Annotated in this window: 46 protein-coding genes (1 of these 46 only partly in view); 24 read left to right on the top strand and 22 right to left on the bottom strand. The window is 70.7% G+C overall.

The features are described 5' to 3' along the window. The first annotated feature begins 231 nt into the window (after window positions 1–231). Window positions 232–684, top strand: a complete 453-nt coding sequence (locus AC07DO_RS38250; RefSeq protein ID WP_479066840.1) for a hypothetical protein — start codon at window positions 232–234, stop codon at window positions 682–684. Between the two features lie 291 nt (window positions 685–975). After that, window positions 976–1797 carry a hypothetical protein gene (locus AC07DO_RS38245; RefSeq protein WP_479066838.1) on the top strand — a complete coding sequence of 274 codons (822 nt, stop codon included), beginning with the start codon at window positions 976–978 and terminating at the stop codon, window positions 1795–1797. A 19-nt stretch (window positions 1798–1816) separates the two neighbouring features. Here the strand turns inward: AC07DO_RS38245 and AC07DO_RS38240 are convergent, their stop codons facing one another. The 4 genes from AC07DO_RS38240 to AC07DO_RS38225 form a co-directional block, all read right to left on the bottom strand. Next, a complete protein-coding gene (locus AC07DO_RS38240) occupies window positions 1817–2341 on the bottom strand; it encodes an MmyB family transcriptional regulator (protein ID WP_479066836.1) in 525 nt (174 codons plus the stop codon). 214 nt (window positions 2342–2555) lie between these two features. Beyond that, on the bottom strand, window positions 2556–3149 hold the full coding sequence (locus AC07DO_RS38235; protein WP_479066835.1) for a helix-turn-helix domain-containing protein: 594 nt from the start codon (window positions 3147–3149) through the stop codon (window positions 2556–2558). A gap of 172 nt (window positions 3150–3321) precedes the next feature. Continuing rightward, on the bottom strand, window positions 3322–4272 hold the full coding sequence (locus AC07DO_RS38230; RefSeq protein WP_479066833.1) for an MBL fold metallo-hydrolase: 951 nt from the start codon (window positions 4270–4272) through the stop codon (window positions 3322–3324). Between the two features lie 30 nt (window positions 4273–4302). Beyond that, on the bottom strand, window positions 4303–4650 hold the full coding sequence (locus AC07DO_RS38225; RefSeq protein WP_479066831.1) for an ANTAR domain-containing protein: 348 nt from the start codon (window positions 4648–4650) through the stop codon (window positions 4303–4305). A 264-nt stretch (window positions 4651–4914) separates the two neighbouring features. Here AC07DO_RS38225 and AC07DO_RS38220 point away from each other — a divergent pair, with 264 nt between their 5' ends. Continuing rightward, window positions 4915–5763: a glycosyltransferase family 2 protein gene (locus AC07DO_RS38220; protein WP_479066957.1), complete on the top strand. Its 849-nt coding sequence runs from the start codon at window positions 4915–4917 to the stop codon at window positions 5761–5763. A 58-nt stretch (window positions 5764–5821) separates the two neighbouring features. Here the strand turns inward: AC07DO_RS38220 and AC07DO_RS38215 are convergent, their stop codons facing one another. The 3 genes from AC07DO_RS38215 to AC07DO_RS38205 all read right to left on the bottom strand — a co-directional run bounded on the left by AC07DO_RS38215 (window position 5822) and on the right by AC07DO_RS38205 (window position 10134). Then, on the bottom strand, window positions 5822–7330 hold the full coding sequence (locus AC07DO_RS38215; RefSeq protein WP_479066830.1) for a vanadium-dependent haloperoxidase: 1509 nt from the start codon (window positions 7328–7330) through the stop codon (window positions 5822–5824). Window positions 7331–7517: 187 nt separating this feature from the next. Further along, window positions 7518–9152: an amidohydrolase gene (locus tag AC07DO_RS38210; protein WP_479066829.1), complete on the bottom strand. Its 1635-nt coding sequence runs from the start codon at window positions 9150–9152 to the stop codon at window positions 7518–7520. A 289-nt stretch (window positions 9153–9441) separates the two neighbouring features. Further along, window positions 9442–10134: a TetR/AcrR family transcriptional regulator gene (locus tag AC07DO_RS38205; RefSeq protein ID WP_479066828.1), complete on the bottom strand. Its 693-nt coding sequence runs from the start codon at window positions 10132–10134 to the stop codon at window positions 9442–9444. A gap of 80 nt (window positions 10135–10214) precedes the next feature. Here AC07DO_RS38205 and AC07DO_RS38200 point away from each other — a divergent pair, with 80 nt between their 5' ends. The 3 genes from AC07DO_RS38200 to AC07DO_RS38190 all read left to right on the top strand — a co-directional run bounded on the left by AC07DO_RS38200 (window position 10215) and on the right by AC07DO_RS38190 (window position 14248). Beyond that, a complete protein-coding gene (locus tag AC07DO_RS38200) occupies window positions 10215–11693 on the top strand; it encodes a purine-cytosine permease family protein (protein WP_479066826.1) in 1479 nt (492 codons plus the stop codon). Window positions 11694–11812: 119 nt separating this feature from the next. After that, window positions 11813–13645: a matrixin family metalloprotease gene (locus tag AC07DO_RS38195; protein ID WP_479066824.1), complete on the top strand. Its 1833-nt coding sequence runs from the start codon at window positions 11813–11815 to the stop codon at window positions 13643–13645. Between the two features lie 93 nt (window positions 13646–13738). Further along, window positions 13739–14248, top strand: a complete 510-nt coding sequence (locus AC07DO_RS38190; RefSeq protein ID WP_479066822.1) for a ricin-type beta-trefoil lectin domain protein — start codon at window positions 13739–13741, stop codon at window positions 14246–14248. 247 nt (window positions 14249–14495) lie between these two features. Here AC07DO_RS38190 and AC07DO_RS38185 read toward each other — a convergent pair whose 3' ends face one another. The 4 genes from AC07DO_RS38185 to AC07DO_RS38170 all read right to left on the bottom strand — a co-directional run bounded on the left by AC07DO_RS38185 (window position 14496) and on the right by AC07DO_RS38170 (window position 17193). Further along, the gene (locus AC07DO_RS38185; RefSeq protein ID WP_479066820.1) at window positions 14496–14804 is read right to left on the bottom strand and encodes an SCO5918 family protein; all 309 of its coding nucleotides are present in this window, start codon (window positions 14802–14804) and stop codon (window positions 14496–14498) included. 40 nt (window positions 14805–14844) lie between these two features. Then, window positions 14845–15135, bottom strand: a complete 291-nt coding sequence (locus AC07DO_RS38180; protein ID WP_479066818.1) for a CBS domain-containing protein — start codon at window positions 15133–15135, stop codon at window positions 14845–14847. A 74-nt stretch (window positions 15136–15209) separates the two neighbouring features. After that, the gene (locus AC07DO_RS38175; RefSeq protein ID WP_479066816.1) at window positions 15210–16688 is read right to left on the bottom strand and encodes a DEAD/DEAH box helicase; all 1479 of its coding nucleotides are present in this window, start codon (window positions 16686–16688) and stop codon (window positions 15210–15212) included. Window positions 16689–16989: 301 nt separating this feature from the next. After that, window positions 16990–17193 carry a cold-shock protein gene (locus tag AC07DO_RS38170; protein ID WP_004986771.1) on the bottom strand — a complete coding sequence of 68 codons (204 nt, stop codon included), beginning with the start codon at window positions 17191–17193 and terminating at the stop codon, window positions 16990–16992. Between the two features lie 1041 nt (window positions 17194–18234). Here AC07DO_RS38170 and AC07DO_RS38165 point away from each other — a divergent pair. The 6 genes from AC07DO_RS38165 to AC07DO_RS38140 all read left to right on the top strand — a co-directional run bounded on the left by AC07DO_RS38165 (window position 18235) and on the right by AC07DO_RS38140 (window position 24115). Next, window positions 18235–18573 (top strand): MerR family transcriptional regulator, encoded by a 339-nt coding sequence (locus AC07DO_RS38165; protein WP_479066814.1) that lies wholly within the window; start codon window positions 18235–18237, stop codon window positions 18571–18573. Window positions 18574–18800: 227 nt separating this feature from the next. Further along, window positions 18801–19379 carry a DUF5994 family protein gene (locus AC07DO_RS38160; RefSeq protein ID WP_479066813.1) on the top strand — a complete coding sequence of 193 codons (579 nt, stop codon included), beginning with the start codon at window positions 18801–18803 and terminating at the stop codon, window positions 19377–19379. Between the two features lie 340 nt (window positions 19380–19719). Further along, window positions 19720–20148, top strand: coding sequence for an aspartate 1-decarboxylase (panD, locus tag AC07DO_RS38155; RefSeq protein ID WP_479066955.1), 429 nt, complete (start codon window positions 19720–19722; stop codon window positions 20146–20148). A 91-nt stretch (window positions 20149–20239) separates the two neighbouring features. Next, on the top strand, window positions 20240–20914 hold the full coding sequence (locus AC07DO_RS38150) for an aspartate/glutamate racemase family protein (protein WP_479066953.1): 675 nt from the start codon (window positions 20240–20242) through the stop codon (window positions 20912–20914). Between the two features lie 784 nt (window positions 20915–21698). Continuing rightward, window positions 21699–22679 carry an acetylxylan esterase gene (locus tag AC07DO_RS38145; protein ID WP_479066811.1) on the top strand — a complete coding sequence of 327 codons (981 nt, stop codon included), beginning with the start codon at window positions 21699–21701 and terminating at the stop codon, window positions 22677–22679. Between the two features lie 131 nt (window positions 22680–22810). After that, on the top strand, window positions 22811–24115 hold the full coding sequence (locus AC07DO_RS38140) for a transglycosylase family protein (protein ID WP_479066809.1): 1305 nt from the start codon (window positions 22811–22813) through the stop codon (window positions 24113–24115). A 98-nt stretch (window positions 24116–24213) separates the two neighbouring features. On the opposite strand, the gene AC07DO_RS38135 is transcribed toward AC07DO_RS38140, so the two are convergent. Continuing rightward, the gene (locus AC07DO_RS38135) at window positions 24214–25230 is read right to left on the bottom strand and encodes a DMT family transporter (protein ID WP_479066808.1); all 1017 of its coding nucleotides are present in this window, start codon (window positions 25228–25230) and stop codon (window positions 24214–24216) included. 246 nt (window positions 25231–25476) lie between these two features. On the opposite strand from AC07DO_RS38135, the gene AC07DO_RS38130 reads away from it, so the two are divergent. The 3 genes from AC07DO_RS38130 to glgC are packed head-to-tail and all read left to right on the top strand — an operon-like array spanning window position 25477 to window position 28684. Then, on the top strand, window positions 25477–26217 hold the full coding sequence (locus AC07DO_RS38130) for a (2Fe-2S)-binding protein (protein WP_479066806.1): 741 nt from the start codon (window positions 25477–25479) through the stop codon (window positions 26215–26217). 47 nt (window positions 26218–26264) lie between these two features. Continuing rightward, window positions 26265–27431, top strand: coding sequence for a glycogen synthase (gene glgA / locus AC07DO_RS38125; RefSeq protein ID WP_479066804.1), 1167 nt, complete (start codon window positions 26265–26267; stop codon window positions 27429–27431). A 32-nt stretch (window positions 27432–27463) separates the two neighbouring features. After that, window positions 27464–28684, top strand: coding sequence for a glucose-1-phosphate adenylyltransferase (gene glgC, locus AC07DO_RS38120; protein ID WP_479066802.1), 1221 nt, complete (start codon window positions 27464–27466; stop codon window positions 28682–28684). A 16-nt stretch (window positions 28685–28700) separates the two neighbouring features. On the opposite strand, the gene AC07DO_RS38115 is transcribed toward glgC, so the two are convergent. From AC07DO_RS38115 to AC07DO_RS38095, 5 genes are all read right to left on the bottom strand, one after another. Then, a complete protein-coding gene (locus tag AC07DO_RS38115; protein ID WP_479066800.1) occupies window positions 28701–29729 on the bottom strand; it encodes an ABC transporter permease in 1029 nt (342 codons plus the stop codon). Next, the gene (locus tag AC07DO_RS38110) at window positions 29726–30688 is read right to left on the bottom strand and encodes an ABC transporter permease (RefSeq protein ID WP_479066798.1); all 963 of its coding nucleotides are present in this window, start codon (window positions 30686–30688) and stop codon (window positions 29726–29728) included. Before AC07DO_RS38110 ends, AC07DO_RS38115 begins: the two co-directional genes overlap by 4 nt. Window positions 30689–30740: 52 nt before the next feature. Continuing rightward, window positions 30741–32255, bottom strand: a complete 1515-nt coding sequence (locus tag AC07DO_RS38105; protein WP_479066796.1) for a sugar ABC transporter ATP-binding protein — start codon at window positions 32253–32255, stop codon at window positions 30741–30743. Window position 32256: 1 nt separating this feature from the next. After that, window positions 32257–33360, bottom strand: coding sequence for an ABC transporter substrate-binding protein (locus AC07DO_RS38100; protein WP_479066794.1), 1104 nt, complete (start codon window positions 33358–33360; stop codon window positions 32257–32259). Window positions 33361–33527: 167 nt separating this feature from the next. Beyond that, window positions 33528–34541: a LacI family DNA-binding transcriptional regulator gene (locus AC07DO_RS38095; RefSeq protein ID WP_479066792.1), complete on the bottom strand. Its 1014-nt coding sequence runs from the start codon at window positions 34539–34541 to the stop codon at window positions 33528–33530. Window positions 34542–34713: 172 nt separating this feature from the next. Here AC07DO_RS38095 and AC07DO_RS38090 point away from each other — a divergent pair, with 172 nt between their 5' ends. Further along, entirely contained in the window at window positions 34714–37347 is a 2634-nt protein-coding gene (locus AC07DO_RS38090; protein WP_479066790.1) for a PA14 domain-containing protein, read from the top strand. Between the two features lie 49 nt (window positions 37348–37396). Here AC07DO_RS38090 and AC07DO_RS38085 read toward each other — a convergent pair whose 3' ends face one another. The 4 genes from AC07DO_RS38085 to AC07DO_RS38070 form a co-directional block, all read right to left on the bottom strand. Next, window positions 37397–40252, bottom strand: coding sequence for an NHLP bacteriocin export ABC transporter permease/ATPase subunit (locus tag AC07DO_RS38085; protein WP_479066788.1), 2856 nt, complete (start codon window positions 40250–40252; stop codon window positions 37397–37399). Window position 40253: 1 nt separating this feature from the next. Continuing rightward, the gene (locus AC07DO_RS38080; RefSeq protein WP_479066786.1) at window positions 40254–42536 is read right to left on the bottom strand and encodes an NHLP family bacteriocin export ABC transporter peptidase/permease/ATPase subunit; all 2283 of its coding nucleotides are present in this window, start codon (window positions 42534–42536) and stop codon (window positions 40254–40256) included. After that, window positions 42533–43339 (bottom strand): hypothetical protein, encoded by an 807-nt coding sequence (locus AC07DO_RS38075; protein ID WP_479066784.1) that lies wholly within the window; start codon window positions 43337–43339, stop codon window positions 42533–42535. Before AC07DO_RS38075 ends, AC07DO_RS38080 begins: the two co-directional genes overlap by 4 nt. A gap of 133 nt (window positions 43340–43472) precedes the next feature. Next, on the bottom strand, window positions 43473–43700 hold the full coding sequence (locus AC07DO_RS38070) for a type A2 lantipeptide (protein ID WP_150214471.1): 228 nt from the start codon (window positions 43698–43700) through the stop codon (window positions 43473–43475). Between the two features lie 523 nt (window positions 43701–44223). Here AC07DO_RS38070 and AC07DO_RS38065 point away from each other — a divergent pair. From AC07DO_RS38065 to AC07DO_RS38040, 6 genes are all read left to right on the top strand, one after another. Continuing rightward, the gene (locus AC07DO_RS38065; RefSeq protein WP_479066781.1) at window positions 44224–45594 is read left to right on the top strand and encodes a wax ester/triacylglycerol synthase family O-acyltransferase; all 1371 of its coding nucleotides are present in this window, start codon (window positions 44224–44226) and stop codon (window positions 45592–45594) included. 65 nt (window positions 45595–45659) lie between these two features. Beyond that, window positions 45660–47156 carry an SDR family NAD(P)-dependent oxidoreductase gene (locus AC07DO_RS38060; protein WP_479066779.1) on the top strand — a complete coding sequence of 499 codons (1497 nt, stop codon included), beginning with the start codon at window positions 45660–45662 and terminating at the stop codon, window positions 47154–47156. Window positions 47157–47318: 162 nt separating this feature from the next. Further along, window positions 47319–50087, top strand: coding sequence for a hypothetical protein (locus tag AC07DO_RS38055; RefSeq protein ID WP_479066777.1), 2769 nt, complete (start codon window positions 47319–47321; stop codon window positions 50085–50087). Between the two features lie 10 nt (window positions 50088–50097). Next, window positions 50098–52110: a glycoside hydrolase domain-containing protein gene (locus tag AC07DO_RS38050; RefSeq protein ID WP_479066775.1), complete on the top strand. Its 2013-nt coding sequence runs from the start codon at window positions 50098–50100 to the stop codon at window positions 52108–52110. A gap of 543 nt (window positions 52111–52653) precedes the next feature. After that, window positions 52654–52827: a hypothetical protein gene (locus AC07DO_RS38045; RefSeq protein ID WP_479066773.1), complete on the top strand. Its 174-nt coding sequence runs from the start codon at window positions 52654–52656 to the stop codon at window positions 52825–52827. Window positions 52828–53244: 417 nt separating this feature from the next. Continuing rightward, window positions 53245–54150, top strand: coding sequence for a nitroreductase/quinone reductase family protein (locus AC07DO_RS38040; RefSeq protein WP_479066771.1), 906 nt, complete (start codon window positions 53245–53247; stop codon window positions 54148–54150). 7 nt (window positions 54151–54157) lie between these two features. On the opposite strand, the gene AC07DO_RS38035 is transcribed toward AC07DO_RS38040, so the two are convergent. Next, on the bottom strand, window positions 54158–55207 hold the full coding sequence (locus AC07DO_RS38035; RefSeq protein WP_479066769.1) for a LacI family DNA-binding transcriptional regulator: 1050 nt from the start codon (window positions 55205–55207) through the stop codon (window positions 54158–54160). 268 nt (window positions 55208–55475) lie between these two features. Between AC07DO_RS38035 and AC07DO_RS38030 the strand changes: the two genes are divergently transcribed. Then, window positions 55476–56774: an extracellular solute-binding protein gene (locus tag AC07DO_RS38030; RefSeq protein WP_479066767.1), complete on the top strand. Its 1299-nt coding sequence runs from the start codon at window positions 55476–55478 to the stop codon at window positions 56772–56774. 20 nt (window positions 56775–56794) lie between these two features. Next, window positions 56795–57671: the 5' portion of a carbohydrate ABC transporter permease gene (locus AC07DO_RS38025; RefSeq protein ID WP_479066765.1), read on the top strand. 95 nt of this gene lie beyond the right edge of the window; only the first 877 of its 972 coding nucleotides appear in the window; it begins with the start codon at window positions 56795–56797; the stop codon falls past the right edge of the window.

The following is a 57671-nucleotide window of genomic DNA, read 5'->3' as shown; positions in this document are numbered from 1 at the left end:
GCCGCAGGGGCGGGGGGAGAGGAAGAAGTGTGCGTCGAGCACGTACAAGAGTGCGTCGAGCGCTAACGACCCGCACGGCGCGCGGCGGCAGCATGATGGCCGGCCCTCCCGTCGAGCCGGCCTCGTACCGGCCGGCGGAGACCGTCGGTCGCTCGCACAACGCGCTTGCACTACGCGCTCGTACGCCGCGCTTGCACAACGCGCGCTCACACAACGGAGGAACCCATGACCATGAGACTCACTCGTGCCCTGAAACGGGCGTCCGTGGTGACCACCACCATGGCCGCACTCGGCGCGGGCGCCCTCACGCTCGCCCCCACGTCGGGCGCCACCTCGTGGAACGTCGACGACTGGCCCTCGTTCTGGCAGCCGTGCGGCACCTACATGTGCCTGTACTACAGCCCGAACCTCGACAACGCGAGCTGGACGCCGACGTCGACCTCCGACAGGGACCTCGGAGGGAACAAGTTCGGCAACCACGGCACGGGTTCGGCGGGTGCCGGCAAGGTGGTGCGCAACAACGCGGCCTCCATGGGCAACAACACCACCAACTGCCACGTCGCCACGTTCGTCTACACGGACTTCCAGGGCGACGCCAACTGGCTCCACGCCGGGTACGGGGGCAACCTCAACGGCACCCTGCGCAACAACGAGGCGTCGATCCGCGTGGACTCCTGCACTTGATCCCCACGCCGACGCGGTCCGCCCCCCCCGACGGTGAGGGGGCGGACCCACCTGCCGGAAGAACCGGAGACTCTCATGGGTGAAGAACCCGCCGAAGAATCCGCCGAAGAATCCGCCGAAGAATCCGCCGAAGAATCCGCCGAAGAACCCCCCAGGACGCACCGCGGGGCGCGGCAGGCCACCCTCTGCCTCGGGGCACTGCTCCTCACGCTCCCGCTCACTGGCTGTGACACGGCACCGAGGACGTCGGCGGCTCCCGCGGCGCCGGTCCCGACACCGACGCCCACGAGCATGGCCCAACTGCGGTTGCCGATCGACACCTTCACCCTGACTCCCAAGGAACGGGCCACCAGCGAATACCTCGTCTACCGGGCCCAGCAGGACTGCATGCGCAGGTTCGGGTTCCGCTACCTCCCGCATCTGACCGAGGGGTACATCGCCGAGGTGGTGGCGACCCAACGCGAGTACGCCTCACGGCGTTACGGCGTCAGCGACCGCGCCATCGCGGCAGAGTACGGATATCACCTCAGCGACGCGTCCACGGGAAGCCGGGCGCCGCAGGCCGTCAACTCCCTCTCGGAGGCGGAACGTACGGCGCTGTCCGGTCGCACGAAGAGCGGCGGCGAGGCGGGCCGGGTCCGGGGCGAACCCGTTCCTGAAGGCGGGTGCGCCGGAGAGGCCGCCCGTACCGTTCAGGGCGACACCGCGGTGTCGGCCCGCAAAGGGGACGCGCTGGTCGCCAGGTTGCGCCGCGAACTCTTCGTACGTTCGCGCTCCGACCCCCGCGTCACCGCGGTGAACAAGAAATGGGCCGCTTGCATGCGCGCGCGGGGATTCACCTACCGCGATCCCGCCGCCGCGGTCGGCGACCCCCGATGGGATCTCCAGAACTCCACCCCCACCCGCGGGGAGACAGTGGTCGCCAGGACCGACGTCGCCTGCAAACTCCGGGCGAACGTTCTCGGCGTCAACTTCGCCGTCGAGTCGGAGCTCCAGAACTCGGCCGTGGCCGAGCACGCGGACGAGCTGAACTCCCTGCGTGAGCAACGGGACGCGGAGTCGCGCCGGCTTCCCGGACTCCTGCGCCGGTACGTTCACGGCAGCACCGACTGACCCCTGCGGGCAGGAGCTCTCAGCGGGCCCGCCTGCGCAGTGGTGGAGGTTGGTGGGGCCGGGTGGGGCCCGGCCGGTAGCGCAGCATCACGAACCGTGCGTCGGTCTCGGGGAGAGGCGCGGCCGCGGACGCGACCACCCAGCCCGGCCCCTCTACGGCGTGGTCGATCCGGTAGACGGCTCCGTCAGGATGCACGGGATGGAGCGTAGCCGTGGCGAGGTAGATGGGGCCCGCCACCGGGTCGCGCCGGACCTCGCTCGCCAGGTTGATCAGCTCGGGGTCTGCGGGACTGGTCGTGACCGCCTGTCTGAGGGCCGGGCAGGCTCCGCGCGCCCAGTCCTCGGACCAGTTCAGAAGCGTACGACGGCGGGCCTCATCGTCGAGAAGCACCCAGCGCATGAGGTTGGACGGTGCCCGGCCGCCCCGGAAGAGGGTCTGGAACTCGGCGTTGTGCGCGAGGATGTTCCAGCGCCTGTCCGTGATGTAGGCCATCGATCCCGTGATGCCTTCGACGACCGTTCGCCACACCGTGTGCACCGGCACTTCCCCCTTCAAGCCCCGCCCAGCTGGCCGCACTTGCGCGCTTCGATTGACCGCCGTGTGCGCCTGTTGGTCGAGAGGCGGACACGGCTCGCAGCAAAGCCTAGCCAGCACCGGAACTCGCGCCTCCGGGCCACCCCGTATCCGTGCTCCACAATCCGCCCCGCCGTCGCTGCCGAGGCCGACGCCGCGACGACGCGGAGGTGGGCGTGACCGGTCAGCGCTGGGGTACCGCGGCGCCACCGCGGGTCATTTGATGGCTGATGGCGCGGGCCGTGGCAAGCACCGCGGCGACGAAGCGGTCCCGCACCACCGTGCCGCGTGCACCCTGATGGGAGACCAGGAGGCTGACCGCGCCCGACACGGTCGAGCCCCGCCACAGCGGCGCCGCGACGATGTCCCAGCCTGCGAGGGGAGAGGGCCCCACGGCGAATCCGACCTCACGGATCCGGCGGAGAGGCGGTCGAGCCGCGGTGGAGTCCCCCAGGCAGGCCTGGATGACCCACCCCGACGCATCCGCCTCGAGCGGTGCGCTCCACAGAGCCTGAAGTGACGCGTAGTGGCCGCGCGGACCTTGTCGTTCGACAGCGCCCTCACCGAGCAACGCCTGCAGATAGCGGTGCGCCGTCGCCGGAGGCAAGCTGGCGCGCACGGAAATGGCCGCCAGGGGATGCGCCCCGGGCCCCGCCTGACGCAGCGCCCGCAGAACGGCGAGCGCGCGCCCCACGGCCCCGCTCGCCCCCTCCATCGGCGTGACGGCAACACTGTGCAGCATCGCGAAATCCCCCTCGCGCTCGTCGTGCGCCGCCATGCCCCTCGGCTCACCCGGCGCCCGGTTCTTCGTGCTGGTCTTCAAACCCGGCCCCGGCCCGTGCCGCGCCTCGACCGCCGCCGGTACCCCGGGGGTACTGACGACGGTCCGGTGTCGCCCGTACTGCCGTGCGGGCGACACCGCCCCACTGGCGCTTCCGCCGTCGGAAGCGCTACCGGTACGACCAGGCGGCCGCCTGACCCGCCAGTTCAAGAACGGTGGGCGCCGGGGTGCGCCCACCGAGATGGCTGTACTCCACCGAAATCAGGATCATCAGCCGCTCGGGCAGTCCCAACTCCGGGTAGAACTCCCGCAGGAACAAATCCTCCATGGCCTTGTCCGCCGTCAAGCCGGCCTCGTACCGGAGGCGCACCTCGCGCTGCACGGTACGGAGATAGACCAGGTGCTCCTCGAGCCCGGCCCGGTCCGTCGGCCGCCCGTGTCCGGGTATGACGACCCGTGGGTCGAAACCGAGGACCAGCTCGCAGGCATCGATGACGTTCTGCAGCGGCCCCGCCCAGTGCGACGGATGGTCACCGTGGAAGAACACGTCTCCGGTGCACACCACGTCCCCGATACGGACCACCAGATCGCCGACATGATGGGCCGGGCCCACCTCGTGCAGCTCGACCTCCGTGTCTCCCACGGCAATCGTGTGGCGGCCGGAGAACGTCCGGGTGGGCGGGCACAGTCTGGCCGAGGAGAAATCGAACACACCGAAATGGTCACGCAAGTACCGGCCCAGCGGCAGATCCGTGGGCGACTCGTGCACCAGCGCGTGCATCTGCTGGGGAGTCGGCTCGTGATGAAGATGTTCGTGCCCCGCACGGGTGGCGACGATCTCCGCACCGGGGAAAAGGTAGTTGCCGAAAGTATGGTCACCATTCGCGTGCGTATTGACCACCGTCCGCACGGTGCGGTTCCCGAGCCGGGGCCGGGCAGCGGCAATCATGGCCTCGGTCATCGGCCCGTCGTACGGGGTGTCGATCACGACCGCGTCGGACCCGGAGATGACCCACAAACAGTTCGCGTACCCCCAACGGCCCGTACCCTCGGGATTCCACAAAAATAGGTTGTCGGCGCCGGGCACCGCGGTGAGCTGTGTAGGAAGGGACAGTGTCATGGCCGCATTCTGACCGACCCGAGTGGCCCGTCATGAGGCGAGGGTCTGGTCCTGCACCACCTGACAGGCCAGGACCGCACAGGGCAGGTACGTTCTGCGGCTGTGTTCGTGCAGAAGGAACAGGGCCTGCGCAGGGGTGCAGCAGAAGCGGGCGGCGAGGATGCCCTTGGCCTGTTCGGTTGCCACCGCGGCCCGCACCGATCGCTCCATCGGCATGCCTCCGCGGTCCGCGGCAGATGGGGCGACGGGGAGCGGGTCCGTGCGCATGCCCCGGGTGAACACACGCATCGAGCACGCCCGCAGCCGCATCTCGACGGCCTGCCGGCGCTTCTCGGCGGCCCAGGCCCGCAGGGCGGTGGCCCTGACGTACTGCTCCACGCGCCGCTCCGTGCGCCGATCCCACCGGACGGGCTCGCCCGGAACTGCTCCAGAGACCATCGCGCGCTCGCCTCCCTCAGCGGGGCAGCGGTACAGGACGAGCATTCCGCAACACGACCCGCGGCAGAAGCCCTGCTCCAGCTGATCAGCGGCGCGGCATCCGGTGGACGTGTTGTGATGGAGGGCTAGGCTCGCTTCCACCGTTGTCGTCGAGGGGGAGTCCTTTCCGTGGAGTCAGCGCGCCTGGGGGGCGTCATCGTGACCATGGGAAACCGGCCGCGCGAGGTGGACGATCTGCTCGCATCGGTCGCCAAGCAGGACGTGCCGCCCGCGCGCATCGTGATCGTGGGGAACGGTTCGCCGCTGCCGGATTTCCCCGGTCTGCCCGGCGAGGTGACGGTCATCGAGAACGAGGAGAACCTGGGCTGCCCCGGCGGACGCAACACCGGTATCGCCGCGCTCCGTGAGTTCGGGGACATCGATGTCGTGGTCGAGCTGGACGACGACGGGCTTCTGGTCCAGGACGACGTCTTCCGTCGTATCGGCGACCTGTTCAACGCCGACCCGAGCCTGGGAATCGTCGGCTTCCGGATCGCCGACGAACACGGCGAGACCGCCCGCCGCCACATCCCGCGCCTGCGCGCGAAGGACCCCATGCGGCGCGGGCCTGTGACCGCGTTCCTCGGCGGTGGACACGCCTTCGCCATGCCGATGCTGGACCGGATCGGCGACTGGCCCGCGGAGTTCTTCTTCACCCACGAGGAGACCGACCTCGCCTGGCGGGCCCTGGAGGACGGATGGAAGATCCTCTACGAGCCGGAACTGCTGCTGCGGCACCCCAAGACCTCCCCGGCCCGGCACGCGGTCTACTACCGGATGACGGCCCGCAACCGGGTCTGGCTGGCCCGCCGCCGTCTCCCCGCACTCCTCGTACCGGTGTACCTGGGCGTGTGGATCCTGCTCACGCTCGCCCGGACCCGCTCGGCGGCCGGACTGAAGGCGTGGGCGGCGGGGTTCGCCGAGGGACTGCGCACGCCGTGCGGAAGGCGACGTCCGATGCGCTGGAGGACGGTCTTCCGCATGACGCGCCTCGGCCGGCCCCCGGTGATCTGAGGGCTCGGCCTGCAGGACGGCGGCGTCCTGACAGTGGGAACGGAAGCGGGCTCCGCTCTCAGAGCTTGCGCAGCTTGGTCGTGAAGACGTGGTCGGCGATCTTGTCGCCGAGTACGAGTCCGTCCTCGGCGTCCCACGGGAAGTGGACGCCGAGCCAGACCCGGCTCTGGGCGTCCTCCTTGGCAGCCTGGCTGAAGCTGGTGAACGAGCGGGACTTGACCGGGGACTGCGGCTCGTCGGTGGTCATGGTGAAGGCGATGTTGTCGTTGCCGAAGTACCGCTTCATCACCCCCGCCCAGGAGGCCCCGAACGTGGCGTGTCCAGATGCCCACGCCGGGAAGCACGGGCTGACGTTGACTCCGGCGCGCGTCTTGAGCAGGGGTTTCCAGTCGGGGTCGAGACCGCCGTCGCGGATGGCGGAGACCGGCCGCCACAAATCGATCGGCGTCAGATACTTCACGTCGCGCACCGCGATGCCGGCGTCCGCCATCGCGATCGAGACGAGTGCGAACAGGCGGGCGTTCTCGTACGTGTTGAGCTTGCGCTGGGTCGCGATGTCGCGCGTGGCCTGGAGGAGCTGACCGGGCGGTTTGTACGTGCCGTCCTCGTCGTTCGCCCAGAACCAGGCCACCGCTTCCTGCTCCGGGGTCCGCTTGACGTCCGGGGTCGCGGCCGTGGGCCCGTCGGCGCCGGCCGTGCGTACCGCCTCGACCTGCTGCTTGTACGCGTCACTGGCCAGCAGCTTCTCGTAGGTGCCGTACAGGCCGGGGGTCGGCGGCCGGAACTGCGAGCCCGACGTCAGCGCGAACGGTTTGACCCGGCCCCAGAACGGGGTGACGGCCTGGCTGTCCCGGGTACAGCTGGGGTCGACCATGTCGGGGTAGCTGGTGGGTCGCCAGGCGCCGGGCTTGTTGTCCGCCACGTACACCTGGTCGTTGTCGGAACCGTCGCCGTTGCGGGCGTCCCGCATCTGCTTGACCATCGGCCCGACGATCGTGGTGTCGAGGAGGTCGAAGCCGGTCGGCTCGGTGCCGAAACGCTCCCGGAACCGGGCGTCGAGGTAATGGGTCTGCGCCGGGTAGAGCCCGAGGAGGACGTTGTACGCCGTACGGCCGACGACCCGCTCTTCCTCGTCGGGGCCCTCGACCCACCCCGCGTACTTGTCGGCCCGGATATAGGGCTCTGAAGTGATCTTGCCTTTCCACTTGAGCTGGTACGAGGACTCCGCGTCGTAGATGGCGGCGTTCAGCATCGCGGCGGATCTGGACACCGGGCCGGGACCGCCGCCCTCTCTTCGTACGACCTCCATGAGCACGTCGTTCCAGTAGTGCACCGGGTCCGCGATGGTCTGCGGCGGCAGCGCCGCGGGGGCGAGTCGCGGTGGCGCCGCGTGGGCCGACTGCGGCAGCGCGGTCAGCGTCGTGCCCGCGGCGGCCAGGACCGCAGCCATCGCCAGCGCCCGGCGCCGCCGCGCCACCCGCCAGCCGGTGAGGGTGCGGTCAGCATTGGCGGTGCGGTTGTCGGTGGCGGCGCGGTTGTCGTTCACGGTGCGGTTGTTCATGGGCATGGTCAACCCCTTCGCTCGCAACTGCCTGAGCGCCACCAGGCGGTGGCGGCGAGATCCTCGCCCCCGGTGCACCGTCACGGGACGCCACTTCCGGCGGAATGACCGGCCCCGAGCGGCTGCTTGGCCGAAACCCGGCGTGGACGGCGCCCGAAGGCAACCGTCCACGGCCCGCCCTCCACCCCGGCGCCTACGCCTGGAGCTGGTCCGCCTGATACGTCACCCGGCCGCCGACCACCGTCAACCGGACCGGCAGGTCCGGGAGGTCGGTCGCCGAGACTTCGACCGGATCCTCGGCGAACACGGACAGGTCCGCCCGGAAACCGACGGCGAGGGCCCCCGACTCCCGCTCCTCGCCCGCCGCGTACGCCGCGTTGACCGTCATCGCCCGCAACGCCTCGAGCCCGGTCAGTGCCTGCTCGGGACCGTGCGGCGGCTGGGACAGGTCGCGGCTGGGGCGGCGGTGCCGGGCCCCCGCCATGACGGCGAGCGGCGGGTACGGGGCGATCGGCCAGTCCGAGCCGAGCACGACCCGCGCCCCGGCGTCCCACAGGTCACGACACCGCCAGGCCCGCCCGGCCCGCTCCTCGCCGAGCCGCCGCGACCAGTTGTCCGTGTGGTCGGCCCTGGTGAAGTCGCAGCAGTGCGTGGGCTGCATCGAGGCGACGACGCCGAGCTCGGCGAACCGGCGGACCGTGTCGTCCGGCACGGTCTCGATGTGCTCGACGCGGTGCCGCACCCCCGTCGGATCGCCGCCACGCGCCTCCTCGACGGAGTCGAGGACGTGCCGCACCGCCGCGTCGCCGATGGCGTGCGTCGCGGTCTGCACGCCCGCGCGGTGCAGCTCGCCGATGACACGGGTGTACGCGGCGGGGTCGGGCCAGAACGCGTGCGTCGACTCACCGTGGCAGTCGGGCCGCTCCAGCCACGCGGTGCCGTTGTCGACGGTACCGTCCATGAACAGCTTCACCCCTGCGGTCCGCCACAACTGCCCGCCGGTTCCCTGAAGTTCGATCAGGTGACGCAGTGCGTCGGCGTCGGCACCGGGCTGGCACCAGGGAGCGACCCGCAGCCGCACCGGGAGTTCACCGGCTGCGTCCAGGTCGGCGTAGAGCGCGAGACTGTCGCCGTTCGCGTCCATCGCGTGGCCACCGGTGAGCCCGGCGGCGGCCATTCCGCGCAGCGCCCGCGCGAGCCGTGCGCGCTGCTCCTCGCGGGTGGCCTGCGGGGCGGCCCGTTCGACGAGTTCGCAGGCGGCGTCCTCCAGGAGAAGACCGGTGGGCCGGCCCTGGGCGTCGCAGACGATCTCGGCGGCCTGGTCGAAGGTGCGCGGTCCTTCGACCCCGGCGAGTGCCAGGGCGCGGGGGCTCGCCAGCGTCGAGTGGGCGTCGAAGAGCTGCAGCAGCGCGGGCACGTCGTCGAGGACGGGGGCGAGCGCGGCGGCCCCGATCGGCCGGTCGCCGAACACGTTCGGGTCGAGCCCCCAGGCGCGCAGCCATGCACCGGGCGCGAGGTCCCGCTTCGCCAGGGCGAGGGCACCCCGTACGTCGTCCAGGTCGACGCAGCCGGAGAGGTCGAGCCCGTCGGTGAGTTCGGCTCCGTGCACCGGGTGCAGGTGGCCGTCGACGAGCCCCGGGGTCACGACGGAGCCCTTGAGGTCGAGGGTTTGGGTGCGGGGGCCGGCGACGTCGCGCACGTCTCGGTCGTCGCCGAGCGCGACGATGCGCCCTTCGGCCACGGCGAGCGCGGTGTGCCGCAGGAGGCCTCCGGCGACCGGGTCGAGGAGACGGGCACCGAGGAGGACCAGGTCGGGGTCGGGGCGCATGCGGGTTCCTGTTCTTGAGCGTTTCGGGCGTGTTCTTGGGGGTTTCGGGCTTGCGGGGGCACGGGGGCACGGGGGCACGGGCGCACGGGGCCGCGGACGCTGGGGTGGGCTTCGGCGGTGCGGGTCGGCTGATCGAGGATCGGTGACCAGGGAGTGGTGACCACGGATCGGCGATCGGCGATCGGGGCTCGGGGCTTGGCGCGGGTGTCCTGGGCGGCGACGCGGCTGCCGAGTGTTCGTATGGGGGACATCCGCGTGCCGACTGCCTGCGGAGCCGCGAGAATCTCGGCTACGGACCCAACGCACCACTCTCCAGGCCCAGTTCACGCTCCGCCAACGTGATGGCCATCCGTGCCACCACCGGCGGCAACGTGTCCGCGTCGACGCCGCCGTCCGCCCCGAGCCCGTCCAGCACGACCAGGATCTGCACCGCCACCACCGAGGGCTCCTCCCGTATGCGGAACTCGCCCCGCGCCACGCCGTCCTCGACGAGCGCGGCCAGCCGCCCCCGCCACGCGTCCTCCTGCCGGGCGACCCGGTCGCGCAGCGACGGGCGGTAGCGGGTCAGATGGCGGGCGTTGATCCACAGTCGGCTGATGTCGTTCCAGGCCGGGCCGGACGTACGCGCGAAGAAGCGGGCGAGGCGCTCCGTGGCCGTACCCGTGTCCACGCCCATGCCCGTGTCCGCGCCCAGGCCGGTGCCCCCGCCCGCGGCGCCCGAGCCGGGGGTCGGCTCGGCCGGGAGCAGCGTGTCGAGCTCTCGCGTCGCCGCACTGCCGAACGCCTCCGCCACCAGCTCCTCCGTCGACGGGAAGTAGTGGCTCACGAGCCCCGGACGCACGTCCAGTTCCTCGCCGATCCGGCGCAGCGTGATGCACTCCAGACCTTCGGAAAGCGCAATGTCGGCGGCCTTCTCAACGATTTCCGCACGTCTGGCGGCCGGAGATTTTCGAATTCGCTTGCGCTGAACGCTTGACGACATGCCGGTCACGTTATTGAGTGTGCGACCAATAAGCAAGCAGGTGGGTCGGTCACGCACCGACCGGCACTCCGGAGGGCCCGATGGCATCCACGCTTCCCGACCCCGCCCCGCGCTCCCAACCGACGGCGAGGGGTGCAGGAGCCACTCCGGACGCCTCTTCCCGGCCCGGCGGCGGCCGCATCGAGGCCCACGGCATCGATCACATCCCCGATTGCGAACGGCACGGCAGGGCCCGCGAGTTGTTCCCGGTCTGGGCCGCCGCCAACGTCAACTACCTGAGCCTGGTGATCGGCGGCACCCTGATCCTGATGGGGCTGACCCTGTGGCAGGCCCTCGCCGTGCTCGTCGTCGGCAACCTCTTCTGGACGCTGACCGGGCTGCTCGCCGTCTCGGGGCCGGCCGCGGGCGCCCCCAGCGAGGTGATCACGCGAACCCTGTACGGCGTCATCGGCAACCGCGTGAACAACGCGGTCGTCGGCTGGCTGATCTCCGTCTGCTACTTCGCGCTGAACCTGTCGGCCGCCGCGGTGGCCGCCTTCTCCCTGGTCGAGAAGGTCGGTATCACGGCGAGCACGGGCGTCAAGGTCGTCGTGATCGTCGTCATCGCCGCGCTCACCCTCACCATCAGCGTCTACGGCCACGCCGTGATCGTGAAGCTGTACCCGGTGATCACGCTCGTCCTGGGTGCCGCGTTCCTCGTGGTGGCGGTCGTCGTGGTCCGCCACGCCGACTTCTCGTACGCCCCCGCGCACCGCCTCACCGGCGTCGACCTGTGGGCGACCGTCATCGCCGGGGTCACGCTCGTCGCGTCGGGCCCGCTGTCGTACACCACGAGTGCGGACTTCTCGCGCTATCTGCCCCGCACCACGTCCAAGCGCGCGGTCGCCGGCTGGACCGCGCTCGGCGGCTTCCTGCCCAGCATGGTCGTCTGTTCCCTGGGCGCACTCGCGGCGACCACCGTCGACATGACCGACCCGCAGTCGGCCCTGGAGTCGATCCTGCCCGCCTGGTTCACGCCCGCCTTCCTGCTGGCACTCGTCCTCGGCACCATCGCCATCAACGCCCTCACCGCGTACAGCGCCGGGCTCGCGCTCCAAGCCGTGGGCCTGCGCATCCGCCGCTCGGTCAGCGTCCTGTTCGACGGCACGGCGGCGGTCGCGCTCACCCTGTACGGACTGCTCGTCTCCAACTTCCTCGACACGGTCAACAACGTCCTGCAGCTCACCGTCGTCCTGCTCGGCCCCAGCACGGCGATCTACGCCACCGATATCGTCCTGCGCCGGGCCCGCTACGACGGACAGGCCCTCGCCGACGAGACCCGCAGCAGCCCCTTCTGGTACCGAGGCGGCGTCAACCCGGCAGGCGCGTGCGCCCTGTTGGCGGGCACGGCCGCCGCCGCGCTCTGCGTGGACACCCTCTACACCGGCCCGCTCGCCACGGCTCTCGGCGGCCTGGACCTCGCGCTGCCGGTGGGCATGACACTGGCGAGCGGCTGCTACGCGCTGATCAGCCGCATGCCTCAGGTGATGTCTCGCCCGGTTGACCCGATGACCAAATGACCACTGCGGGCGTCGGACATTTGGGCGCGCGGCGCCGTGGGTCAGTCTTTCTACGCCTCCACGGACCTATGCCTCCGTCAAGCATGAGAGGAGTCTTCAAGCAACGGAAGGGATGCGTCATGACCGCTCAGCGATTTACGCTAGAAGTTAAGGAACTGCACCGCGGTGATGAGCACCAGGAAGTCGGTAAGCTGCAGAAATACCTGACGAAGTACGGGTATTTGACGACCACCGTGGCACCCGGAAAATTGGACGATGCCACGAGTGACGCGCTTCGGATGTTCCAGAACATCGGTGGCATCAGCGAAACAGGTGAGCTGGATCCGAGCACGGTCGACGCGCTTGAGCAGCCACGATGCGGAGTTCCGGATCTACCGACCGTAGACGCCGTCCGTCGGGGCACAAGCGCGGAATTCGTGCTGCGAGGATGCAGCTACCCCAAGCTGGCCTTCACCTACAGGTTCACCAACGGCACCGACGACATCACAGGCACCGATGAACGCGGCGCTGTCCAGCGCGCATTCACAACCTGGGCCGCAGTGCTGCGGGGCGTGAGCTTCCAGCAGGTCGACACGGCGAAGTCGGACTTCGTGATCGGCTGGCACGCCGGAGAGCACGGAGACGGTTCAGCCTTCGACGGCGTCGGCAACACGCTGGCGCACGCCTTCTATCCGCCACCGTGCGGCGGAGGAAATGCCGGTTCACTGCACTACGACGACGCGGAGACCTGGAGTCTCACCGGCACTGCCCAGACGTTCGATGCGGAGACTGTCGCGCTCCACGAAATCGGCCACCTGCTCGGCCTCGACCACTCGACCGTCCCAGGCGCTGTCATGTTCCGCAGCTACGGAGGGGTCCGTCGCAGTCTGACCCAGGACGACATCGACGGGATCAGGCGTCTCTACCCCGCTCTGGAGCGCCGGGGCGACAGTGCCGAACAAGCAGGCTTCGTCGGCGAGATCAGCGCCGCGCGTCACAACGACACCCACGCCCTGACCGCGGTCCGTACCCAGGCCGGCACGTTGAAGCTCATCGGGTGGCGTCTCAACGCGGACGGTTCGGTGAGCCGTACGGCGGACAGCGCCGAGCAGGCCGGTGCCGCCACGTCGATCGACCTTGCCCGTTCCACCACCGGCGACCGATTCGTGACGGCCTGCCGGAGCGGCGCGGGAAACCTCAAGCTGATCAGCTGGTCCGTCAACGACGACGGAACCTCGATACAGCGGCGGGGCGACAGCGGAAATCAGGCCGGTGCGGCCACTCTGATCCGGATCGTCCCGGCGAGTTCACTGATCTGGACGACGGCCTGCCGCAACGGAAGCGGCAACCTTTCGGTCATCGCCTGGAGCCTGAAGCCCGACGGTTCCCTCACCCGGCTCGCGGACAGCGCGAACCAGGCCGGCGAGGTCCGCGACGTGGACATGGCCGTCGTCGACGCGCGACTGGTCCTCACCGCCGTGCGAGACGGGTCCGACAATCTCAAGCTGATCCTCTGGCGCGTCACCGACCAGTCCGTGCAACGACTGGGGGACAGCGGAAACCAGGCGGGCAACAGCAGGCTGGTCAAGCTCTCCATGGCCCGGCCCCAAGTCGCGGTGACGGCAGTGAAGAGCGCCTCCGACACGCTGAAGCTGATCACCTGGCGGATCCAGCCAAGCGGCGTGATCCAGCGGCTCGGAGACAGCGGGGAACTGGCCGGGATCACCAAGGGCCATGACATCGGTGCGGCACCGGGCGGACGGCTGGCGACCCCCGTCATCACCGAGACGGGAAACCTCAAGGTCGTCCTCTGGCAGGTGACTGATTCCGGCACGGTGACCCGGTGGGGAGACAGCGACGACCTCGCGGGGACAGCCACCCTTCCGGCCCTCGCCCAGTCGCAAGGGCAGAACCTCCTCACCGCGGTCCGAACAGCGAGCTCCACTCTCAAACTCATCACTTGGGGGACCTGACCTCGGACGCCCGGGCCGAGTGACGCGTACAGCAGACGTCGGCGCCTTCTGCGGGAGGGGGCGCCGGCCTTCAACGAGGAACCGGAGGAGCTCATGTCCGTACGGCGCAGACTGTCCGCGCTCATCACCGCGGTGTTGGCGGTGCTGGCCTTTTCCATGGTCGGCACGCCTGCGCACGCCGCAGGCTTCACTCCGATCAACGTGTGGAACTCGAGCCACTGTCTCGACAATGCCACCGAGAACGCCGCCAAACTTCACATGTGGTCGTGCGGCAGTAGCCCCGAGAAGAAGTGGCTGGCAGGGTTCAACACCCAGACCGGCCTGTTCACCTTCACCAACCAACGCACGGGACGGTGTATCACGGCGCCTGCCTCAGGGGCGGGAACAGTCACGATGGCCTTCTGCAACGCGGCGGCCGCCACCCAGCAGTGGCGCGTCTACTTCGCGGACAACCCCAACGGACCGCCCTCAGGCTGGTACCAGGTCTGGCAGAACGCTTCGAGTGGGCTCTGCCTGTCCACGCCCAGTGTAGGAAACGGCACCCTCTTGCAAGCGACGGCTTGCGATCCTTCCCACCAGTACTACAGGTGGCATCAGCAGTAAGTGATGCTGGTCCGGCATCAAGGTGCCTGGATCAGCACGGCCTGGGATCAGGCGGTGCCAGGGCGTAGACGAGCAGGTCACAGTCGCGAGGGGAGGAGTGCTCCGGGGTGGTCGGGCATCGGCACACCGACGCCCTCGTCTCCCTCACCGTACGCCGGCGCCCGGGATGCAGGCAGGCCCGACCGGTGTGTGCCGGTCGGGCCTTGCTGCTGCTGTCTCTGATGCTGCTCCGCGTCTGCCCTGTCGATCAGGCGGGCACGGGAGCGCCGAGCATGGCGGAAGCTCGCTGGAGCGGGCTGACGCCGACCGCGGGCGCGGCCGCGGGGAGGGTCCGGCAGGTGAAGCCGAGCTGGGCCATCGCCCGGAGGACTTCGCCCGCGCTGAAATCACGGCGGTCCTGGCGGGTGATGACCTGGCCGACCTGCTTGACGGGGTAGTGGCGGCGTCCGATGATCACGGACTCACCGGTCACCGGCTCGGGCTTGACGCCCTTCATCGTTTCCAGCACCCCGCTCTTGGTCAGGTCGAACGGGAAGCGGGCGATGACACAGCGCATGAGACCTCACAGGAAGAAGGGGGATCGAGGTGAGCCCGGCTCAGTGGGCGAGGGCGACGCCGGCGTCGCCTAGGTCGCGCAGGCGGACTTGATCCGTGTACGCGGAACCGTCACGGACAGCCGTGAGCTTCGCCCGGGTGACCAGACCGGTGCGTCGGCCGTCCTCGTCACAGATGAGCAGGTGCCCGACACGGGCGCCGGCCATCACGGACAGGGCGACCTCGACCGTCATGTCGTCCCAGACCCGCGGTCCGGCTTCTTCCACGGTGTGGGCGACGGTGTGGGCGACGGCGTCGGCCGAGGGGCCGTGCACGGGGTCGCCGCTCAGCACGCGGGACCGTATCTGAACCAGTGTCAAAAGGTGCCTCCGGCAGAGGTTGGTGAGCTTTCCGGTCAAGAAAATCTCTAGGCCGCCGCGTTGGCGGCAAAGCGCTGCGGCGCTGAGGCGCGCCGTGCCGCGGAAGCGGGGCGACGACGGCCGCGTGACGCGGCGCCGCGCTTGGGGCGCTCGACCACCGGCGCGGTGATGACGACCGGGATGCCGGAGGGGGCCTGCGCGCCGGTGATGCGGTGCAGTTCCCGCTCGCCGGAGCGGACCTGGGTGATCTGCGGGCTGATCCCGGCGTCCGACATGAGGCGGACCATGCCGCGGCGCTGGTTGGGCGTGACCAGCGTGACGACGCTGCCGGACTCACCGGCACGGGCGGTACGGCCGCCGCGGTGCAGATAGTCCTTGTGGTCGGTCGGCGGATCCACGTTGACGACGAGGTCGAGGTTGTCCACGTGGATGCCGCGGGCGGCGACGTTCGTGGCCACGAGCACGGTGACGTGCCCGGTCTTGAACTGCGACAGGGTGCGGGTGCGCTGGGACTGCGACTTGCCACCGTGCAGCGCGGCGGCCCGTACACCGCTGTTGAGCAGGTCCCGCGTCAGTCGGTCGACCGCGTGCTTGGTGTCCAGGAACATGATCACGCGGCCTTCGCGGGCGGCGATCTCCGTGGTGGCCGTGTGCTTGTCGGCGCCCTGGACGTGCAGCACGTGGTGCTCCATCGTCGTGACCGCACCGGCCGAGGGGTCGACCGAGTGGACGACGGGGTCCGTCAGGTAGCGGCGCACCAGCAGATCCACGTTGCGGTCCAAGGTGGCGGAGAAGAGCATCCGCTGCCCCTCGGGGCGCACCTGGTCCAGGAGCGCGGTGACCTGCGGCATGAACCCCATGTCCGCCATCTGGTCGGCTTCGTCGAGCACGGTGATGCCCACCTGATTCAGGCGGCATTCGCCACGGTCGATGAGGTCCTTGAGCCGGCCCGGGGTCGCGACGACGATCTCGGTGCCGCCGCGTAGCGCGCCGGCCTGCCTGCCGATCGACATGCCGCCCACGACCGTGGTCAGGCGAAGACGCACGGAGCGGGCGTACGGGGTGAGCGCGTCGGTCACCTGCTGGGCGAGCTCGCGGGTGGGGACGAGGATCAGGCCCAGCGGCTGACGGGGCTCGGCGCGCTGCCCGGCGGTGCGGGCGAGCAGGGCGAGGCCGAAGGCGAGGGTCTTGCCGGAGCCGGTGCGCCCGCGGCCGAGGACGTCACGGCCCGCGAGGGAGTTCGGCAGCGTCGCTCCCTGGATCGGGAAGGGAACGGCCACGCCCTGCCTGCCGAGTTCGGCCAGCAGCGGCGCGGGCATGCTGAGATCGGCGAACCCTTCCACGGCGGGCAGCGCCGGGGTGACGGTCTTGGGGAGAGCGAACTCACCCTGCACGGCGGCGGGCCGACGGCTGGACCCACCGGATCGGCGCGGAGCCGATGCTCCGAAGCGGCTGCCGCTCTTTCCGGCGTCGGTGCCGCCCCTGCGGGTGCGGCTGAATCGGTCGTTCGTACGTGTGCGGTTCATGCGGAACCTTCCTCGATGCGGCGCATGTCAAGGAATTCTTCCGGCGATGAGCGGCGCAGAGAATCACATGAAATGGACCGATAGTAAAAGCGAAAGCGGATCTGGCCGACGGATGATTCATGAGGGCGCAGGCGCTGAAAAATGAGTGACGCGAAGGGGGGATCTCGCCCGGAGTGTCCACTGCAGATAAGACCGGATGTCATCTGCGTCGCCCGCAGGTCGAAATCACTGCGGGAAATGCCTGCAGCTGGGGCCCGCACCCCGAAGGATGCGGGCCCCAGCTGCAGAGTGCGCGTCAGCGTCAGGCGGGAACGATGTTCTCGGCCGTCGGGCCCTTCTGGCCCTGCGCGATGTCGAAGCTGACCTTCTGACCTTCGAGCAGCTCGCGGAAGCCCTGGGCGGCGATGTTCGAGTAGTGGGCGAACACGTCAGCGCCGCCACCGTCCTGCTCGATGAAGCCGAAACCCTTTTCCGCGTTGAACCACTTCACGGTGCCAGTAGCCATGTCATATCTCCTTTGGGGCAGTACATCGGACATCCGCACTGTGCGGACGCCGTGTCGCCGCGATGATTACCCCGCCCGGAAATGACCGGTCATACAAAAGCGCCCCCACCGCAGTACGCGGCCAGGAGCACTTGAAGTTTTCGGGAACCACAACTGCAACTGAAACGACAGTAGCACGCCATGGCGGCCTGTGGGCGTGAGTAAATTCCGTTCCGTTAATCGCGCTAAAAACTCTCCCTGCCCGGATCGTTAAACCCTCACTTCGCGAACACAGACATTGGTTCGCCGGGTGCGGTGTTTCGGAAGAGTGCCGGAAGCCTGCTGCCGGGTGAGCCGCTTTCTCCGTCGCGCCGGGCGACGCGATCATGCTGTTCGCGCCCACCCCTTGACCCTGCACCCCGAGGGTGAGGCCCCCGAGCCGTACGAACGTTCATGGAGGCCCCGAGGCCCGTCCCCCCTGTCTCGCCGAGGATCGAAGGCCCATCCGCCACGCACACAAAATCTGTGCTGGCTGGAGTAGACATTGGGTGGTGGTGTGGTTATGGTTTCTCTCGTAGCCGAGATCAAGCAGGGCCCGGCAGACATGAACTGGCGGGCAGTGGTGACCGCAGTTGCAGTGCGCAGGACGGTGCGGTGGTGGAGCTTCGAAGCCAGAGCTGTTGCAGGACGGCGACGGGGCTGACGGCCACACCGGGTGGCCCACAGTGCTCAGGGGCCGCCGAGAGCAGTACCGCAGTATCCGCAAGTGCAGTACAGCAGTCCCCTTCAGTAAGTAGTTGATCAAGAGGGAAGAACGGAGGAGCTTCGCGCCATCAGGATCGCCCGGGCGGATCGTTGAGCCCGGGTACCGCAGGACATCGATAGTGAGGTGGTCTCCGGTCAAGCAACCGCGATCCCCGCATTCCCGCTCTCCCAGGCGGACGTGCGGAAACAGAAGGCCGGCGCAGTATCAGGGCCGGCGGATGGTGTAGCAGTTTCCTTCGGGGCCCGGGTGCCGGCACGGCACCCGGGCCCCTCCACGCGTTCCACAGAGAGGTGCAAGTGACAGCAGACGACTCGTTCAACCGGCTCGATGACGACGACTACCCCGCCTACACGATGGGCCGGGCCGCCGAGATGCTCGGCACCAGCCAAGGCTTTCTCCGCGCGATCGGCGAGGCCCGCCTGATCACTCCGTTGCGCTCCGCGGGCGGGCATCGCCGCTACTCCCGCTACCAGCTGCGCGTCGCGGCCCGCGCGCGGGAGCTCGTCGACCAGGGCACCCCCATCGAGGCCGCCTGCCGCATCGTCATCCTCGAAGACCAGCTCGAGGAAGCGCAGCGCATCAACGCCCAGTACCGCCGTGCCGCCGAGTCGGCCAACCCGACGGCTGCGACCTGAGGCGACCCGGCAGCATCCGCCCCCGCGGCAGCTCTCTCCGATCGCATGGTGCGGGAGCGGGAGCATGCGAACTCGGCTGCTTCGAACGGTCCGTTGCGCCTGACCGGGGAGTAGTCTGGAGACACCGAGAGCATGTCGTACACCGGCCATCGCGCCCTAGTCGTTCTCGGTGAGCAAATACACCGGCCAGCTGCCCTCGGGCAGCTGTCTGGAGACGGGTTCGCGCCATGTCCGCGACCATCAGCCTTCTCCCACCGCCGCCCACGGACCCCGCCGTACCGGCCGCCCGCCTCTCGCTGAAAGCCCCAGGTGCGCCACGTGGCCTGCTGGACGGCGCGTGGTGGCCCCGCTCGCGCGACCTGCTGCGTGAACTGCCCGATCTGATCGATGTGCTGGACCCGCACTGGGGGCGCGTCACCCGCATCGCCGTCAATCCCACCCATTGGCCCGTGATCCCGCGCAAGGTGCCCGTCCACGGGCACGTGGTGAAGGTCGGCTGGTTCACCACGGAGCTCGACCCGCACAAGGTGTTGCTGCTCTCCTACAGTGTCGGACGCTGGGACCTGCTGGTGATCCCACCCGAGACCCGCCCTGCCGCCGCCGCCCGGCTGATGGCCGCCGCGAGCGACCCCACGGGGGCGTCCCTGACCGCGAGCGCACTGCTCGCCGCGGAGGAAGCTTGCCACGGCGACTCGTCCGCAGGCCGGGTGCAGAACCCCGAAGAGGCGTGGGAGTACGAGGGCGGCGCGCCCTCGACCCACACGGCCGCCGTGATCTTCGCCGGCCGCCCGGGGGCAGAGAAGTGAACGCCATGGGCACCAGTGCGCGGCCGAGCTTCCGGCCGACCGTCGCTTGACGCCGACCGCCACCCGGACCGCCGGAGTGACGGTGATCACGGACGCGCTTCGCAGGGTGCTGCGTAGGCTGGTTCAGTCGTCGCAGTGAGCCCAGGAGGCGGACGAAGGTCTCCTCCACCCGCCTGATGGCGCATCCGCCTGATGGCGCGTGGAGGAAGTCAGCCGGCGATCAGCACGAGTTCTGCAAGGCCTGGGGAACGCTGCCCGAACATGTGAGTCGTTGTAGGGTAGGAAACCGCCCTTGACCTGCAAAAACGCAGGCAGGGAGCCTATGTCCAGGAGTGCCTCGATGCTGCGCACCATGTTCAAGTCCAAGATTCACCGCGCCACGGTGACCCAGGCCGACCTGCACTACGTAGGGTCCGTCACCATCGACGCGGACCTCCTCGACGCCGCCGACCTGCTGCCCGGCGAGCTCGTTCACATCGTCGACGTCACCAACGGCGCCCGGCTGGAGACGTACACCATCGAGGGGGAGCGGGGGAGTGGTGTCATCGGGATCAACGGTGCGGCCGCGCACCTCGTTCACCCCGGCGACAAGGTGATCATCATCAGCTACGCGCAGGTCGAGGATGCCGAGGCACGGGCGCTGCGGCCGCGGGTCGTGCATGTCGACGAGGGCAACCGCGTGGTCGCCCTTGGGGACGATCCGGCGGAGGCGGTGCCGGGAGCACCCGACATGGTGCGGAATCCGCAGAGCCGCCGAGTCACCGTCTGATCGCCGCGGGGTGTCAGGGGTGTCAGGGGTGTCAGGGGTGTCAGGGGTGTCAGGGGTGTCAGGGGTGTCGGGGGAGGCGGCGGTGTTGGGCGTGTTGGGGGTTTTGCATACCTCGCCCGTGCACGTGCCCGTCTTCGACGGTCTGCGGGACGCGGAGCATCCGGGGCTCGAACTGCGTCACCACGTGGAGGAGGAGCTCCTGGCTCGGGCCCGGCGGGAGGGGCCCGAGGCCGTCGCCCCCGCGGTGCGGGCCGCCCTTGCGCGGATTGCCGACGGCGGTGACGGGGTCCGGGTCGGTGCCCTGCTGTGTACGTGTTCCACCATCGGCGGCGTGGCCGAGGCCCTAGGGGGCGACTTGGGGGTTCCGGTGGTCCGGGTCGACCGGCCCATGGCGGCCGCGGCCGTCGCCGCCGGCTCCCGGATCGTCGTTCTCGCCACGGTCGCGTCCACCGTGGGGCCGACCTCCGCACTCGTCGAGGAGGAAGCGCGGCGGGCCGGGCGAGACGTCTCCGTACGGGCCGTGATGGTCGAAGAGGCGTGGGAACGGTTCGAGGCGGGGGACGCCGCCGGGTATGCCGAGGGCGTGGCACGGGCGGTGCGCGACGTGCGGGACGCCGACGCGATCGTGCTGGCGCAGGCCTCCATGGCGGGGGCGGAGGCGCTGGTTCCGGAGGTTCGGGTGCCCGTGCTCTCCAGTCCCCGGCCCGGGCTCGCCGCTGCGGCTGCGCTGGCCGCGGGGAGCGTGCGGGGGGCCGGGCAGGGGTAGTGCGGGTGCGGGTCCCGCTGCCGGGTGTCCGTCGCGGGCGGCACGCCGGGAACCGTGGAAGGCTTGGGTGCGGGGCCGTCGGGTACGCGGGGAGGAACCGCTGGCGTACCACTGCTGGAGGAGTGCAATGACGCAACCGTTCCCCGATCCCGCACCGACTCCGGGGCCGGTCAGGCCCTTCCCGGACCCTGACCCCGTGCCGCCGCCGGAGCCGGAGAGGCCCTTCCCGGACCCGGATCCCGTACCGCGCCCGGAACCGCGGCCCAGCCCGGATCCGCCGCCTCCGTCCCCGATCCCGCAGCCGGGACCCGACCCGGCGCCCGAGCCGCAGCCCGGACCGATGCGCTGAGGCTGCCGCAGACGTGCGGAGGGGGCGTGGGTCCACCCGGCCCACGCCCCCTCCGCGGTGCCCCGGCTCCGTGCTGCCCCGGCTCCGCCCTGCCCCGGCTCTGTCCCCCCTTCTGCCCCTGAGCCGTCTCACACCGCCCACCCCGCGCCGCGCCCTTCGCGCGGCTCGCTTGCTTCGTGGCCGCGTGACGCCGCCCCTGGGGGCATGCCGCGCTGCCCGGTCACCGGGCGCGATGGGGTGAGCGGGCGATGCGGCGGGGCGACGCGCGCCGGCCAAACTCGCTGTCGGCCGCAGAACCCCTGACATAGCGTGACCTCCGAGCACCGTCCCGCCCTGCCCTGTACCGCTCAGCCCAGCCTCGCGCCACCCGGCCCGGCCCCGCGCCGCCCCTGCCCGAGTACCGCCACCCCGCCCCCCGCCCAAAAGGAGTCGCCCGTGCCCCAGTTCGACCTTCCCCTCGAGGAACTCCGCCGCTACCGGCCCGACTTGCCCGAGCCTGATGACTTCGATGCCTTCTGGGAGAAGACGTTGCTGGAGGCGCGGCAGCACGAACTGGACGCCCGGTTCGAAGCCGTGGAGCTGCCGTTGCCCGGTGTGCGGATCTTCGACGTCACCTTTGCCGGGTTCGGGGGACACCCCGTCAAGGGCTGGCTGGTCCTGCCCGCCGGCGCCCAGGGAGACGCCCCGCTGCCCGTGGTCGTCGAGTACATCGGGTACGGCGGCGGACGTGGGCTGCCCCACATGCACCTGCTGTGGGCCGCGGCCGGGTTCGCGCACTTCGTGATGGACACGCGTGGACAGGGCAGCGGCGGGTGGGCGCAGGGCGACACCCCGGACCCGGTGGGGAGCGGGCCCGCGCACCCCGGGTTCATGACCCGCGGCATCGAGGACCCGCACGACTACTACTACCGGCGCCTGTACGTCGACGCCGTGCGCGCCGTCGAGGCCGCCCGGTCCCACCCGCTCGTGGACGGGACACGCGTCGCCGCGCTCGGCGTCAGCCAGGGCGGCGGACTCGCCCTCGCCGTCGGCGGGCTCGTGCCCGATCTCGCCGCCGTCACGCCCGACGTGCCCTTCCTCTGTGACTTCCCGCGCGCGACCACGCTCACGGACCGCCTCCCGTACAGCGAGATCGGTGCCTATCTGAAGGCCCGCCGGGGCGGCCAGGAGCGCGTCTTCCGGACCCTGTCGTACTTCGACGGCGTCCACTTCGCCGCCCGCGGACGCGCACCCGCCCTCTTCTCCGCGGCCCTCCAGGACATGACCTGCCCGCCCTCGACGGTGTTCGCGGCCTTCAACGCGTACGCGGGAACAGAACGTTCCATGGAGGTGTACGCCTTCAACGATCACGAGGGCGGCGGCCCCTACCAGCAAAGCGTCCAACTGAGGTGGTTGCAGCAGTACTTGAGGGGGTGACGCGCGCAACCCCCGCTCCTTCCCGCGCTCTTGTCACGAAATCACCGACCCGCTAACTTGCGGGCTTGTCGTGTGACCGCTGTGCGCACGCCGTGCGCAATTCGTGATGACGTGTGTCCGAGGGGGCTCCCATGGCCGTACGCGGCCGGCACCGCCGGTATCAGCCGAACCGCATCAACCGCGCGTCGCTGACCGTTACGGCGGGCAGCGCGGGCATGGCGCTGCCGCTGACCGTCGTCGGTACCGCGGGAGCCGCCGACGTCGACACGTGGCACAAGGTCGCCGCCTGCGAGTCCGGCAACAACTGGAGCATCAACAGCGGCAACGGCTACTTCGGCGGCCTCCAGTTCAAGCAGTCCACCTGGGAGGCGTACGGCGGCACGGCCTACGCCTCGCGCGCCGACCGCGCCTCGAAGGCCCAGCAGATCGCCGTCGCCGAGAAGGTCCTCGACGCGCAGGGACCCGGCGCCTGGCCGGTCTGCTCGTCGAAGGCCGGACTCGCCCGCGGCGGCGGTTCGCCCGACGTCACCCCGGCCAAGGCCCCGAGCAAGCCCGAGCGGCCCAAGCGCGACGTCAAGGACGTCAAGCCCGAGGTGACCCCGCAGTCCGCCGCGGGCACCGCCGAGATGTACACCGTGATCCACGGAGACACGCTCTCCGGCATCGCCGACGACCGGCGGGTCCGGGGCGGCTGGCAGCAGCTGTACGACGCCAACCGGCGCGTCATCGGCGACGACCCCGACCTGATCACGCCGGGTCAGCGGCTCTCGGTCCATGGGCGGGCCGACGGCCGGCAGAAGGCGCCCGCGAAACCGGATCCCGAGAAGAGAACTGCCGAAGAACGGACTGCCGACAAGAGCGCAGCCGAGAAGCGGGCGGCCGAGAGGAAAGCGGTCGAGAGGAGAGCGGCCGAGAAGAAGGCCGCCGAGAAGCAAGCCGCGGAGAAGGCGGCCGCCGAGAGGAAGCGCGAGAAGCAGGCCGAGAAACAGCGGTCCCCGCAGGCGAAGAACGCCGCCCCCCGCGCCACGTCCTCCGGTGCCTCCGCCCCCGTCGCCGCCTCGCCCAGCACCCCCTACCGCGCGGCGGGCGGCTCCTGGTCCAAGGGTTACCACACGGGCGTCGACTTCCCCGTGCCCACCGGAACGTCCGTCAAGGCCGTCGCCGCGGGCCGCGTCGTCTCGGCGGGCTGGGGCGGCAGCTACGGCTACCAGGTGGTCATCCGGCACGCCGACGGCAAGTACAGCCAGTACGGGCACCTGTCGGCCCTCTCGGTGAAGGCGGGACAGCAGGTCGGCGCCGGGCAGCGGATAGCCCGGTCCGGCTCCACCGGAAACAGCACGGGCCCGCATCTGCACTTCGAGGTGCGGACCGGGCCCGGCTTCGGTTCGGACGTCGACCCGCTCGCCTACTTGCGGGCCCGCGGCGTGCGCATCTGAGACACCGGCTGGTTCGGGGGACACCGGCTGGTCAGAGAGCAGACCGGCCGGTCCGTGGAACAGCGAAGCATCGGCCCCCGTCGGCACTCACCCGACCCTCAGGACACCATGCGCTCACGCCGCCCCGGATGCCGCGGCCGCGCCCTGCGGTGGCCCGCCACGGGCTGCTGGGAGGGCACCGCGGGCAGCCCGTCCGGCGCGGGACGCGGCTCCGGCTCCTCCTGCGCATCCGTCGCCCCGGCGGGCGTAGGGCCGCCCTGCGCCACCGTCACCGTCGACGTCTCCCGGGCGATCCGCTCCGTCGTGAGGAGGATCAGGCCGCACGCGGCCACGACCCCGCTGCCGAGCGCCAGAACCGTGCCCATGGTGCCGTGGCGGAAGGATTCTCCGAACAGGGTCAGACCGACCGCCGCCGCGACGACCGGGTTCACGACGGTCACCGTCGACAGCGGCGCGGCGAGGCCCGCACCGCGGTACGAGGCCTGCGAGAGCAGCACGCCGGCCGCCGCCAGCACGGCGATCACGGCCAGGCTGGGGAGCTGCTGGACCACCGCGACGTTCTGGTCCAGGTCGACCGCCACCGTCTTCGTGAAGACGGACGCGATGCCGAAGGCCCCGCCCGCCGCGCAGGCGAGCAGCACGCTGCGCATCACCGGATGCCGGTGCGCCGCGTGCGCCGCCATCATCAGGCCGAGCACACCGCCGCCCGTGACCAGCGCGAGCACGACGCGCTCCGCGTCGGCCAGGGTCTGGGAGTCGGACGACGAGGTGAGCGAGAGGAGCCCGGCGAGCCCCACCGTCGCCATGAGCGCGCCCCGCCAGGCGGTGGCCCCGGCCCTGCGGCGTACGAAAACGGCGGCCATGGGCAGGGCGAAGACGATGGTCAGCGCACCCAGCGGCTGGACCACGCTCAGCGGGCCGTAGGCCAGCGCCACCACGTGCAGGAGGGCGCCGAGGCCGTTGAGGGCGATCGCGACCCACCAGGCGCCGCGGCGCAGCGGTGCGTACCGCTGCCCGGGGGTCGTCGCGGCCACGCGCTCCTGGAGGATCGCCCCGCCCGCGTACGCGACGGCTGAGACGAGGGAGAGCAGCACGGACAGTGCCAAAGCACTCATGAGGTGCTCCGCGGGTTGCGGTGCGTCCGGTGGACCCGGTCTGGCGAACGGTCTGCTTCCATGATGACAACGATGACGCCGGAACGCTCCTACGTCGTCGTACTTGAGCAGGCAATCCGTCCTACTGCCGATGGAGTACGACCTTGCCCACGGCCTCCCCCGTAGGGGTTACCCCCTGGGCGCGCAGAGTGACCCAGGGGGGACCCCAGGGTCGGACGACGCGGTCGTGCTTGTTGTACTTCTGTCGTGACCACCCTCATCGACCTGGCAGAACTCGGCTCCGTCGGCGGATTCTTCGCTCTGCGCGCGAGCCCGCCGCGCGGCGGCGCGCGGCCGTTCGCCGACGTGTACGCGCGGAGGCCCGCGGTACCGGAATCCGGAGATCCGATCGGTTTCCGCGTCCGCAAGGTGGCGGGCAGGCTCGGCGCCCCCGAGGACCGCATCGCGGTGTCCGTGGCCCAGCTGGGGCTCGCCGCCCGGCTCTGGTCCGTGGCGCTCGGCTCCGCCGCGCTGTACGGGCGGGTACCCGACCTCGACCCCACGCTGCTGCACTGGGACGCGGACGGCACCTCGCCCGACGACCTGTGGCTGACCGGCGTACGCCTGCTGCCCGGCGATGCCGCGACCGTGCGGGACGTCGTGCAGCACGGTCATCTGGAGCCGCTGTCCGCCGCGTTGCGTGCCCGGTACCGGATCTCCGCCGGGCTGCTGCGGGGCAACGCGGGGTCGGCGCTCGCGGGGGCGGCGCGTGAACTGCACGGCTGGGCCGGGCGGTCGGGGCGCGAGGACGTCGGGGAGCGGGCCCTCGCACTGGCCCGCGACCTCTTCGACCACCCCGACCTGCGCGGCACCGGCACCCTGCGGGGCACCGCCTTCCGGCGCCGCAGCTGCTGCCTGTACTACCGGTGTCCCAGCGGCGGACTGTGCGGGGACTGCTGCTTCGAACGGGCGCCGCAGCGGTCTTCCCCCGGGGCCGCCTCTGAGTGACCATGAGGAGGCGCGGCCGACATCGGGCGGACGACGGAGGGTTCTACGTGAAGGTGGGGCTGCTCACCCGGGAGTATCCACCGGACGTCTACGGCGGAGCGGGCGTCCATGTCGAGTTCCTCGCACGGGAGTTGCGCTCCCTCACGGACCTCGACGTGCACTGTTGGGGGGAGGGGGCCTCCAACGGGCTCATGCGGCACCAGGCGTGGCCCGCGCTCGACGGCGCGAACGACGCACTGCGCACCTTCTCCGTCGACCTGTCCATGGCCGCGTCGCTCGCGGGGCGCGAACTGCTCCACTCCCACACCTGGTACGCGAGTCTCGCGGGTCACGTCGGCAAGCTGCTGCACGACGTCCCGCACGTCATGACCTCGCACTCCCTGGAACCGTTGCGCCCCTGGAAGGCCGAGCAACTGGGCGGCGGATACGCCCTGTCCAGCTGGGCCGAGCGCACCGCTGCCGAGGCTGCCGACGCCGTCATCGCGGTGTCCGGCGCGATGCGCGAGGACATCCTCGCCTGCTACCCGGCCATCGACCCGGCCAAAGTCCACCTCGTGCACAACGGCATCGACGCCGAGCTCTACCGGCCCGACCCCGACACCGACGTCCTGGAACGCCTCGGCATCGACCTCGACCGGCCCTACGTCCTGTTCGTCGGACGCATCACCCGGCAGAAGGGCGTCCCGCATCTGCTGCGCGCCGCACGGAAGTTGGACCGGGACGTGCAGCTCGTCCTGTGCGCCGGGGCCCCGGACACCCCCGAGATCGACCGCGAGTTCCGCACGCTCTTCGAGGAGCTGAGCCGGACCCGGGCCGGCGTCCAGTGGATCCCCGAGATGCTGCCGCGCCAGCAGATCATCCAACTCCTCACGCATGCCGCGGTGTTCGTCTGCCCTTCGGTGTACGAGCCGCTGGGCATCGTCAACCTGGAGGCGATGGCGTGCGGCACCGCCGTGGTCGCCTCACGTGTCGGAGGCATACCGGAAGTCGTGAGCGACGGCACGACGGGGTTGCTCGTGCCGTACCGGGAGAGCGACCCCGACGACTTCGAGCACGATCTGGGGCTGCTCATGAACAGGCTGGCCACCGACCCGGAGCGGTCCGGCGCCATGGGCAGGGCCGGGCGCCACCGCGTGCTCAGGGAGTTCGGCTGGGACGCGGTCGCCCGGCGCACGGTCGAGGTGTACGAGGAGATCCTGCACGCCGACAGATAGCCGGACAGACAGCCGACAAGTAGGGGGCACGCATGCGCGGTGGACCTTCGGTGCTCGGAATCGTGCTCGCCGGCGGGGCGGGGAAGCGGCTGATGCCGCTCACCGCCGACCGGGCCAAACCAGCGGTCACGTTCGGCGGCACCTACCGCCTCGTCGACTTCGTGCTCTCCAACCTCGTCAACGGCGACATCCTGCGCATCTGCGTCCTGACGCAGTACAAGTCGCACTCGCTCGACCGGCACGTCACGACGACCTGGCGCATGTCGAGCCTGCTCGGCAACTACGTGACGCCGGTGCCCGCGCAACAGCGCCTGGGCCCGCGCTGGTACCTGGGGAGCGCCGACGCCATCCTGCAGTCCCTCAACCTCGTCCACGACGAACAGCCCGACTACATAGCGGTGTTCGGCGCCGACCACGTCTACCGCATGGATCCGCGCCACATGCTGCAGCAGCACATCGAGAACGGCGCCGCGGTGACCGTGGCGGGGATCAGGGTGCCGCGCGCCGACGCGTCGTCGTTCGGCATCATCACGCCCGCGCGGGACGGGACGAAGGTGGAGCGCTTCCTGGAGAAGCCCACCGACCCGCCGGGCCTGCCAGGCTCCCCGAACGAGGTCTACGCCTCCATGGGCAACTATCTGTTCACCACCAAGACCCTCGTCGACGCCCTTCAGCAGGACGCCGAGGACGAGCATTCGGCGCACGACATGGGCGGCTCGATCCTGCCGCTGCTCACCGAGCGCGGCATGGCGCAGGTGTACGACTTCGACAGCAACCACGTGCCCGGCGAGACCCCGCGCGACCACGGCTACTGGCGCGACGTCGGCACCCTCGACTCGTACTACGAGGCCCACATGGACCTGATCTCCGACCACCCCGTCTTCAACCTGGACAACCGCCGCTGGCCCATCTACACCCACTCCGACGGCCTGCCGCCCGCCAAGTTCTGCGCGGGCGGCATCGCGGGCGAGTCGATCGTCAGCCCCGGCTGCGTCATCCGCGGCCAGGTCACCCGTTCCGTCCTCTCGCCCGGCGTGACCATCGAGGAGGGCGCGGTCGTCCAGGGCTCCGTGCTGCACGACAACGTACGGATCGGGCGCGGCGCGGTCGTACGGGGCGCCGTCCTCGACAAGAACGTCGACGTACCGCCGGGCGCGACGATCGGCGTCAACCCGGACCGCGACGAGGAGCTGTACACGGTGTCCAAGGGCGGCGTGATCGCCCTGGGCAAGGGCCGGACCGTACCGATGTGACCTCCGGGTCCACGGTTCACAGCACCCTGCGCCTGCGCCCCAGCCACGTCTGCGCGATCACCACGACCGCCAGGAACGCGCCGCTCACCACCTGCTGGTAGGCCGAGTCGAGCGAGCCGATCTGGTTGATGACGTTCTGGATGACCTTGAGGAGCAGCACGCCCACCAACGACCCGCTGATGAACCCGAAGCCGCCGGTGAGCAGCGTGCCGCCGATGACGACCGCGGAGATCGCCTCCAGCTCCATGCCGGAGCCGAGGATCGTCACCCCGGAGACCAGCCACGCCGCGTTGAGAGCGCCGGCGAGCCCGGCGCAGAGCCCCGACACCGTGTAGACGGCGATCTTCGTACGGGCCACGGGGGCGCCCATCAGCGCCGCCGCGTCCTCGTTCCCGCCGACCGCGTACACGTACTGCCCGAACCGGGTGCGGCGCAGCACGACCGCGCCCGCCACGAACAGCGCGACGGTGATCCAGACCGGGGCGCCGATGCCGAGCACCTTGCCCTGTCCGAGCGTCGCGAAGAAGGAGTCCTTGTCGACGAGGTACGTCTTTGATCCCTCGTCCGTCACCGACAGGAGGATGCCGCGGGCCGCCAGCATCGCCGCGAGCGTCACGATGAACGGCGCGAGCCGCGCACGGGCGATCAGCAGGCCGTTGGCAAGACCGATGAGTCCGCAGACCGCGAGGGGCAGGAGCAGCGCCACGGCCGTGCCGTACCGCGAACCCCAGGCGGCGAGCACCCCGCCGAGGGCGAACAGCGAGCCGACGGACAGGTCGATGCCGCCGGTGACGATGACGAACGTCATGCCGAGCGCGACCACCGCGAGGAACGCGGAGGACACCGCCATGTTCTCCAGGTTGTCGGCCGTCATGAACGTGTCGAAGCCGACGGACGCGGCGGCCACCGCGACGATCAGGGTGACGAGCGCGCCGTGCTGCTGCGCGAGAGCGCTCAGCCGCTCCGAGCGGGAGGCGCCCGCGGCCTGTGCCTCCTGGGCGGTGTGGTCCACGGGATCCGCCGGACTCTTGGTGTCGATGGTCATCGTTTGCCCCTCTCGCGTGCCGCGTAGACCGCGAGGACGATCACCGCGGCCTGGGCGATCTGCGTCCACGACGGTGGCAGGTCGTGCTTGATGAGCGTGGCCGTGAGGAGTTGGATCAGGACCGCGCCCGCCACGGTGCCGCCGATGCGGACGCGGCCGCCGCTCAACGGGGTGCCGCCGACCACCACCGCGGTGATCGCGGAGAGTTCCATCAGGTTGCCGAGCGACGTCGGGTCGCTCGCGCTCAGGCGCGCCGTCGCGAGGACCCCGGCGAGCGCGGCGAGGGCGCCGCAGACGACGTACACGATGACGAGGGCGCGGCGTACCGGCAGGCCCGCGAGGAGCGCGGCCGGGCGGCTGTCCCCGATGGCGAGGAGCTGCCGGCCGAACGTGGTGCGCCGCACGACGAAGGCGACGAGCACGGCCAGGGCCGTCGCGATGAGCACCAGGTACGGGATGCCGAGCAGGTCGCCGGAGCCGAGCGAGGCCATCGTCGGGTCGCGCACGTCCTTGAGCTGGGGGAGGAGGACCAGGGCGAGGCCACGGCCCGCGACCATTAGGGCCAGCGTCGCCACGATGGGCTGCACGCCGATGAACGCGATGAGCGCCCCGTTGGCCAGTCCGACCACCATGCCGCCGAGCAGCGCGACGATCAGGGCGACCCACATCCCGTACCCGAGGTAGAGCGAGACGAGGGAGGTGGAGAGCGCCATCACCGAGCCGACGGAGAGGTCGACGCCCTCGCTGCCGATGGCCAGGGCCATGCCGAGCGCCACGACCAGGACGGGGGCGACCTGGACGGCCTGCGTGCGGAAGTTCTCGCCGGACAGGAAGTGCGGGGTGAAGACGATGTTGACGAGCAGGAGGACGGCGACGCCCAGGTAGACGCCGTAGTTCTGGAGGAGGCGCAGGAGGCGGTCGCGGTCGGCGGCCGTGCGGCCGAGGGCGAGGTCGGTCATGGGGAGCTCCGTGGGTGCGGGGCCGGTGCGCTCTTCTGCCGGTCGTGGTGGGTCATGCGCCGGACTTCGCGGGGTCCGTCGCCATGGCGCGCAGCAGGTTCTCCTCCGTCACCGCGCTGCCGGTGAGTTCCGCGACGGCAGTGCCGTCCTTGAGGACGATCACCCGGTCCGAGCCCTCGATCAGCTCCTCCATGTCCGAGGAGATCAGGAGCACGCCGAGGCCGTCCGCCGCCAACTCGTCGACCAGTGCCTGCACTTCGGCCTTGGCGCCGATGTCGATGCCGCGCGTGGGCTCGTCGAGCAGCAGGACCTTGGGGTGCATCGCCAGCCAGCGGGCGAGCAGCACCTTCTGCTGGTTGCCGCCGGAGAGCTCGCCGACCTTCTGGAGGGGGCTCGACGCCTTGATGCGGAGGCGGTCGATGAAGGTGTCGACGATGTCGTCGATGCTGCGCTCGTTGACCAGGCCGAGGCGGGAGAGGCGGGGGAGCGCGGCCAGGGCGATGTTGTCGCGGACCGAGAGGCCGGGGACGATGCCCTCCGCCTTGCGGTCCTCGGGGAGCAGGCTGATGCCGGCGCGGATGGCGGCGGGCGTGGAGCCCGTACGGATGCGGGTACCGCCGATCGCGACGGTTCCGGAGTCGGTGGGCAGCGCCCCGGCGATGGCTTTCGCCGTCTCGCTGCGGCCGGAGCCCAGCAGCCCGCCGAGGCCCACCACTTCCCCGGGCCGGATGGTGACCGACACTCCGTGCAGTCGGTGCCGCGCGGTCAACTCCTCCGCGCGGAGCACGGGTTCGGTGGTCGCCTCGTGCGCGCCGGTGAACTGGGTGAGGCCTTCTTCCTGTACGTCCTGGATCTCGCGGCCCAGCATCAGCGCGACGAGCCGCAGCCGGTCGAGCTCGGCGAGCGGGCCGGTGTGCACCACCTTGCCGTCGCGCAGCACGGTGACGGCGTCGCACACCTCGTACAGCTCGTCGAGACGGTGGCTGACGTAGATCACCGCGATGCCGCGCTCCCGGAGCATGCGGATCACGCCGAACAGGGTGCGTACCTCGCGCGGTTCGAGGGACGACGTCGGCTCGTCCATCACCACGACGCGCGCGTCGACCGAGACCGCGCGGGCCAGCGCCACCATCTGCTGTGCGCCGAGGCCCAGTTCGCGCAGCGGGCGGCGCTCGTCGACGCGGACGCCGAGGCCGCGCAGCACCTCCTCGGCCTCACGGTGCATCCGCCCGAAGTCGATGAGGCCGAGGCGGCCGCGGGGCTCGCGGCCGAGGAACAGGTTGCGGGCCACGCTCATCAGGGGGACGAGGTTGACCTCCTGGTAGATGGTGGAGATGCCCGCGTGCTGCGCTTCGAGCGGGGTGGCGAAGCGCACCGGGCCTCCGTCGTACGTCACCTCGCCCGCGTCCGGCGCGTACACCCCCGTCAGGACCTTGATGAGCGTGGACTTGCCCGCGCCGTTCTCGCCGATCAGCGCGTGCACCTCGCCCGCGCGTGCGGTGAAGTCGACGCCGTCCAGGGCCCGCACGCCCGGGAAGGCCTTCGACAGGCCCGTCCCCGACAGCATGTCAGTAGGCCTTGTTCAGGTCGGACTTGGCGTTGTCCTTGGTGTACGCGCTGTCCTTGATAACGATGTCCTGGGCGACCTTCTCGCCCTTGGTGAACGCGTCCAGCGTCTTGAAGGCGAGGGGGCCGAAGCGGGGGTTGGACTCGATGACGCCGTCGATCCAGCCGTCGACGATGCCGCGCACCGCGCCCTTCGTCCCGTCGATCGTCACGATCTTCACGTCGCCGGCCTTCTTGCCCGCGCCCTTGAGCGCGTTCACGGCGCCCAGGCCCATCTCGTCGTTCTCGGCGTAGATCCCGGTGATGTCGGGCTTGGACTGGATCAGCTGCTCGGTGACCTGCTGGCCCTTCTCCCGCGCGAACTCGCCGGTCTGCTTGAAGACGACCTCGAGGTCCGGGGCCTTCTCCTTGATGCGGTCCTGGAAGCCCTTGGTGCGCTCGGTGGTGACGTTGTTGCCCGCGGCGCCGAGCAGGATCGCGATCTTGCCCTTGCCTCCGGTCGTCTCGATCATCCGGTCCGCGGCACGTCTGCCCTGCTCGACGAAGTCGGAGCCGATGAAGCTCACGTAGTCCTTGCAGGCCGTCGCGTTGATCTTGCGGTCGATGGTGACGATCGGGATGTGCTCGGCGCCCGCGGCGCGCAGCACCGGCTCCCAGCCGTCGGAGTTGAGCGGTGCGATGACGAGCAGGTCGGCGCCCTTGGCGATGAGGTCCTGGACGTCGCTGATCTGCTTGGAGAACTGCGACTGCGCGTTGGCGGTGAGCAGCTTGACGCCGCGCTTCTCGGCCTCGGCCTTGATGGAGGCCGTCTCCGCGATGCGGAACGGGTTGGCCTCTTTCTCGGACTGCGAGAAGCCGACGGTGGCGTTCTTCAGGTCGAGCTTCTCGCCGCCGTACGCGTCGATCGCGCAGGTCTTCCCGCCCGCGTCGCCGTCCGACGCCACCTCCTGCCCGTTGTCTGCCTGGTCCTGCGACGCGGCGCTTTCGCCACCGGAGTCGTCGTCCTCGGACTTCGCGCACCCGGCGGCGAACAGGAGACTCGCGGCGAGACCGGTGGCGACGAGGGTCCTCGCGGAGGTACGGCGGAGAAGGGTGGTCGGCTTCATTGGATCCCCAAACGGCACGGCCCCGGCACTGAGAGCGCTCACGGGAGAGACGGCACTTGCGGTCAACTCGGCGGTACGGGGAGCTTTTTACATCGTTGAAAGGAGGCTGTAAACCCTCCGCGCACGCTTCTCGGGGGCGCCGGCCGCGCGGCCCGCGCGGCCCGCGCTCAGCGTCGGCCCAGCGTGCTCTCCCGCTCCACCAGCCGGAACGCTGCGGCGAGTGCACGCCCACCGGTCCGTTCCGGATGCGCCAGGCTGCTCAGCAGCGACTCCACCGCGAGACGCGCGATGGCCTGCTTGTCCGGCGCCACCGTGGTGAGCGTGACGGCTCCGAACTGCCCTTCCGCGATGTCGTCGAAACCCACGACCGCCACGTCCCACGGCACGCGCAGGCCGCGCTCGTGCAGGACCCGCATCGCACCGATCGCCACCAGGTCGTTGTACGCGAACACCGCGTCGGGCCGCACCCCCGCGTCCAGCATCCGTGCCATGGCCTTCGCCCCGTCCCACCGGTCCCAGCCGCCGACCGGCCCCACCAGGCTCTCCGGCGCGGCGATTCCGGCCGCCGTCAACTCCTCGCGCCAGCCCTGGAGCCGCAGGTGGGCGGGGCGGTTCGCGGAGTCCGTACGGGCGCCCAGGTAGGCGATGGAGGTGCGGCCGCGCCCGATCAGGTGACGCACCGCGGTGCGGCTCGCGGCGATGTTGTCGATCGCGATGTGGTCGTAGTCCAGGTCGTACTGCCGCTCCCCGAGCAGCACCAGCGGCACGTCGTCCTCACGGGCCCGCAGGTCCTCCGCCTCCAGCTCCAGCGGGCTGAGGATGAGACCGTCGATCACGCGGGCCCGGAAGCCCTGACTGACCAGGACCTCCTGCTCGCGCTCGCCGCTGGTGTGGTCGAGCAGCACCGTGAAGTCGTGCTCCGCCGCCGCGTCGATGACGGCACCCGCGAGCTCAGCGAAGTACGGGTTGCCCAGCTCGGGGACGGCGAGCGCGATGATCCCGGTGCGGCCCTTGCGGAGGTGACGTGCCGTCAAGTTGGGTCGGTAGCCGAGCTCGTCGATGGCTTCCTGGACGCGGGCCCGCATCGCCGGGGTGACGTGCTGGTACTTGTTCACCACGTTCGAGACGGTCTTGATCGAGACGCCCGCGCGCTCCGCGACGTCCTTGAGGCTAACCCGCACTGGATCTCCTTGCATCGGTGGCCGCCCCGGTCCTCCGAGGCGTTCGTCATGACCCTGGACAGCACGCCGGAACGCGTGCTGTCATGCCAACTGTCGTTCCTTCCAACGTTGTACAGACTCGTTGTACCGACTGCAGCGACAAGCCGCCACCCTTCCTCACCAAGGAGGATCCGTGCGCCTCAGACGACATCCCGGACGCCCCGCACACCTCGGCCGACACCTCGCCCTGCTGCTCGCGGGCGCCCTCGGCGTCGCCGGACTGACCTCGGTCCCCGCCGCGACCGCCGCCGCCGACGACCCCGTCGAGATCCAGGGCCTCAAGGGCGAGTACTTCACCCAATCCGCTCCGGGAGCCTTCGACTTCGACAAGCTCAAGGCCACCGGACTCGACCCGAACATCGACTTCGGAAACCTCGAATCCCGCCTCAAGTCGACCACCGGACAGGCCGACGACGTCAGTGTCCGCTGGACCGGCCGGATCGTGCCCGAGAAGACCGGCGCCACCACCTTCTCGATGATCGGCGACAACGGTTTCCGCCTCTGGGTGGACGGCAAGATCGCCATCGACCACTGGCAGGACGACTGGGACAAGGAACAGACCTCAAAGCCGGTCGAGTTGACGGCGGGCAAGGCCTACGACATCAAGGTCGAGTACTTCGAGCACTACGGCGGCTCCAACCTGCGCCTGAGGTGGACCCCGCCCGGCGGCGAGAAGAAGGCCGTCCCGCGCACCGCGCTGCGCATCCCCGAGGACTTCGACTACGACGGCGCTGTCAACGCGACCGTCCTCAAGGACGGCCGCAGCCTCAAGCTCGACTTCGCCCAGAAGCTCGCCGCCCCGCCCGCCGGACTCACCGGCCACCTCGACGCCGTCATCGGCGGCGCCAAGTGGCCGCTCGGCACGGTCAGGACCGACCCCGCCGACGAGCGCAGCCTCCTCGTCGGCCTGAAGGAACCCGTCGTCGGCGACAAAGCCGGCAACGCCCCCGGCCTCGCCGACATCCGCTACGACGGCAAGGGCGGCCTGAACGGCAAGGACGGGGACGGCGTCGGCCAGTTCTGGACCAGCGGCCCGAACCGTTCCGAGCACCAGCTACGAACCAAGTGGGCCGACGACGTCACGCCGGGCAACGCCCACCGTGAGTACCCGCGGCCGCAGCTGAAGCGCAAGGACTGGCAGAACCTCAACGGCTCCTGGCAGTTCGCCGCCGCCGAAGCGGGCGAGAGGCCCCCGGTCGGCAAGAAGCTCAAGGAGAAGATCCTCGTCCCCTATCCCGTGGAGTCCCAGCTCTCCGGCGTCGAGCGGCACGAGGACCGCATGTGGTACCGCCGCACCTTCACCGTCCCCAAGAACTGGAAGATCGGGGACGGCAAGCGGCTCAACCTCAACTTCGGCGCCGTCGACTGGCAGTCCGAGGTGTACGTCAACGGCCGCAAGGTCACCGAACACAAGGGCGGCTACGACAAGTTCACCGCCGACGTCACCGACGCGCTGAAGCCCGGCCGCACCCAGGAACTCATCGTCGGCGTGTACGACCCGACCGACGCCGACGACGGCGCGAACCCGCCCGTCGGCAAGCAGCGCCTGGACCCCAGCGGCATCTGGTACACCCCGTCCTCCGGCATCTGGCAGACCGTGTGGATGGAGCCGGTGGCCGCCGACCACGCGGACTCCCTCAAGATCACACCTGACGTCGGGAACAAGCAGGTCACCGTCGAGCCGCGGGGCGTGCGCGACGGCGTGCCGGTCACGGCGGCCGCGTACGAGGGCAAGAAGAAGGTCGCCGAGCTCAGCGGGCGCACCGGGAAGCCGCTCGAGCTCAAGATCGCCGACCCCCGGCTGTGGTCGCCGGACGACCCGTTCCTCTACGACCTTCAGGTACGGGTCGGCAGTGACCGCGTCACCGGCTACTTCGGCATGCGGTCCATCGCCGTCGAGAAGGTGAACGGCACCCCGCGCACCGTCCTCAACGGCAAGCCCGTCTTCCTCATGGCCACACTCGACCAGGGCTTCTGGCCGGACGGCCTGCACACCGCGCCCAGCGACGAGGCCCTCGCGTACGACCTCGAGATGCACAAGGAGATGGGCTTCAACTCGGTTCGCAAGCACATCAAGGTCGAACCCGACCGCTGGTTCTACTGGGCCGACAAGCTGGGGCTCCTCGTCTGGCAGGACATGCCCGCGATGGAGGCGGGACGCACCCCGGACGCGGCCGCCCGCGCCCAGTACGAGCGCGAGATGAAGCAGATGATCGACGAGCACGCGAGCAGCCCGTCGGTCGTCATGTGGGTGACCTTCAACGAAGGCTGGGGCCAGTACGACATCGGCCGCGTCGCCGAGCAGGCCAAGGCCTGGGACCCGACCCGGCTGGTCAACAACATGTCGGGGCTCAACCTGGGGGCCGACGGAGGCACCGGCGACATCATGGACGAGCACGGCTATCCGAGCCCTGCCATTCCGCCGCGGCCGGACGGCCGACGGGCGCTGGTGAGCGGCGAGTACGGCGGCCTCGGACTCGCGGTGCCCGGCCACGCCTGGTCCGTCCAGCAGAGCTACGTCGACGTGGACCCGGCGACGTACACAGACGACTACATCGCCAAACTAGGCGAAGTGCGCGCCCTCGTCTGCAAGGGCAACAACGGCGCGGTCTACACTCAGATCACCGATGTGGAAGGCGAGTTGAACGGCCTGCTCACCTACGACCGCAAGGTCGTCAAACCGGACGTGAAGCGGGTGAAGGCGGCGCACGAAGCGCTGATCCGTGACGCGTCACAGGCCACGGTGCCGGGCTGCACGAACTCCTGAGCCCCAGGTCTCCGGCCCGCCCGCCGCGAGGGGGCGGGCCGGTCCGATCTCACCGCATCTGCCGCCGCACCAGTTCGTGCAGCCGCCCGCCCGTGTCGGCCAACAGCTGGGCAGGCGGGCCCTGTTGGACGACCCGGCCCTCCGACATGACGATGACGCGGTCGGCGTCCATGACCGTGGAAAGGCGGTGGGCGATCACGACACGGGTGGCGTTCAGGGCGCGGGTGCTGTCGATCACCGTGCGCTGCGTCTCGTTGTCCAGGGCGCTCGTCGCCTCGTCGAAGAAGAGGACGCGGGGGCGGCGGATCAGGGCCTGGGCGATCATCAGGCGCTGGCGCTGGCCGCCGGAGACCGCGCCGCCCCCGGAGAGCATCGTGTGCAGGCCCATCGGCATGCGCTTGATGTCCTCGGCGAGCCCCGCCATCGCCGCGGCCTCCCACGCCTCCTCCTGCGTGAACGACTCGGCGCCGCAGATGCAGTCGAGGATGGACCCGGTGAGCGGCTGGGCGTTCTGCAGGACCACACCGCACTGGCGGCGCACCGCCGACTGGTCCAGGGCCGCCAGGTCCTGCCCGTCGTACAGCACACTGCCCGAGAGCGGCTCGTCGAAGCCGATCAGGAGGCGGAGCAGCGTCGACTTGCCGCAGCCGCTCGGTCCGACGACGGCCACGAACTCGCCGGCCCGGATCGACAGCGACACGTCGTCGAGGACCAGCGGACCGTCGTCGGTGTAGCGGAAGGACAGACCGCGGGCCTCGATCGCGCCCCGCAGCTCGCCCGGCTGCGTACTGCCGGAGCGGACCTCCGGAGCCTCGTCGAGCACCGGCCTGATCTGCTCGAACATCGGCAGCACGGAAGCCGCCGAGATCAGCGCGCCGGTGAGCTGGGTGACGGACGTCAGGAGCATCGTCACGGCGGTGCTGAAGGTGAGGAACTCACCCGCGGTCAGGCTGCCGCGTGCCGGGCCCGCGAGGAGCACGAACATGACGAGCGTGCAGAGCGGCAGATAGACCGCGTTGAGGACCGTCGTGACGTTCTTGACGCGCCCGGCCCGCTGCTGCAGCTCGCGGCTCCGCGCGAACTCGCCCGCCCACGCCGCGTACGCGAAGCTCTCCGCGCCCGCCACACGGAGCTTGGGCAGACCGCGCAGCGTCTGGAACGCCTGGTTGTTGAGCTTGTTGCCGAGCTCCACGAGCCGTCGTTGCCAGCGCAGTTCCCACAGGCCGAGGGTGAGGAACACGGCGGCGATGACGGTCAGCATCCCCAGCGCGGCCAGGGCGAGGGGGACGCTGTAGAACAGCAGCAGGACCAGGTTCATCGCGCCGACCGAACCGGCCTGGAGCGCGACGGGGCCGATGCCCGAGAGGACGCGGCGGATGGCGCTGACGCCCATCGCCGCGCTCGCCAGTTCACCGGTGGAGCGTTCCGCGAAGAAGCGCGTGGGGAGTCGCAGCAGCCGGTCCCAGACCGCCGGCTGCAAGGTGCTCTCCATCCGCCCCTCCATCCGCAGCACGGTGAGGTTCTGGAGCAGCATGAACGCGGCCGAGACGATGCTCGTGACCATGACGGCCAGGGACACCTGGACGATGAGGTCCTTCTCGGCGTTCGGCACGAACACACCGAGCACCTGGCCCGTGGCGATCGGCACCAGTGCCCCGATCGCCACGGTCACCAGACCGGCGAGCACGAGGTTGCGCACGTCGCCGCCGGTGCCGCGCAGGCTGAAGCGGAAGAGCCGCCCGAGCGTCAACGGCCGCTCGGGCAGCGGACGGTAGAACATCACGCCCCGCGGTTCGAACTCGTCGGCGTTGTCCGCGTCGACTCGGGTGCGCCGCCCGGACGTCGGATGCACCGACTCGTAGCCGCCGCGCCGCCACAGCAGCGCGACCGGCGCGCCGCTCGCGGCACGGTGCCCCACGAGCGGGCCCGCGTTCTGCCGCCACCAGCGCCCGTCGAGCCGCACGGCGCGAGTGCGGATCCGGGACGCCACCGCGACCTGCTCCACGGGGTCGATCCGGTCGCTCACCGCCCCGCCGTCCGCGGTGTCCGACAGCGTGATGCCCGCCGCGCGGGCGACGAGGCGGCAGGCGGCGTACGTCGCGTCGTGACCGCCACCGGACCCGGTGCGCCGCGCGCCGCGCCGGCCCGAGCGTCCGATGGAGGCGATCAGCGTCCGGTCGGCCTGCTCACGGACGCTCTCGCCCGCCTTGATGCCGGCGGCCGTACGGTCCTCGAGGGCCCGCTCCAGGCGTTCGATCCAGCGGTCGAGCGTGGCCAGGAGCCGGTACTGCTGGTTGACCATCCGCTGCCACATCGAGGCGTCGACCAGTAGATCGCCCGCGGCCTCGGCGCTGTAGGCGGCGCCGTACTGCACGCTGCCCGGCGCGACCGGCATCCACAGGATGTCGTCGTCGGCCACCACCTCGTCGCCCACGGTCCTGCCGTCGAGCGGCGCCTCGAACAGGACACGGTGGCCGCGCCCGATGCCGAGTGCGAAGGCGTGCTCCAGCAGGCTCAGGGCCGCGTCCTGCGTGTCGTACCGGCTCGGGTACTGGTGCTCGTACGACCAGGTGTCGCCGTAGTCCGGGCGGTACAGCTCGCGCAAGGAAATGCGGCGCAGCTCGCAGCCCTGGAGGGGACGGCCGACAAGGGTGTGCTGGGGGCCCTCGACGGGACCGAGGAGCAGCGTGCCCGGTTCCAGGCGGCCCAGGTAGTGCCAGTGGCCCTGCTGCACGGCGTCGACGGCGAACAGGTCGAGGGCGCCTGCCACGACGAGCCACAGCACCTGCGGCCCCTCCAGGTGCACACTGCGCAGCCCCGCGCAGTCGACCGGTGTGCCGAGCGTGTTGAAGGCGGCGGCGACCGTGTCGTCGGGGTAGGCGTGCTGTTCCGGTGGGGAGGTCACCTCAGTGCTCCTTGACCAGGTCGGCGTAGGGGCCGCCGGCGGCGACGAGGTGTTCGTGGCGGCCGCGCTCCACGACCTGCCCGTGGTCGAGCACGACGATCTCGTCGCTGTCGCGCACGGTGCTCAGGCGGTGGGCGATGACGACGCAGGCGCAGCCGCGGCGGCGCAGGTTGTCGATGATGACCTGCTCGGTCTCGGCGTCCAGGGCGCTGGTCACCTCGTCGAGGACGAGGATGCTGGGGCGGCGGACCAGCGCCCGTGCGATCTCCAGGCGCTGGCGCTGTCCGCCGGAGAAGTTGCGCCCGTCCTGCTCCACGCGGCCGTGGATGCCGCCGGGCCTGCGGGCCACCACGTCGTACAGACAGGCGTCCCGCAAGGCGGCCACCACCGCGTCGTCGGGAATGGAGGGGTCCCACAGGGCGACGTTGTCGCGGACGGTGCCCTCGAAGAGGAAGACGTCCTGGTCCACGAAGGACACGGAAGCGGAGAGCGCGCCGCGCGGGATGTCCTCAAGGCGCTGTCCGTCGATGCGGATCGTGCCCTCCCACGGGCTGTAGAGGCCCGATATCAGCCGGGAAACCGTCGACTTGCCGCTGCCGGAGCCGCCGACGAGCGCCACCTGCTGACCCGGCCCGACCGTCAGCGAGAAGCCGGTGAGGAGCGGCTTGTCGAGGGGGCTGTAGCCGAAGGTGATGTTCTCCAGGGTGACGTGCCCGGTGAGGCGGCGGGTGCTGGCGGCGGGCTCGGGGCGCGAGTGGAGCGGGTCGACGGGGAAGTTCTCGACGTCCTTGAGGCGGGCGACGTCGGCGGCGAAGTCCTGGATGCGGCCCGCGACGCCGTTGAGGCGGGTGATCGGCGCGGTGAACCGGGTGACGAGGGCCTGGAAGGCGACGAGCAGCCCGATCGACAGATGCCCCTCGACGGCGCGCAGACCGCCGATCCACAGGATCAGCGCGCTGTTGAGCGTCGCGAGGGTCGGCGCGACGACACCGAGCCACGCGCTCGGCACACCGAGGCGCTGCTGTTCCTCCAGCGTGGTGGCGTGCTGTCCCGCCCAGCGCCGGAAGTAGCCGTTCTCGCCGCCGGTGGCCTTCATCGTCTCGATCAACTGCAGGCCGGTGTAAGAGGTGTTGGTGAGCTTGGCGCTGTCGGCGCGCAGCTTCTGCGTGCCGGTGGCGCGCAGCCGGATGACGACGCGCATGGCCACGATGTTCAGCAGGGCGATGCCGACACCGACGAGCGTCAGCTGCGGATCGTACGTCCACAGGAGAGCCGCGTAGAGGAGGACGACCATGCCGTCGACGCCGGCGGCCGTGAGGTCGCGGGCCAGGGTCTCGGCGACCGCGTCGTTGGACGCGAGGCGCTGCACGAGGTCGGCGGGGGAGCGCTGGGCGTAGAACGTGACGGGCAGGCGCAGCAGATGGCGGAAGAAGCGGGCGCTGCCGAGGGTCGAGGAGATGATGCGGCCGCGCAGCAGGTTCGCCTGTTGCAGCCAGGTCAGCACGACGGTGAGCGCGACCATCGCCCCGATGGACGCGAACAGCGCGCCCAGCAGCGAGGTCTGATGTCCGATCAGGAACAGGTCGATGTACGTACGGCTGAGCGCGGGCAGCGCCGCGCCGACCGCGACCAGCAGCAGGCTGGCGAGGAGCGCGGCGAGCATCGTGCCCGTGGTGCCGCGCAGCCGGGCGGGCAGCGCCTTCATGACACCGGGCCTGCGGCCTCCCGGCCTGAAGTCGGCACCCGGTTCGAGGACCAGGACGACCCCGGTGAAGCTGGTGTCGAAGTCCTCCGACGGCACGAAGCGGCGGCCCTTGTCGGGGTCGTTGATGTACACGCCGCGGCGCCCGAGGCGCCGGCCCATCCCGTCGTACACGACGTAGTGGTTGAACTCCCAGAAGAGGATCGCGGGCGCCTTCACCTCGGCGAGCGCGGCCGGCTCCATCTGCATGCCCTTGGCGGTCAGACCGTAACTACGCGCCGCCTTCAGCACGTTGCTGGCCCGTGAGCCGTCGCGGGAGACGCCGCACGCGATGCGCAGCTCCTCCAGGGGTACGTGCCGTCCGTGGTGGGCGAGGACCATGGCGAGGGCGGCGGCGCCGCACTCCACGGCCTCCATCTGAAGGACGGTGGGAGTGCGGACGGTCCTGGGACGCCGGCCCTTCGACGCGGGGCGCGGTGCGGCGCGGCGGCGGCGCGGCGGCTCCTCGGGGCGGTGCCTGCGCCGCCCGCCGGGGGGCGGCAGCTGCTGCTGGTGCGCGGGGGAGGGGTGGGGGGCGGTCACGGAAGCAGCCAATCGATCGGGCGCTGCTCGGCGAGGTGGAAGGCGCCGGTGGCCGGGGTCATGGAGGCGAGTGCGAAGGGCGGCCCGTCCGCGGTCGACCACGCGTAGCCGGACCTGGTCGCGGAGGAGGGGTCGAGCCGGACGAGAACGGCCACGGGAGGCCCGTCCTTCGTGAACTGTCCGGCCAGTTCGCGGTCGCCGAGGAAGCCGGTGATCCTCTGCCGGCTCTGTGCGGCGCGGCCGACCGCCTCCACCCGGCCGCGCAGCGTCCCGTACCGCTCGGTGGGCACGGACTGGACGGTGAGGTCGACCGAGGCGCCGACGGGAACGGTGGCCGCGCTGTCGGCCGGTACGTAGAGCATCGCGGTCAGCGGGTCGTCGGCGCCCGCCACGCGCTCCAGGGTCGCCACGTCGGCGCCGGTGGTGACGACGGTGCCGATCCGTGCGACGAGCGTGGTCACGCGGCCGGCGGCGATCGCGCGCACGACCTTGTCACCCCGCTCGGTGCGGACCTTGAGCACGGGCGCGCCCGCGGCGAGCCGCTCACCCTCCTCGGCCAGGACGCGGGTCACCTGGCCGGTGACGGGGCTCTGCAGGACGTAACTGCCCTGGCCGTGGGTGAGGATGCCGGGTGCGCGGAGCGTCGAGGAGAGGGAGCCGGTGACGGCCCAGACGCCGGACGCGGCCATGACGACGAGGGTGACGGCGAGGACGAGCAGGCCCTGGGGGCGGGCGTAGCGCACCGGCAGGTCGAGTTCCTCGGGCGACTGCAGTTTGGACAGGGCCTGTTGGCGGAACTGCACGGAACGCTTTCCTTACTGTGCCTGAGCCTGAGCCTGTGCCTGTGCCTGGGGCTACCGCGCCGATGCGTCCGAGAGCCCCGGAACCTGAGGTCCCGGGGCTCCCGGATCACGGCGTATCTATGAGCGGAAAGGCTCAGAGACCGGCGGTCAGGCCGTCGGCGAGGCCGGTGACGGCGCCGGTGTTCAGGCCGGTGGCACCCTCGACCGTGCCGACGACGCCGCCGACGACGCCCGAGACGGGGGCGATCGAGTCAACGGTGCTGGTGACGTTGGACGCGACACCGGCGACGAGGCCACCGGAGACGTTGTCGAGGTCGGCGTCGGAAATCTCGAGGGTCTCGACCTGGGGGACGTTGTTCATGGTGTGAGCTGCCCTTCTCAATGAATGTGCATAGGTATTTCCCACGCCGTGGAACCTGGGGATTCGAATTCCGCGGCGAGCCAGGATCAAAGCACGTTCGCAGCTCGTACATCCAATCGACGGAGCGGCCGCCGAGCGGGGTTGTGGCGGCGTATCACCGCTGCGTGCAGGCAGGTTCACCGCGTCACGGCAGCTCCTTCACAAGATTCACAGACGGGAATCAGGGATGCGGAGCGACTCCTTCCAACAAATCGGACACTTTCCCGTCGAGGCGCGGTTCGTGTGGCCGATGCATGGAAATTCGCGGGGAGTCGGGCCCGAATTCCGTGACCGGAGTGCACATTCGATGTGCAGGTTATTTGAAGGCGTGCTCAATCGTGACCGAAGTGGACAGTGAGGGGCAGGACCGGCCTTAACGCGCTGTTAACTCAGCGTAGCTTGATCGTACTTGACCGTAGTCGTCCGGAAGGGTTGACTTCCTGTTCGTCATCCCCCGCATCGTCCTCGACGCGAGAGCGAGTCCGTGACTTCTACGCCTGCTCAGAGCTCCGACCTGCTCGTCCCTCTTGATCTGGCCTTCTGGAACATCGAGACCGCCGAACACCCCATGCACCTGGGCGCACTCGGGGTCTTCGAGGCCGAAGGGCCCGATGCCGCGGACCGCGCCGCGGGGCTTCTCGCGACCCGGGCGGCGGCGGTGCCGGGGCTGCGCATGCGGATACGTTCCGTCTGGCTGCCCGTCGGCGGCGCGATGCGCGTACCGATGCCCGCCTTCGACCCCCTGGAGCACATACGGCTCACGGCCCCCGTGCCGGACTTCCACGCCGCGGCGGGGGAGTTGATGCGGCGTTCGGTGGCGCGGGACCGGCCGCCGTGGGAGGCGCACGTCCTGCCGGGCGCCGACGGCACGTCCTTCGCGGTCCTCTTCAAGTTCCACCACGCGCTCGCCGACGGCCTGCGCGCCCTCACGCTCGGCGCGGCCCTCCTCGACCCCGTCGACCTGCCCGCGTCCCGGCAGCGCCCGCAGGCCCCCGCGACGTCCCCGTGGTCGGTCCTCGACCCCCGCACCCTGCCGACGCGCGTCCGCGGCACCGTCGCGGACGTGGGCCAGGCGCTCGGCATCGGCACCTCCGTGGCGCGCGCCGCACTCGGCGTACGTTCCTGCGCCGCGCTCTCCTCGACCGCCACCGGCACCCGCCGCACCGCCGGTGTCGTCCTCGACCTGGACGACGTCCACCAGGTGCGCAAGGCCGTCGGCGGCACCGTCAACGACGTCCTGATCGCCGTCGTCGCCGGAGCCCTGCGCCGCTGGCTCGACGAGCGCGGCGACTGCAGCGAGGGAGTCGAGCCGCGCGCCCTCATCCCGGTCTCCCGCCGCCGGCCCCGCACCGCCCAGCCCCCGGGCAACCGCCTCTCCGGCTACCTGGTCCGCCTCCCCGTCGGCCGCGAGGACCCGCTCGACAGGCTGCGGAGCGTGCGCGCCGCCATGGACCGCAACAAGGACGCGGGCCCCGAGCGGGGCGCCGGAGCCGTGGCGCTCCTCGCCGAGCACGTGCCGTCGCTCGGGCACCGGATCGGCGGCCCCGTCGTCGCCCAGGCCGCCCGGCTGCTCTTCGACATCCTCGTCACCAGCGTTCCGCTGCCCGGCATCGGACTGCGGCTCGGCGGCTGCCGCCTCATCGAGGTCTATCCGTTCGCGCCCCTCGCCCGGGGCCAGTCCCTCGCCGTCGCCGTCTCCACCTACCGCGGGCGCGTCCACTACGGGCTGGTCGCGGACGCCGCCGCCGTGCCCGACCTGGAGCTCCTCGCGCAGGGCCTGCGGGACGAGCTCGCGGGACTCGTGGCGGTGTGCGCACGGGACACGGGTTTGGTGACCGGGCCCGCCGCTACGTAAACTTCCGCTTTTGGAGTTCCGCGGACGACCAGATGCGCCGTGGCACGGACACGAGGACAGCGGCGATGACGGTGACAGACGAAAGCCAGGAGGGGCAGGCCGAGCACGTGGCGTACGGCCCCGGCATCGACCCGGACCGCCTCGCCGTCTGCCTCGGGGTGCTCGACGAGCTGGACAAGCTCGACGTCGACCACCCGGACGCGATCGCCGTGCGCCGCGCCACGGCCGGCATCTACCGGACGGTGAAGCAGCGCCGCCGCCAGGAACGCCGCGCCGCCAAGACCGCCCACGACAAGGCCGTCACCGAGGCCACCGCCACCGGCTCCGCGCAGCGCATCGACGACGAGACCGAGGGCCTGCTGCCCTCGTCGCAGACCGAGGAGGGCCGGATCGCGGGGATACTCCAGCGCCCGCGCTCCTGCTACACCTGCAAGACGCGGTACGTGGAAGTCGACTACTTCTACCACCAGCTCTGTCCGGACTGCGCCCGCCTGAACCGCACCAAGCGCGACGCCCGCGCCGACCTCACCGGCAAGCGCGCCCTGCTCACCGGCGGCCGCGCCAAGATCGGCATGTACATCGCGCTGCGTCTGCTGCGTGACGGTGCCCACACCACCATCACGACCCGGTTCCCCAAGGACGCCATCCGCCGCTTCAAGGCGATGGACGACTCGGCGGACTGGCTGCACCGCCTCGAGGTCGTCGGCATCGACCTGCGCGACCCGGCCCAGTCCGTGGCCCTCGCCGAGCAGGTCAGTGCCGCGGGCCCGCTCGACATCCTGATCAACAACGCCACGCAGACGGTACGCCGCCTGCCCTCCGCCTACGCCGCGCTGGTCGACGGCGAGAGCGCACCGCTGCCCGCCGGGGAGCTGCCCGCCCACTCCGTCATCGGCGCCTTCAACTCCGGAGCGGTCGACGGCCTCGCCGCGCTGCCCCTGGGGACGAGCGGCCTGGACGCGCAGAAGGTGGCCGACCTCGCCCTCGTCGCGGGCAACGCCAGCGTCGCCCGGCACCTCGACGGCACCGCCATCGACGCGGGCGGTCTCGTCCCGGACGTCGTCGACAGCAACACGTGGGTGCAGACCATCGAGCAGATCTCCCCGGTGGAGCTCCTCGAGACCCAGCTGTGCAACTACACGTCGCCGTTCATCCTGATCAGCGCGCTGCGCGGGGCCATGGCCGACGCCGCGAAGAAGGCGCCGAGCGGCCGGGCGCACATCGTCAACGTCTCGGCGATGGAGGGCGTCTTCGGCCGCGGCTACAAGGGTGCGGGGCACCCGAACACCAACGCCGCCAAGGCCGCGATGAACATGGTGACGCGCACCAGCGCCCAGGAGATGTTCCAGACCGACGGCATTCTCATGACGTCGGTGGACACCGGCTGGATCACCGACGAGCGCCCGCACTACGACAAACTGCGCCTCGCCGAGGAGGGCTTCCACGCCCCGCTCGACCTGATCGACGGTGCCGCCCGCGTCTACGACCCGGTGGTGCGCGGCGAGGCGGGCGAGGACGTGTACGGCGTCTTCCTCAAGGACTACGAGCCGGGCAAGTGGTAGCCGATCAGGGCGTGTAGCGAACGTGCCCTAGCACATGGCTGGGTCGCCCGGTAGTCCCTGAATCCAGGGATACGCCGGAGGTGTGGCGTACGGCACACTCGCATGTGACGCAGGGCGCAGCGAGTGCCCCGCGTGCCTCACCCGGCGACCTAGGGGCGTGTGATGGGTGCACAGGACGTACGCGGTACGGCAGCAGCCGAGGCGGTGGCGGGGGCGGGGGCCCTCGCCCGGTCGCCCGGCACCCCGAATCCGGCTCCGCCGCTCAGCCAGGCGGGCCGCGAGATCCTCAAGGCCACTCTGGTGCCTCTGGTCATCGAGCAGGCCGAAGTGGGCCAGGCCCTGGTGAAGGCCGCGTACGCCCGGCAACTCAACGTGCGAAGAGGCGAGTTGGAGGCCGTCCGGAGCCGGGCGACCGCTGCGGCCGAGGCGACTCCGCCCGCCGCGGACCACCTCGTCGACCTGCTCGGCGCGGCCGACGAGGCCCCGCGTGCCGAGGATCTGGCAGCGGTTCCGATCGACACCCTCCGCGCCTTCGGCGAGCAACTCGTCGCCGTACGCCGGTCCGTGCTGGAGGAGGCCGAGTCGGCGGACGCGGACGGGTCGGTGACGGGGCCCGCGCGTCAGGCGCTGCACTCCGCGGTGGTGGCGGTGAAGGGCCTTGCCGCCAACGCCGGTTCGTCGCGGGTCGGGCTGATGAACCTGGAGCGCCTGGAGATGGTGCCGGCCGGCATCGAGCGCGGCGAACTCGTCGCCACCATCCCGCTGGCCCCGCTGGAGGAGACCGCCGTCGTCCAGAAGGAGTGGTCGGTCCAGAAGAAGGAGTTCACCTCCATCGTCACGGACGAGCTGGAGACCTTCAGCGAGACCGGCGTGACCGACAACACCGAGCTGGCGCAGTCGACGTCGTCGGAGCAGCAGCACTCCAACCAGTTCAACGTCACCGGGACCGTCTCCGGCGGCATCCCCGTCATCTCGGGCTCGGCCACCTCCGGCTACACCGCGCAGGACTCGTCCTCCCAGTCCGCGACGGACAGCCGCAAGCACGCCACCACGCTCACCCAGAAGGCCTCCGCGCGGGCGAAGCAGGAACACAAGGTCACCATCAGCACGACCACCGTCACCGGCTCGTCCCAGACCTCCACGAGGAAGCTGCGCAACCCCAGCGACGTCGACCCGATGCGCATCGACTACTTCAGCCTGATGCGCAAGTGGCGGGTCAGGCTCTACCGGTACGGGCTGCGCGAGACGTACGACATCGTGGTCCCGGAGCCGGGCGCCGCGCTGCGCCGGGCCTACGTGGAGCTGGAGAGGCTGCGGGCCCAGCTGAAGCCCTTCGCGTTCGACGTACCGCACAACGACGTCACCGACGCGGTCCGCAAGGACGATCCCGAGCCGCCGAAGACCGACCCGCCGACCGACAAGCAGCCGCACTACCTGGTCCTCGCGGACCGGTACGGCGCCCAGGGCCTGCCGCGGCCCCCGGCGCCGCTGCCGCCCCAGCCCTACGCCGTCGACTCCGGAGCGCTGCCCAACGGCCGCGCGTCCACCCGGGTCACGCTGAAGATCCCGGACGGGTACGAGGTCGTCCGCATCACCATCGCCGGCCGGATGACGAGCTTCTCCGACACCGACTTCGCGGGGGACGACAGCGCGGGGAGCGACGGCACGGAGAGCGACAGCACGGTCGCTCTGATGGCAGCGCTCGGCCAGTTCACCGTCGTCGGCACGGACATCCCGTTCACCCCCTTCGGCGAGAAGGTCTTCGACCCCGGCACCGTCCTGCACAAGGACACCGGCGGCGACTTCCTCGCGGGCGCGACGGGCTCACCCGTGGTCGTGCTGGTGTGGGACCGCGTCTCCACGCAGACGCTGGTCCTGACCGCCGAGGTGCGCCCCACGAAGGCCGCCTACGAACAGTGGCGGGACGAGGTGTGGAACGGTCTGTTCACCGCCGCCCAGACCCGGTACTACGACCAGCAGCAGGACATCGCGGGACGGATCGCGGCCCTCGAGGAGCGCCTGGGCAGCGTGGACACGCTCACGCTGCGGCGTGAGGAGAACGACGAGGTCATGCGGGCGGTGCTGCGGTATCTGCTCGGCGACCGCTTCCCGACCATGCCGAAGGACGTCGTGGACACCTTCAGGGACGCGAAGGTGGACATCACCCACGGGACGAGCTTCGACTCCGACGCCCTGAAACCGGACTCCACGGCGTGGTCGACGGTGCGTCGGTACGAGAATCTCGTGCGCTTCGTCAACCAGGCCATCGAGTGGGAGAACGTCGTCAGCTTCCTCTACTCGTACTTCTGGGACATCCCCGAGAGCTGGGCGTTCATCCGCGACATCAAGCACCCGGACGCCAACCGGCAGGCGTTCCTGCGGGCCGGCAGCGCCCGGGTCGTCCTGACCGTGCGCAAGGGGTGGGAGACGCGCTGGGTGAACTTCGTCGAGCGGGGCGTCATCGACGATCCGGCCGAGCCGTCACCGCCCGCGCTGTACTGGACGATCGCCCAGGAGATCGCCGCGTACGACGACCGCAACTACCCGGGCATCCCGCCCGCCAACCCGAGCCGTACCGCGGTGCGGATCCAGGACGCGGTGATCAGCAAATCCAGCTCCGTCGTCGGGCCGAGCCAGACGCCGGTGGCGATCCGGGTCGAGTCCAGCGAGGGGTTCGTCGCGGGGGCGCAGGTCGTCATCGACTCCGCGCGCGAGCTGAGCAACAGCCAGGAGCTCACGACGGTCACCCGGATCCTGTCCGGGACCCAGATCGAGGTCGCCCGGCTCACCAAGGCGCACAACGGCGCCACCACGCCGTTCCCGGTGCTGCAGCCCGCGGAGAAGGGTGAACTCATGGCGGAGTGGAACGAGTACACCCCGACCTCCGGCACCGACATCGCCGTGACGAGCAACCTGTCCACCATCAACTGAGCGGGCCGCGATGCCTACCACGTACCCCGGCATGGACATCATGCTCTGGGACCCGCGCCTGTCGTGGCTGTGGCGCCGGTCGAACCTGCGCTTCATCGGGTTCTACCTGGCCCACGACCGCGGGGACGACAGCACGAGCTGGTCCACCCGGCTGTGGGACCTCAGGGATCCGGGCTGGACCGTCCTGCCGATCTGGGTGCCCTTCAAGTCCACGCAGATCGACGGGGCCGCGGCCGACCCGGTGAAGAAGAAGCCGGCCGTGCCAGGAGGGGCGTTCGGGACGGTCGACGGCGGGGACGACGGTCTCGCCGCCGTCGGCCTCGCCCGGCGCGCCGGGCTCGAGGCCGGGGCGACGCTCTATCTGGACATCGAGGGGCACCTGAGCGGGGGCCCCGGGGCCTGGGCCAAGGCGTCCACCGGCACGGCCGAGTACATCCTGTCGTGGCTGCTCGCGGTCTCCCTCGCGGGATACAGGACCGGGTTCTACTGCTACCGCGCCGAGTTGGACCCGCGTACTCTCCTCGATCCGCGCGTCCTCTCGTTCCGGCCGGTGTTCTACGCCGTGTCGGTCCCGTCGACCGACCGGTCCCGGTGGAACAACAACACCTTCGAGCTCGCCCCCTACCCGCTGCCGAGCTGGGGGGTCGGCCCCAACGAGCGCTGGCAGTACGCGGACAACGTGATCGCCGTCCAGTACGCGCAGCCGCCGGACCCCGCCCTGACCTGGCCGGACGCCAACGGGCGGCCCCAGAACCACCGTGTCCCGGGCAGCCACCGGGACGTCGACTGGGACGAGGCGAAGGTCTTTGACCCCACGCACCCGAAGGCCGCGATCGCGCTGGCCGCGGCGCAGCACCACACGGCCCCGGACCGCGTACGGCTCTTCGCCGCGACCACCGAACAGCTGCTGACGGCGGTACGGGACAAGGCGGGCAGGACCGGCCCGCTGGGCGCGACCCCGGTCCTGCCCCGGGACACCGTCCCGACGCCGCCGCCGGGAGCCGATGGCTTCGATGCCACGAGCACCGCCGCGAGCAGCACCGACGCCGTGTCGCAGCACGTCTTCCTGCTGGGCGCCGACGGCCGGATCCGCATCCGGTGGATCACGCCCCGCCAGCCCTTCCCGCCGCATCCGCAGCCCGTGAACCCCGCCCGGAATCCGGCCCGCAAGGGCAGCCCTCTGGCGGCGGCGTCCCGTACGCCGCTCGCTCTGGACCTGGTGTACGTCGACCGCGAGCACCGGCTCGTACGGCAGTTCTCGCAGGCGGGCCCGGCCGTGGACTGGACGAACAACGTGCAGACCGTGCCGTCGCCCCCCAGAGCGGGCGGCAGGGACGCCCTGCTGGTCGCGGGCAGCAGCAACCTCGCACTGCTGCCCTCGCCGAACGACGCCGTCCACAGCGCCGACCGGCTCGACGTGTTCCACGTCGGCCACGACTACTCCCTGCCGCCCTGGAACGACCCGCGTGCCTGGCAGGTCGTGCACACCCGCTGGATCTTCGCCCGCGGCCGCCCGGCTCCCCCGGCCACGGCTCTCGTCCCCGGGCTCGACGGCGTCGCCGCGGCGAGCGGTGTCGCGGCGGTCCGCACCGCCGACCGGACACTGCACCTGATCGTCCAGGACCGGGCCCGTACGCGGCTCAGGCACGCCACGTTGAAGCGCGCCGCGACGGACTGGGAGAGCGCGCAGGGCCCTGCCGGGGAACTGCCCCTGCTGCACCGCCCCGAGCGCGGGGACCCGGTCGCCGCGTGGTGGATGAACCTGCAGTTGCTGGCCGCCGTCAACCGCGTCCTGCTGGTGGGCGTCCTCGCCACCGGCCACCTGGCGTGGTCGGCGTACGACGGCACGGCCTGGTCGAAGATCGCCGCCAAGCACGCGGGCTTCACCCCGGGACGCCCCCTGTGCCTGGCACGGCGCGGCGCGAAGGCCGTGGACGTCTTCGGCTTCGGTGAGGACGGGCAACTCCTCCAGCGCACCCTCACCCTCCTGGACAAGGCCGGCGCGGCGCTGGCCCCCTTCTAGGGCCTGTGGCGGTCGGCCAGGGGTTGCGGCGGGTAGGCCGGGACCGCCGTCTCACCATCCGGATGGTTCGCGAAAATTTTTGGGCAGCCGGTCCGGGGTGCCGTGCACGGCGCGGTCCGGACCGGCTCCCCCTTTTCCGCCAGTCGTGACCGGGCGTGCGCCCACGGTGACCGACCCGGCGGTGAGCACGCAACTCCCGTCGCTGTCACGGTTGGTGGCCGAGTTGCGCCGGTGCGTGGCCGCCGTCCGGTGACGGTGTCGGACGTGCGTCCCGTCCGGGTCTCGGGGAGCCCGGACCCCCGGGGCCTCATGGGGCCGCTTCGGGGGCGTTGTCCGGATTCCACCCCGACTCAGGTCCCCATCGAGCGAGGCAGCGCTCATTTGGTTAATGTAGTGCGAACGGGCGGCCACGAGAGATCCACAAGCATCCCTCGGTCGCTCCGGGGACAGGCCGGCAACCATGGCCGCGGTCCCGCCAGAGAACGGCGCCACCGCGACCGAACTGCCCTTGTCCTTCCGTTACGCGACACAAAGGAGTGCGCGGTGACACCAGATCTGACGAAGCACGAAAAGCGACCGGCGGAATGCGGCGGCGAGCGGGCCGGACGGCCCCAGAAGCTCCGCAACCTGGAGGCGTGGGCCAAGGCGGCCCCCATCCGTCTGGCCGGCTACGAGGACGACCTCGCCGAGCCGCACATCCTCCCCGGTATCGACTGAGTCGACACCTGCCGGGTAACGCACCGGTCCGCTTCGCCACGTGCCCCCTGTCCTGGACGACCGGGGGCACAGGTGTGTCCGGACGCGCTCCGGTAGCCGTGATCCCGGAGGTGTGGGGCGACCCGCGTTGACACGCGGGGGAGCGGGTGACTGTAATGGTGCTCGTGCCGCGTGGCGCCGACCGAAGAGCAGTGGGCGGGTCGGCGATCGGGCGAGCACCTTCACTCAAGGACGACGCCGATGACCACGTCATGAGTTCTTGACCCCCAGGCCATCGCCTGACCCGCGCGCTTCGGCGCGCCTCCGGCCACGCCTCACGCGTGGCCGCGACTCCCCTTCCTGCACGCCGCGGTGCCCGCGGTCGGCCGACGCCGCCGACGCGGTCCCGCGCACCCCGTACGGAGATGCGACACCGTCATGCCCACACCCTTCAACCAGTCCGTCATCGACGAGTTCCGAGCGAACGGGGGCAAGGTCGGCGGCCCCTTCGAGGGCGGCGACCTCCTCCTGCTCACCACCACCGGCGCACGGTCCGGCAAGCGGCACACGACCCCGCTGGGCTACGTCCGCGACGGCGGCCTGCTCCTGGTCATCGGGTCGAACCTCGGCGGCCCGCGCCACCCCGACTGGTACCACAACGTCCTCGCGCACCCCGCGGTGAGCGTGGAGCTCGGCACCGAGACGTTCGAGGCCGTCGCCGTTCCTGCCGAAGGAGAGCGGCGCGAACGGCTCTTCGAGCGGATCGTGGCCGCCGACCCCGGCTACTGCGAGTACCAGGCGCGGACGGACCGGGTCCTGCCGGTCGTCGTCCTGGAACGGCCCGCGCACGAGGCGGACATCCCGGATGGCGCCTCGAACTTCGCCGAGAAGATGCTGCAGGTGCATCTCTGGCTGCGCGGCCAGCTGCGCCACGTACGCGACGAGACCGACGCGTACTTCGCCGCGCTCGCCGGGCACCGGGGGCCGGACGCCCCGCCGTCACCGGGCCTCGGACTGCAGATCCGCCAGCACTGCCTGGCGTTCTGCGACGCCCTGGAGTTCCACCACAGGGGCGAGGACGCGCATCTCTTCCCGACCATGGCGGGCTACTACCCCGAGCTGCGCGACACCTTCGACCTGCTCGCCGAGGAACACCGGAAGGTCGCCCGCGTCCAGGGCGAACTCGCCGCGCTCCTCGCGGATCTCGGCGGCGCGGACCCCGTACGGTTCCGTGCCGAACTGACCCGCATGTCGGCGGAGTTGACGGCCCACCTCGACCACGAGGAGGAGTCGCTGCTGCCGATCCTCACCGGGCTCCCGTGGCCTCCCGGGCCGCCCGCCTGACGCCACGTCACTCTCGGGCCCGCCCCGTGCTCTCGCGTTCGATGAGCCGCGGGAGCGGGACCTGGACCGTCGCCGCGGGACCGTCGTCCAGCAGGGCGAGGAGCTCGCGGGCGGCGGTCCTGCCGAAGGAGACCGTGTCCCGGGAGAGGGCCGTCAGCCACGGGTGCACCATGCGGCACAGCGCCGAGTCCTCCCAGGCGACGACCGACACGTCGTCCGGGACCGCGAAGCCGAGTGAGGTCGCGGCGGCGACCCCGGCGACGGCCATCACGTCGTTGTCGTAGACCAGCGCCGTCGGGGGCTCCGCCGACTCAAGGACCCGCCGGGTCACGGCGGCGCCCTCGGCGTCGGAGTAGTCCGTCGTCACCGAACGGACCCCCGACAGGCCGCGGCCGTCCGCCTCGACGCGCAGGGTGCGGATGCGGCGTTCCGTGTGCGCGAGCCCTTCGAGGCCCGCGATGTGCACGATGCGGCGGTGCCCGAGCGCGTGCAGATGGCCGACGACCGAGGCCATCGCGCCCGCGTCGTCCGCCCACACCGTGGACAGGCCCGGATGCCCGGCGTCCGGATCGGGCACGCCGCCCGTCACCACCGCGGGCAGCCCCAGCTCGTCGAGGAGCGCGGGCCGCGGGTCGTCCGTGCGCGGGTCCACCACGAGGACGCCGTCCACCCGGTGCTCCGCCCACCAGCGGCGGTAGACCGCGCACTCGTCCGCGACGTCCTCCACGACCTGGAAGAGCAGCCCCAAGTGCCGCTCCGCGAGGACTTCCTGGACCCCGGAGATCAGCTGCAGGAAGAACGAGTCGACGCCCAGCGTCGCCGCCGGGCGCGCCACCACCAGGCCCACCGTCGCCGAGCCCTCGCCCGAGAGGGCGCGCGCCGCTGTGCTGGGCCGCCAGCCCAGCTGTTCGGCGACCCTGCGCACCCGGTCACGGGTGATGTCGGAGACGCCGGGCCGGTCGTTGAGCGCGAAGGAGACGGCGCTCTCGGAGACCCCGGCGCGGCGCGCGATGTCCTTCATGGTCGGCCGGCGCGCCGGTGACCGCTTGCCTTGCACCCGTTGCCCCTTTCCTGGCTCCCGGATACTAATGCGCTTGAGCGCTCAGACTCTAAAGCGCATTAGTCATCGGCCGCAAGGCTTCCAACACACCCTTCTGACCTGCCTAGTTGCCCGAATGATCGGCCGATCTTCGATTTCTGTTCCCCGAATCCATTGACTTTGCGCCACAGTTCCGTGCAGGGTCTGCCTCGGCGTGGATTGCCCGGTTCGGACGGTCGCAGTCACCGCCGTCTCACGCTGGGCCGAGCAAAGGAGCCGTTTCACCGTGCGTATCTCCCGCAACCCCCGCAGAGCGGTCGCCGCAGGCGCCGTCCTCGCCGTCCTGCTGCCGTTGAGCGCCTGTGGTGACGGAGACGACGGCGGAGGTTCGACCGACGCGTCGGGGAAGGTCGAGGGTGAGATCACCTTCCAGACCTGGAACCTGAAGGCGAACTTCAAGTCGTACTTCGAGGGCGTCGTGGACGGCTTCGAGAAGAAGTACCCGGGCACGAAGGTCCGGTGGATCGACCAGCCCGGCGAGGGCTACGCCGACAAGATCAGCGCCGACGCGGCCGCGGGCACCCTGCCCGACGTCGTCAACGTCTCGCCCGACCTCGTCGCCCCGCTCGCCAAGGCGGGCCTTGCCCTCGACCTCGACAAGTCGGCGTCGAAGTACGAGAAGGAGTACCTCCCCGGAGCCTGGAAGAGCCACCAGGTACCGGGCACGGAGGGCACGTACGCCTTCCCCTGGTACCTCAACACGGGGCCGCTGTTCTACAACAAGCGCCTGTTCAAGGACGCGGGCCTCGACGAGAACAAGCCCCCGACGACGTACGACGAGCTCTTCGACGACGCCCTGGAGCTGGCCGACAAGAGCGACGGCAAGGTCGCCACGCTCGCCAACGTCCCCACGATCGAGGACTTCGGGCGCTACGGCGTCCCGCTGATGAACAAGGAAGGCACCGGCTTCACCTTCAACGACGCCAAGGGCGTCGAACTCCTCACCAAGTACAAGAAGCTGTACGACGCGAAGGCCCTGGACGGACAGGCGCTGACCGCGACGCCCGAGTCCACCGGCAAGAAGTTCCTCACCGAGGCCGTCGCCATGAACCCCGGCAGCGCCCTCGACCTGGAGAAGTTCAAGAAGGACGCGCCGCGGCTCTACAAGAACATCGGCATCACGCCGCAGATCAGCAGCACCGGCAAGGACAACATGTACGTCATGGGCGTCATGGTGAACACCAAGACGAAGCAGACGCCCGCCGCCGTGGCCTTCGCGCACTACGTCACCGACGCGCAGCGCCAGATGGAGTTCGCCAAGAAGGTCGCGATCTTCCCGAGCACCGAAGGGTCCCTCGACGACCCGTACTTCACCAAGCAGGACGGCAAGGACGAGACACGGGTACGCGTCGCGGCCGCCAAGTCCATCAAGACCGCGGTGAACTACACCCCCGTGCTCTTCAGCGAGCAGATGAAGGTCGAGCTGCGCAACTCCGTCGCCAAGGCGCTGCAGGGCAAGGAGAGCCCCAAGGAAGCACTTGACAACGCTGTCAAGAACTGCGACCGGCTGCTGCAGCAGAGCTGAGACCAGGAACCGGTAACGCCATGAAGAGCACCACCGCCTCCCAGGCCGCCCCCACCGACCTCGCGGCCCCCGGCGCCGCCGCCAAGGAGCCGCGCCCCGACGGGCGCGGCCCCCGCCGCGGCATCCGGCGCCAGCTGCCCACCAGCCCCTGGCTGTTCGCGGCGCCCGGCCTCGCGATCGTCGGCGTGTTCATCCTCTATCCGTTCCTCAGCACCCTGAACAACGCGTTCACCGACAAGCGGACCCTCATCGAGGGCGACTACGTCGGCTTCGCCAACTTCCAGGAGCTGTGGCACGACGAGATGTTCTGGATCGGCCTGCGCAACAGCACGCTGTACGTCCTCGGGGTCGTGCCCGCGCTCGTCATCCTGCCGCTGCTGCTCGCCCTGCTCGTCCAGAAGCACATCCCCGGCATCACGTTCTTCCGCTCCGCCTTCTACACACCGGTGGTCGCCTCCATCGTCGTGGTCGGCCTGATCTGGGTGTGGATGCTCGACGAACGTGGCCTGGTCAACGCCCTGCTGGAGGCGGTGGGCGTCGGCAAGGCCGGCTTCCTCAGCGACCAGTGGCTCCTCCTCCTGAGCGCCATGACGGTCACGGTCTGGAAGGGCCTCGGCTACTACATGATCATTTACCTCGCGGCGCTCGCCAACGTGCCCCGCGAGCTCCACGAGGCCGCGGCCGTCGACGGAGCCGGTGCCGTACGCCGCTTCTTCAGCGTCACCGTCCCCGCCGTGCGCTCCACCATGGTGCTCGTCGCCGCGCTCTCCTCGGTCGCCGCCTTCAAGGTGTTCTCCGAGGTCTACCTGATGGCGGGCCCCGCCGGCGGCCCCGCGGGCGAGGACACCACGCTCGTCATGCTCGTCCAGCGCGTCGGCACCGGCCTGACCGGGCGCG

Source organism: Streptomyces sp. NPDC045678 (assembly GCF_056432085.1).
Note: the sequence above shows the minus strand (reverse complement) of the source record. Positions and strands in the feature narration are given on the sequence as shown.

Coding starts and splice junctions, on each gene's coding strand:
- AC07DO_RS38055 (WP_479066777.1), top strand. CDS start 47,319: ATGGGTGCACAGGACGTACGCGGTACGGCAGCAGCCGAGGCGGTGGCG.
- AC07DO_RS38100 (WP_479066794.1), bottom strand. CDS start 33,360: ATGAAGCCGACCACCCTTCTCCGCCGTACCTCCGCGAGGACCCTCGTC.
- AC07DO_RS38060 (WP_479066779.1), top strand. CDS start 45,660: ATGACGGTGACAGACGAAAGCCAGGAGGGGCAGGCCGAGCACGTGGCG.
- AC07DO_RS38195 (WP_479066824.1), top strand. CDS start 11,813: ATGACCGCTCAGCGATTTACGCTAGAAGTTAAGGAACTGCACCGCGGT.
- AC07DO_RS38250 (WP_479066840.1), top strand. CDS start 232: ATGAGACTCACTCGTGCCCTGAAACGGGCGTCCGTGGTGACCACCACC.
- glgC (WP_479066802.1), top strand. CDS start 27,464: ATGCGCGGTGGACCTTCGGTGCTCGGAATCGTGCTCGCCGGCGGGGCG.
- AC07DO_RS38040 (WP_479066771.1), top strand. CDS start 53,245: ATGCCCACACCCTTCAACCAGTCCGTCATCGACGAGTTCCGAGCGAAC.
- AC07DO_RS38110 (WP_479066798.1), bottom strand. CDS start 30,688: ATGACCGACCTCGCCCTCGGCCGCACGGCCGCCGACCGCGACCGCCTC.
- AC07DO_RS38115 (WP_479066800.1), bottom strand. CDS start 29,729: ATGACCATCGACACCAAGAGTCCGGCGGATCCCGTGGACCACACCGCC.
- AC07DO_RS38140 (WP_479066809.1), top strand. CDS start 22,811: ATGGCCGTACGCGGCCGGCACCGCCGGTATCAGCCGAACCGCATCAAC.
- AC07DO_RS38235 (WP_479066835.1), bottom strand. CDS start 3,149: ATGGCGGCGCACGACGAGCGCGAGGGGGATTTCGCGATGCTGCACAGT.
- AC07DO_RS38245 (WP_479066838.1), top strand. CDS start 976: ATGGCCCAACTGCGGTTGCCGATCGACACCTTCACCCTGACTCCCAAG.
- panD (WP_479066955.1), top strand. CDS start 19,720: ATGCTGCGCACCATGTTCAAGTCCAAGATTCACCGCGCCACGGTGACC.
- AC07DO_RS38220 (WP_479066957.1), top strand. CDS start 4,915: ATGGGAAACCGGCCGCGCGAGGTGGACGATCTGCTCGCATCGGTCGCC.
- AC07DO_RS38210 (WP_479066829.1), bottom strand. CDS start 9,152: ATGCGCCCCGACCCCGACCTGGTCCTCCTCGGTGCCCGTCTCCTCGAC.
- AC07DO_RS38135 (WP_479066808.1), bottom strand. CDS start 25,230: ATGAGTGCTTTGGCACTGTCCGTGCTGCTCTCCCTCGTCTCAGCCGTC.
- AC07DO_RS38170 (WP_004986771.1), bottom strand. CDS start 17,193: ATGGCTACTGGCACCGTGAAGTGGTTCAACGCGGAAAAGGGTTTCGGC.
- AC07DO_RS38215 (WP_479066830.1), bottom strand. CDS start 7,330: ATGCCCATGAACAACCGCACCGTGAACGACAACCGCGCCGCCACCGAC.
- AC07DO_RS38230 (WP_479066833.1), bottom strand. CDS start 4,272: ATGACACTGTCCCTTCCTACACAGCTCACCGCGGTGCCCGGCGCCGAC.
- AC07DO_RS38190 (WP_479066822.1), top strand. CDS start 13,739: ATGTCCGTACGGCGCAGACTGTCCGCGCTCATCACCGCGGTGTTGGCG.
- AC07DO_RS38200 (WP_479066826.1), top strand. CDS start 10,215: ATGGCATCCACGCTTCCCGACCCCGCCCCGCGCTCCCAACCGACGGCG.
- AC07DO_RS38050 (WP_479066775.1), top strand. CDS start 50,098: ATGCCTACCACGTACCCCGGCATGGACATCATGCTCTGGGACCCGCGC.
- AC07DO_RS38185 (WP_479066820.1), bottom strand. CDS start 14,804: ATGCGCTGTGTCATCGCCCGCTTCCCGTTCGACCTGACCAAGAGCGGG.
- AC07DO_RS38070 (WP_150214471.1), bottom strand. CDS start 43,700: ATGAACAACGTCCCCCAGGTCGAGACCCTCGAGATTTCCGACGCCGAC.
- AC07DO_RS38205 (WP_479066828.1), bottom strand. CDS start 10,134: ATGTCGTCAAGCGTTCAGCGCAAGCGAATTCGAAAATCTCCGGCCGCC.
- AC07DO_RS38175 (WP_479066816.1), bottom strand. CDS start 16,688: ATGAACCGCACACGTACGAACGACCGATTCAGCCGCACCCGCAGGGGC.
- AC07DO_RS38105 (WP_479066796.1), bottom strand. CDS start 32,255: ATGCTGTCGGGGACGGGCCTGTCGAAGGCCTTCCCGGGCGTGCGGGCC.
- AC07DO_RS38160 (WP_479066813.1), top strand. CDS start 18,801: ATGTCCGCGACCATCAGCCTTCTCCCACCGCCGCCCACGGACCCCGCC.